At 36.5% G+C, this 48,336-nt stretch carries 46 protein-coding genes (1 of these 46 running past the window's edge); 22 read left to right on the top strand and 24 right to left on the bottom strand.

What is annotated here, in order from left to right:
- Positions 1–248: 248 nt before the first annotated feature.
- Entirely contained in the window at positions 249–734 is a 486-nt protein-coding gene (locus tag Q0940_RS08410) for a hypothetical protein (protein ID WP_299266935.1), read from the bottom strand.
- A 325-nt stretch (positions 735–1,059) separates the two neighbouring features.
- Between Q0940_RS08410 and Q0940_RS08405 the strand changes: the two genes are divergently transcribed.
- Positions 1,060–1,623 carry a hypothetical protein gene (locus Q0940_RS08405; protein ID WP_299266933.1) on the top strand — a complete coding sequence of 188 codons (564 nt, stop codon included), beginning with the start codon at positions 1,060–1,062 and terminating at the stop codon, positions 1,621–1,623.
- 46 nt (positions 1,624–1,669) lie between these two features.
- On the opposite strand, the gene Q0940_RS08400 is transcribed toward Q0940_RS08405, so the two are convergent.
- The 4 genes from Q0940_RS08400 to Q0940_RS08385 all read right to left on the bottom strand — a co-directional run bounded on the left by Q0940_RS08400 (position 1,670) and on the right by Q0940_RS08385 (position 5,091).
- Complete coding sequence (locus tag Q0940_RS08400; protein WP_299266928.1) at positions 1,670–2,071, bottom strand: DCC1-like thiol-disulfide oxidoreductase family protein; 402 nt, start codon at positions 2,069–2,071, stop codon at positions 1,670–1,672.
- A 703-nt stretch (positions 2,072–2,774) separates the two neighbouring features.
- A complete protein-coding gene (locus Q0940_RS08395) occupies positions 2,775–3,035 on the bottom strand; it encodes a VF530 family protein (protein ID WP_299266925.1) in 261 nt (86 codons plus the stop codon).
- 128 nt (positions 3,036–3,163) lie between these two features.
- Complete coding sequence (locus tag Q0940_RS08390) at positions 3,164–4,189, bottom strand: ABC transporter permease (protein ID WP_299266923.1); 1,026 nt, start codon at positions 4,187–4,189, stop codon at positions 3,164–3,166.
- Positions 4,189–5,091, bottom strand: coding sequence for an ABC transporter ATP-binding protein (locus Q0940_RS08385; RefSeq protein ID WP_299266921.1), 903 nt, complete (start codon positions 5,089–5,091; stop codon positions 4,189–4,191). Before Q0940_RS08385 ends, Q0940_RS08390 begins: the two co-directional genes overlap by 1 nt.
- Positions 5,092–5,340: 249 nt before the next feature.
- Between Q0940_RS08385 and rsmE the strand changes: the two genes are divergently transcribed.
- The 5 genes from rsmE to Q0940_RS08360 all read left to right on the top strand — a co-directional run bounded on the left by rsmE (position 5,341) and on the right by Q0940_RS08360 (position 8,961).
- Entirely contained in the window at positions 5,341–6,072 is a 732-nt protein-coding gene (gene rsmE / locus Q0940_RS08380) for a 16S rRNA (uracil(1498)-N(3))-methyltransferase (protein ID WP_299266918.1), read from the top strand.
- A gap of 46 nt (positions 6,073–6,118) precedes the next feature.
- Positions 6,119–7,087: a glutathione synthase gene (gene gshB, locus Q0940_RS08375; protein ID WP_299266916.1), complete on the top strand. Its 969-nt coding sequence runs from the start codon at positions 6,119–6,121 to the stop codon at positions 7,085–7,087.
- Positions 7,088–7,131: 44 nt separating this feature from the next.
- Positions 7,132–7,704, top strand: coding sequence for a YqgE/AlgH family protein (locus Q0940_RS08370; protein WP_299266946.1), 573 nt, complete (start codon positions 7,132–7,134; stop codon positions 7,702–7,704).
- A 55-nt stretch (positions 7,705–7,759) separates the two neighbouring features.
- Positions 7,760–8,179, top strand: coding sequence for a Holliday junction resolvase RuvX (gene ruvX / locus Q0940_RS08365; protein ID WP_299266914.1), 420 nt, complete (start codon positions 7,760–7,762; stop codon positions 8,177–8,179).
- Positions 8,180–8,277: 98 nt separating this feature from the next.
- Positions 8,278–8,961 (top strand): NAD(P)H-binding protein, encoded by a 684-nt coding sequence (locus tag Q0940_RS08360; RefSeq protein ID WP_299266912.1) that lies wholly within the window; start codon positions 8,278–8,280, stop codon positions 8,959–8,961.
- 180 nt (positions 8,962–9,141) lie between these two features.
- Here Q0940_RS08360 and Q0940_RS08355 read toward each other — a convergent pair whose 3' ends face one another.
- Together Q0940_RS08355 and Q0940_RS08350 are read right to left on the bottom strand one after the other, a co-directional pair.
- Positions 9,142–9,312, bottom strand: a complete 171-nt coding sequence (locus Q0940_RS08355) for a hypothetical protein (RefSeq protein WP_299266911.1) — start codon at positions 9,310–9,312, stop codon at positions 9,142–9,144.
- A gap of 122 nt (positions 9,313–9,434) precedes the next feature.
- Positions 9,435–9,896, bottom strand: coding sequence for a cyclic nucleotide-binding domain-containing protein (locus Q0940_RS08350; protein ID WP_299266908.1), 462 nt, complete (start codon positions 9,894–9,896; stop codon positions 9,435–9,437).
- Between the two features lie 176 nt (positions 9,897–10,072).
- Here Q0940_RS08350 and Q0940_RS08345 point away from each other — a divergent pair, with 176 nt between their 5' ends.
- Entirely contained in the window at positions 10,073–11,812 is a 1,740-nt protein-coding gene (locus Q0940_RS08345) for an acetolactate synthase 3 large subunit (protein WP_299266906.1), read from the top strand.
- On the top strand, positions 11,812–12,309 hold the full coding sequence (gene ilvN, locus Q0940_RS08340) for an acetolactate synthase small subunit (protein WP_299266904.1): 498 nt from the start codon (positions 11,812–11,814) through the stop codon (positions 12,307–12,309). Before Q0940_RS08345 ends, ilvN begins: the two co-directional genes overlap by 1 nt.
- Positions 12,310–12,447: 138 nt before the next feature.
- Here ilvN and Q0940_RS08335 read toward each other — a convergent pair whose 3' ends face one another.
- The 10 genes from Q0940_RS08335 to ccmA all read right to left on the bottom strand — a co-directional run bounded on the left by Q0940_RS08335 (position 12,448) and on the right by ccmA (position 20,483).
- A complete protein-coding gene (locus Q0940_RS08335; RefSeq protein ID WP_299266902.1) occupies positions 12,448–13,230 on the bottom strand; it encodes a VacJ family lipoprotein in 783 nt (260 codons plus the stop codon).
- Complete coding sequence (gene ccmI, locus Q0940_RS08330; RefSeq protein ID WP_299266899.1) at positions 13,230–14,492, bottom strand: c-type cytochrome biogenesis protein CcmI; 1,263 nt, start codon at positions 14,490–14,492, stop codon at positions 13,230–13,232. The genes Q0940_RS08335 and ccmI overlap by 1 nt, the downstream gene beginning before the upstream one ends.
- Complete coding sequence (locus Q0940_RS08325; RefSeq protein WP_299266897.1) at positions 14,489–15,007, bottom strand: cytochrome c-type biogenesis protein; 519 nt, start codon at positions 15,005–15,007, stop codon at positions 14,489–14,491. Before Q0940_RS08325 ends, ccmI begins: the two co-directional genes overlap by 4 nt.
- Positions 15,004–15,585 (bottom strand): DsbE family thiol:disulfide interchange protein, encoded by a 582-nt coding sequence (locus Q0940_RS08320; protein ID WP_299266895.1) that lies wholly within the window; start codon positions 15,583–15,585, stop codon positions 15,004–15,006. The genes Q0940_RS08325 and Q0940_RS08320 overlap by 4 nt, the downstream gene beginning before the upstream one ends.
- A gap of 3 nt (positions 15,586–15,588) precedes the next feature.
- Positions 15,589–17,523 (bottom strand): heme lyase CcmF/NrfE family subunit, encoded by a 1,935-nt coding sequence (locus Q0940_RS08315; RefSeq protein ID WP_299266893.1) that lies wholly within the window; start codon positions 17,521–17,523, stop codon positions 15,589–15,591.
- A 67-nt stretch (positions 17,524–17,590) separates the two neighbouring features.
- Positions 17,591–18,088, bottom strand: coding sequence for a cytochrome c maturation protein CcmE (ccmE, locus tag Q0940_RS08310; RefSeq protein WP_299266890.1), 498 nt, complete (start codon positions 18,086–18,088; stop codon positions 17,591–17,593).
- A gap of 67 nt (positions 18,089–18,155) precedes the next feature.
- Positions 18,156–18,377 (bottom strand): heme exporter protein CcmD, encoded by a 222-nt coding sequence (gene ccmD / locus Q0940_RS08305; RefSeq protein ID WP_299266888.1) that lies wholly within the window; start codon positions 18,375–18,377, stop codon positions 18,156–18,158.
- Position 18,378: 1 nt separating this feature from the next.
- Positions 18,379–19,149: a heme ABC transporter permease gene (locus Q0940_RS08300; RefSeq protein WP_299266886.1), complete on the bottom strand. Its 771-nt coding sequence runs from the start codon at positions 19,147–19,149 to the stop codon at positions 18,379–18,381.
- Positions 19,150–19,152: 3 nt separating this feature from the next.
- A complete protein-coding gene (ccmB, locus tag Q0940_RS08295; protein WP_299266884.1) occupies positions 19,153–19,854 on the bottom strand; it encodes a heme exporter protein CcmB in 702 nt (233 codons plus the stop codon).
- The gene (ccmA, locus tag Q0940_RS08290; protein ID WP_299266882.1) at positions 19,854–20,483 is read right to left on the bottom strand and encodes a cytochrome c biogenesis heme-transporting ATPase CcmA; all 630 of its coding nucleotides are present in this window, start codon (positions 20,481–20,483) and stop codon (positions 19,854–19,856) included. Before ccmA ends, ccmB begins: the two co-directional genes overlap by 1 nt.
- Before the next feature lie 162 nt (positions 20,484–20,645).
- On the opposite strand from ccmA, the gene Q0940_RS08285 reads away from it, so the two are divergent.
- The 7 genes from Q0940_RS08285 (at position 20,646) to argA (ending at position 28,921) form a co-directional block, all read left to right on the top strand.
- A complete protein-coding gene (locus tag Q0940_RS08285; RefSeq protein ID WP_299266880.1) occupies positions 20,646–21,254 on the top strand; it encodes a hypothetical protein in 609 nt (202 codons plus the stop codon).
- Positions 21,255–21,391: 137 nt separating this feature from the next.
- On the top strand, positions 21,392–22,456 hold the full coding sequence (argC, locus tag Q0940_RS08280; protein WP_299266878.1) for an N-acetyl-gamma-glutamyl-phosphate reductase: 1,065 nt from the start codon (positions 21,392–21,394) through the stop codon (positions 22,454–22,456).
- Positions 22,457–22,458: 2 nt separating this feature from the next.
- On the top strand, positions 22,459–23,241 hold the full coding sequence (gene argB, locus Q0940_RS08275) for an acetylglutamate kinase (RefSeq protein ID WP_299266876.1): 783 nt from the start codon (positions 22,459–22,461) through the stop codon (positions 23,239–23,241).
- A gap of 36 nt (positions 23,242–23,277) precedes the next feature.
- Positions 23,278–24,198: an ornithine carbamoyltransferase gene (locus Q0940_RS08270; RefSeq protein ID WP_299266874.1), complete on the top strand. Its 921-nt coding sequence runs from the start codon at positions 23,278–23,280 to the stop codon at positions 24,196–24,198.
- Positions 24,199–24,283: 85 nt separating this feature from the next.
- Positions 24,284–25,504 (top strand): argininosuccinate synthase, encoded by a 1,221-nt coding sequence (locus tag Q0940_RS08265; RefSeq protein WP_299266872.1) that lies wholly within the window; start codon positions 24,284–24,286, stop codon positions 25,502–25,504.
- 96 nt (positions 25,505–25,600) lie between these two features.
- Positions 25,601–27,535, top strand: a complete 1,935-nt coding sequence (gene argH / locus Q0940_RS08260) for an argininosuccinate lyase (RefSeq protein WP_299266870.1) — start codon at positions 25,601–25,603, stop codon at positions 27,533–27,535.
- A gap of 60 nt (positions 27,536–27,595) precedes the next feature.
- Positions 27,596–28,921, top strand: coding sequence for an amino-acid N-acetyltransferase (gene argA / locus Q0940_RS08255; RefSeq protein ID WP_299266868.1), 1,326 nt, complete (start codon positions 27,596–27,598; stop codon positions 28,919–28,921).
- A 96-nt stretch (positions 28,922–29,017) separates the two neighbouring features.
- Here argA and Q0940_RS08250 read toward each other — a convergent pair whose 3' ends face one another.
- Positions 29,018–29,278: a DUF1289 domain-containing protein gene (locus Q0940_RS08250; protein WP_299266866.1), complete on the bottom strand. Its 261-nt coding sequence runs from the start codon at positions 29,276–29,278 to the stop codon at positions 29,018–29,020.
- Positions 29,279–29,424: 146 nt separating this feature from the next.
- Positions 29,425–30,138 carry a fatty acid metabolism transcriptional regulator FadR gene (gene fadR / locus Q0940_RS08245; RefSeq protein ID WP_299266864.1) on the bottom strand — a complete coding sequence of 238 codons (714 nt, stop codon included), beginning with the start codon at positions 30,136–30,138 and terminating at the stop codon, positions 29,425–29,427.
- Positions 30,139–30,340: 202 nt separating this feature from the next.
- On the opposite strand from fadR, the gene nhaB reads away from it, so the two are divergent.
- The 4 genes from nhaB to Q0940_RS08225 all read left to right on the top strand — a co-directional run bounded on the left by nhaB (position 30,341) and on the right by Q0940_RS08225 (position 37,633).
- Positions 30,341–31,924, top strand: a complete 1,584-nt coding sequence (nhaB, locus tag Q0940_RS08240; RefSeq protein ID WP_299266861.1) for a sodium/proton antiporter NhaB — start codon at positions 30,341–30,343, stop codon at positions 31,922–31,924.
- A 4-nt stretch (positions 31,925–31,928) separates the two neighbouring features.
- Positions 31,929–32,459: a disulfide bond formation protein DsbB gene (gene dsbB, locus Q0940_RS08235; protein WP_299266857.1), complete on the top strand. Its 531-nt coding sequence runs from the start codon at positions 31,929–31,931 to the stop codon at positions 32,457–32,459.
- A gap of 401 nt (positions 32,460–32,860) precedes the next feature.
- Positions 32,861–33,538, top strand: coding sequence for a hypothetical protein (locus tag Q0940_RS08230; RefSeq protein WP_299266855.1), 678 nt, complete (start codon positions 32,861–32,863; stop codon positions 33,536–33,538).
- A 270-nt stretch (positions 33,539–33,808) separates the two neighbouring features.
- Complete coding sequence (locus Q0940_RS08225) at positions 33,809–37,633, top strand: EAL domain-containing protein (RefSeq protein WP_299266852.1); 3,825 nt, start codon at positions 33,809–33,811, stop codon at positions 37,631–37,633.
- A gap of 111 nt (positions 37,634–37,744) precedes the next feature.
- Here the strand turns inward: Q0940_RS08225 and rraB are convergent, their stop codons facing one another.
- The 5 genes from rraB to Q0940_RS08200 form a co-directional block, all read right to left on the bottom strand.
- Positions 37,745–38,092, bottom strand: coding sequence for a ribonuclease E inhibitor RraB (gene rraB / locus Q0940_RS08220; RefSeq protein WP_299266850.1), 348 nt, complete (start codon positions 38,090–38,092; stop codon positions 37,745–37,747).
- Between the two features lie 24 nt (positions 38,093–38,116).
- Positions 38,117–38,851 (bottom strand): 1-acylglycerol-3-phosphate O-acyltransferase, encoded by a 735-nt coding sequence (locus Q0940_RS08215; RefSeq protein ID WP_299266843.1) that lies wholly within the window; start codon positions 38,849–38,851, stop codon positions 38,117–38,119.
- A 174-nt stretch (positions 38,852–39,025) separates the two neighbouring features.
- A complete protein-coding gene (parC, locus tag Q0940_RS08210; RefSeq protein ID WP_299266841.1) occupies positions 39,026–41,341 on the bottom strand; it encodes a DNA topoisomerase IV subunit A in 2,316 nt (771 codons plus the stop codon).
- A gap of 27 nt (positions 41,342–41,368) precedes the next feature.
- Positions 41,369–43,576 carry a diguanylate cyclase gene (locus Q0940_RS08205; protein WP_299266839.1) on the bottom strand — a complete coding sequence of 736 codons (2,208 nt, stop codon included), beginning with the start codon at positions 43,574–43,576 and terminating at the stop codon, positions 41,369–41,371.
- Positions 43,577–43,734: 158 nt separating this feature from the next.
- Complete coding sequence (locus Q0940_RS08200; RefSeq protein WP_299266836.1) at positions 43,735–43,998, bottom strand: GIY-YIG nuclease family protein; 264 nt, start codon at positions 43,996–43,998, stop codon at positions 43,735–43,737.
- Between the two features lie 279 nt (positions 43,999–44,277).
- On the opposite strand from Q0940_RS08200, the gene Q0940_RS08195 reads away from it, so the two are divergent.
- The 3 genes from Q0940_RS08195 to Q0940_RS08185 all read left to right on the top strand — a co-directional run.
- Positions 44,278–45,690, top strand: a complete 1,413-nt coding sequence (locus tag Q0940_RS08195) for a DEAD/DEAH box helicase (RefSeq protein WP_299266835.1) — start codon at positions 44,278–44,280, stop codon at positions 45,688–45,690.
- A 295-nt stretch (positions 45,691–45,985) separates the two neighbouring features.
- Positions 45,986–47,656, top strand: a complete 1,671-nt coding sequence (locus Q0940_RS08190) for a monovalent cation:proton antiporter-2 (CPA2) family protein (protein ID WP_299266834.1) — start codon at positions 45,986–45,988, stop codon at positions 47,654–47,656.
- Between the two features lie 299 nt (positions 47,657–47,955).
- On the top strand, positions 47,956–48,336 hold the 5' end (the start) of the coding sequence (locus Q0940_RS08185) for a hypothetical protein (RefSeq protein ID WP_299266833.1). 1,599 nt of this gene lie beyond the right edge of the window; 381 of the gene's 1,980 nt are visible here — the first part of the coding sequence; the start codon lies at positions 47,956–47,958; its stop codon lies off the right edge, out of view.

Raw genomic sequence — 48,336 nt, 5'->3', positions numbered from 1 at the left:
GTAAGCCGTAAGCCGTAAGCCGTAAGCCGTAAGCCGTAAGCCGTAAGCCGTAAGCCGTAAGCCGTAAGCCGTAAGCCAATATTATTAAATGCACTTCCCCAGTAATACCAAGGAGAATTTGCATTTAATTTAGTTCTTTTTATTTAAAAGCTTAATTAAACCACCGAGGCACAAAGTACACAGAGGGTATGAAAAAGTTTTTCATCTGACCCAAATATAGATTAGGCGCGATTGTTAGGTAGGACTAACTAAAGACTACGATAAATTGTATATGTGTTACCAGTTCGATAGTTTGTATAAACAAACTTAGCGTCATCAAGCTCGTGTACTCGATAAACTTCTTGATAGATTACTGGATGCTCTCCTACGAAATGCGTTACAGAGGTGTATAGGCAATCAGAGTATGACCACAAGCCAGACTCTCTATGTTTTTCATTCCCATATTCACTAAAGAAAATTGTTTCAGATTCATACGTACCATCTTCTTTGCGAAGCATAACCCACGTTTGCATTGTTCCATCATCAAATTCTTTTTTGCCTTGCCAGCGGCCTACAAGCACTTTAGAACCACTAGTAAGACAAGAACTGGCATCCTGAAATGCACGACTATTGAGCGAAAATTCAGGCTTATCTTCCAGGTTAGTAGTGGCAGTCAGAACCCAGAACTCATAACCGATAGTGGCACCTATACCAAGACAAAAAGAGACCAGAGCAATACAGAAAATTTTAAACATCAGTTACCTCTATAGATATAACAAGGCTGTAGAGTTTTTTTATTCTCAGCCAAGTCCATTAAATAAAAACCACAATATTTCACATTAACTTAAGATTCAATAACTTATTCTATTTTCATAATGGTTTGGGTTAAATTGCGTTTGTGGAATGGAGACTAGTAAAGTCTTGATTAAACCACTGAGACACAAAGTACACAGTGGTAAATAAATAGTTTTTCATCTGCCCCAAAATGTCTGATAAATAGAGTTGATTTTATGAAAAATTCCTTTTAAATTAGATAATTACTAATATCAGATGAGCGATTTAGCTCAAAGGATTATATTTGTGCGTACACTTTTATTTTGTCTATTTGTATTTTTGTCCTTTTTTATTAATACAACATCTTATGCAAAAAACTGCACGGACGGTAAAGACTTTAAGGGTAAAGAGATTACGGCTCAATCTTCGTCTAATTTATCAAAAGGCTTAATCTCTGCAATGACATATGACGCAAAAACAGAGTTAAGAGTTGGTGACTCAGGCAAAGCTATTCAAGCATATATTGATAAAGGCTTCCTACCTCAAAAACCAAAATTACGCGCTGATTACGTAGATTACTGGGTTCTTAACAAACCTATTGATTTTATGGGACATAAATTACTGCTTATTGAAGATGAATATATGGACCAGTATGTTGGATGTTGTGTTAATACTGGAGTTGGAATAAGTGTAGAAATTAAAACAGCTCTAACAAAACTAAAAAAGTTTGCTAAAGAGAATAAATGTTCATTTAAAGTTTATAATCAAGCTGAGTTTAATGAAAGCCTTTGGGTTTTTAATGCTGCTGATAAACTAGGAAAACAAAAAGAAAAATATGTAACCGTTAGCTGCCGGTACACATTATATTAAGAGTAGAAATTAAGATGGGTGGCACTTTTATTTTTTTTATGTTTCGCTACCACAAGAACTTGTTTTTTAATTCTTTAGTTGGAACCATACAAGTTTCCGTTTTACCAAAAACACTATACCTATTTCTAGCAAATAAACGGTAGAAATAATCGCGAATAGGTCTAGGTAGTATTTTGAACACTTTAAATAAAGGCCAAGCACCACCTAAATCTTGAGCTATTTCAATTGCGGCATTTGTACGGCAGAAGCATTTACCGTTTTTAATTAGAAGAAACGTATCAAACCCAACGTTTTCGACGTTGTAATCCGCAATTAATTTTTGAGCTGCTGGACTTTGCATTGGTGCGAAAACAAAATTATTTGAGTGGTCACGCTTTATAATGAAATTGATCGAACTGTTACAAAAATTACAAACTCCATCAAAAATAATAACGTGATGATTACTCATGATTCTCCAGAAACATAACAGCGTATTAGCGCGAATTCCTGTTAAAGGAAGTTATCCACAGAAGGATTTATTACGCTAATAAACTTTATTATTTAATAATAGTAATAACTTAACAGCCGAATAAAACATAAACAAACTATTTTTAACTGGGGGAAACGAGACATCCTTTGTACGAGCAAGGAGCGTTATGCTCTTATTCTGCTTTTGATGTTGCTCTGCTTTTGATTTACCTCTCCATCACAAAATCACTTCATTAAATATTATTTTTATAAAATTTGAAGCATGGATGCTGAGAAAGGACTGTTTGTTCACATCAAGGATGATGGGATGTCATCAAACATGGATGTTTTATTAGATGACCAAAGGACGATTTTCCAGTCTGGTTTTTAGCTACATGGATGTAGCAACTTAAGCTTTGTCTGGAACAAAAAGCTTGGTAAACAAAAATAACTATTGAATGAAGTATTAGTTTTGGTTGGAAGCGGCCTTTTTCGCCTACCTATTTTGGCTGTTGAAAAATATGGTCGAGCACATGGATGTGCTCGCTTAGGTTGTGTCGGGAACTGACAACCTGCGCCGAGGGGCGAGATAAGATCTAACAAACGACTCAATGTAAAAATTCAAAACTGGCTTTAGATCTTAAAAACTAAAACTTCAATTTAACAGCACTTATAGCGCCAGCTATAAAAAGAAAAACAATCCCCTATCCCCTTTGCCCCCAAGGATCTTCTACTGGGTTCTCTACTTTTTCCGCTAACATGGCCAAATACATAGCTTCTACTTTATCTCTGGCCCATTGGGTTTTTCTTAAAAACTTAAGACTAGATTTAATGGTTGGATCGAACATAAAACAGCGAACTTCAATCTGTTCAGCTAGATATTCCCAGCCGTAATAATCGACAAGATCTGTCAATAGGTTTTGCAGTGTGATCCCATGCAGTGGGTTATTAATTTGTGTACTCAATTCTAGCTCCAGTAAACGTTTATTTATCCGCCCAATTTACAAAGGCGGATAATTATCGCGGCTTACCGTCAATGGTACTTGATTTTCACCGTTTGTTTTAACTTTTATAACCTTTTAAAGGTTATTTATTAGCGACCATCGCCGTTCCAACGGAAGGTTAATGTACCAAGTCCTAAAAACACGCCAGTCATAACAAGCATAATGGCAATATGTCCACGTAAGTCATATAGGTTTGCGCCTTCTGTCATTATTGCTCTGGCACTTTCTACCAAGTGAGTTAATGGTAACCAGTTAGCAAGGTGTTGAATAAACTCTGGACTGCCTTCTAACGAAAACCACACACCAGAAAATATCATCATAGGCCAAGACGCCATATTTAATAAACCGCCAGTCAGCTCTTCACTTTGACTACGTGCGGCAATAACTAACCCTAACGAAATTAATGACATAGCACCAAGGATAGCAATAATAAATAAATCGAAATAACTGCCAAGCATATAGAAATCAAACATAATGTTGCAGCCGATAAAGATCACGGACGAGATACACATAACGATCATTAAGCGGGAAACAATTTGTGCTGACAAAAACTCAAGCGCGCTAACAGGGGTGGCGTTTAAACGTTTTAACACCATAGATTTACGGTATCTTACAATCACGTAACCTACACCAAATAAACAGCTGAACATCATATTCATGCCTAATATGCCAGGTAAAACCCAATCTATATAGCGTATTTGCTTGCCGGTTACCGTTTGTTTTACCCATTCTTTGCCAGTCATATCATTTTTATGTGCTAACAATAACTGTTCGGCCATATAACCAGTTGGAGATGTGTCGTTGATCCAATACAAACCTAAACGGTAATCCACCATTAAATCTAGCTTATGCTGCCTAACTTTACCTAAGGCTAATTCTGCATCTGTGTAGTCAACAAACTCTATATATTTAGTTTGTAAAAATGTAGCTGGTTTATCTGGATTATTTAACACGCCTACTTTGTAGATGTCTTTGCCGTCACCACTGAATACAATTGAAAAACCGACAAGGAGTAACACCGGAAATGCAATGCTCCATGCCAGTGAAGACTTGTCACGGAAGAATTCTAAATTCCTAGCTTTTAAAATCGCATAAAAACGTTTTAAAAATAACATTATGCCTGCTCCTCTTTTTCACTTTCCAATAACTGATGCCCGGTTAATTTAATAAACAAATCGTCCAAATTAGCTGATTTTACTTGCAGCCCTGCTAACGATATTTTTTTGCTTAATAAATCTGAAATAACCTTTTCTACATCTTCAGCGTCAATATCTACATGATGCTCACCAAATAAACGACCATAACTTTCAGGTTTTTCGTCTTTTAAATTTTCAATTGGCAGACGGATAATAGCGCCTGAGAAATGTTCAGATAACAAACCTTGTGGTGAGTTGTGAGCTATAATTTTACCTTTATCCATAATAACAATGTCGTCACAAAGGTATTCGGCTTCATCCATATAATGAGTGGTTAGTACAACGGTTTTGCCTTGTTGTTTTACTTTATTTATTAAGTCCCAAAAGTTACGTCTGGCGTGTGGGTCTAATCCTGTGGTTGGTTCGTCTAAGAAAATAATTTTAGGATCGTTAATAAGTGCTAAAGCCAACAACAGCCTTTGTTTTTGACCGCCTGATAACTTTTTATGATCTCTATCTGCAATCTCATGCAAATTACATAAGTCCATTAATGTGGTTTTGTCTGTAACCGTTGGATAAAAAGCAGAGAACATATCTATGGTTTCTTCTACCGTTAAAAAGTCTTGCAACGCGGTATGCTGAAACTGAATGCCAATATCGCTTAATACTTGTTTATTTATCGGCTGACCAAAAAATAGAATATCTCCAGAGCTTTGTTTTACCAAACCTTCCATCATTTCTATGGTGGTTGTTTTACCGGCTCCATTTGGCCCTAATAAACCAAAACAAGTGCCCTCTTTAACAGTGAATGAAATACCATCTACAGCTGTTAACTCTTTATATTGCTTGGTTAAGTTTTCTACTTTTATTACAACTGACATTGCAGCTCCAATTAATGACCTATGGCTAAGTTAAATTCGCAACTTTGCTATAGAGGTGATTGTCCAACAAACCTGATAAGCGAATGACAATAACGCCAAGTTTATTTGAACTCAACTATTACCTAATAAAAATTTACGGATAAAAGTTACGTAATACTATCTTTTATGAGGTGATGCATGAAGTTGTGATATGCAGATTTTCATTTGCTTGATATGATCGGCTCATTAGTCAAAACTTGAATACTTTGTATGCGCATATCTCGAATATTTCACTCACAGTCATTGTCGGTTAGCAGTTCTGTTAACTTGGAACCAGAAGCTGCAAATCACGTTGGCCGAGTATTGCGCATGCAGTCGGGGCAACAAGTGGTTTTGTTTAACGGCGACGGTCATGACTATTTGGCAGAAATTACTGACGTTACAAAAAAGAACGTTGTGGTTAACCTCTTATCTAAGCAAGAAGTCAGCAATGAATCACCACTTAAAGTACATTTAGCCCAGGGAATTTCTCGTGGCGATAAAATGGATTTTACAATTCAGAAGTCGGTTGAGTTAGGCATAACTGAAATCACGCCTATTTTTACCGAACGCTGTGGCGTTAAGCTTTCCGGTGAGCGGTTAGAGAAAAAACATAGCCAGTGGCAAAAAATTGCAATAGCCGCATGCGAACAAAGTGGCCGTGCTATTGTGCCTATTATTCATAAGCCTATTCAAATCACTGAATTTTTAGCACAAAAATCTGACCAACTTAAGTTGAATTTACACCCAAGAGCCTCCACTACAGTAAAAGGTCTGGTTGTTCCTGCTGCAGGAGTAAGATTTATTATTGGTCCTGAAGGCGGATTAAATGACGCTGAGATTGAGCAAGCGCTCAACGCAGGTTACCAAGAAATCTTATTAGGCCCTCGAATTTTACGCACAGAAACGGCAGCATTAACTTTATTATCAGCGTTGCAGTTACAGTTTGGCGACTTAGCCTAGCTTTAAACTTATATAGATTTAGCATATTACTTATTAGGAATAAATCATGACCATTAAACTTGGTATTGTAATGGACCCTATCGCGGACATTAATATTAAAAAAGACTCTAGTTTTGCCATGTTACTTGAGGCGCAATCTAGAGGTTATGAACTTTATTATCTAGAAATGGGTGACCTATTTTTATTAGGTGGTCGTGCATTCGGTAATGCTAAACCATTGTCAGTAAAAGATGATGCCAATGACTTTTATAAATTGGGCGATGAGCAAACGATGCCATTGTCTGACTTAAACGTTATTTTAATGCGTAAAGATCCACCATTTGATACTGAATTTGTTTATTCCACTTATATGTTAGAACGTGCGGAAGACGAAGGCTCATTAATCGTTAACAAGCCACAAAGTTTGCGTGACGCGAACGAAAAGTTATTTACTAGTTGGTTTTCAGAATTTACACCACCAACATTGGTAACTCGTTCAGACAAACAAATTAGAGCGTTTTACGCTGAGCATAAAGACATTATCCTTAAGCCGTTAGATGGCATGGGTGGCTCGTCTATTTTCAGAGTAAAACCACAAGATCCAAACCTAGGCGTTATTATCGAGACCTTAACCAACTTAGGGACCAATTACGCTATGGTTCAAGCCTTTATCCCGGATATTTCAAACGGTGATAAGCGCATATTAATTGTTGACGGTGAACCTATGCCTTACTGCTTGGCTCGTATTCCAGCAAAAGGCGAAACCCGTGGTAACTTAGCTGCAGGTGGCCGAGGTGAAGCTAGACCATTAAGTGAATCTGACTGGAAAATAGCCCGAGCTATTGGCCCTAAATTAAAAGAGAAAGGTCTTATATTTGTTGGTTTAGATGTAATTGGTGAAGGTGTTACGGAAATTAACGTAACTAGCCCAACTTGCATTAAAGAGATTGAAGCTGCATACGACATTAGCATTACAGGTCATTTATTTGATGCTATTGAACGTCGTTTAGACGCTAAAAAAACAGATTCCAAATAAAGTTAGTTACAAAGGGAAGTAATATGCCAAATAAACATTCATCAATGACCAGTTTAGCCAATCAGTTTTTGGTTGCTATGCCAGCATTGGACGACTCGTATTTTAGTCGAAGTGTTATTTATATTTGTGAGCATGATGATGAAGGTGCAATGGGTTTAGTGATCAATAAAAGTACTGACATTGCCATCAATACCGTTTTATTGGAAATGCATATTACTGACGAAGATGTAGATACAGAAGCTACCGTTGAACTAGACAGTAATAATGTGATGTCTGGCGGACCTGTACACACTGACCGTGGGTTTATATTGCACAATGGTCATAATGAGTGGTCTTCAAGCTTAAAGCTAGATGATCAGATTAATGTTACGACTTCCAAAGATATTCTAGAGAATTTAGCCACTGATGCAGGTCCGGAAAAATACTTAATGACATTAGGTTATGCTGGTTGGACTGCTGGTCAGTTAGAGCAAGAACTAGTTGATAATACTTGGTTAACTATTGACGCGTCACCAGATCTGATCTTTGATACTCCAATTGAAGATCGTTGGGAAGCCGCCGTGCAAAAACTAGGTATTAATGTTGAGCAGTTAACGGCCTTTTCAGGTCATGCTTAGGTTTTTATCATTGTTATTAATAATAGAATTAATGAACGACTAGTGGATAAAATTAATGGATGTTAAAACGGTAATTGGAGTCGACTTTGGTACAGGCTCCATTGGTTTTGCCATAGGTCAAATGCTAACGGGCACAGCATCTCCTTTAAAAGCCTTTAAAGCAAAAGACGGTGTACCTAATTGGGATGACGTAGCTAAATTATTAACTGAGTGGCAGCCTGACTTAGTGGTGGTTGGTTTACCGCTAAATATGGATGGCACGGATCAAGAGATCACCGTTCGCGCCCGTAAATTTGCTAATCGTTTACATGGTCGTTTTGGGGTTCAAGTGACCACACACGACGAACGCTTAACCACGGTAGATGCAAAAGCAACTCTGTTTGAACGTGGTGGCTACAAGAATTTAAAAAAAGGTAACATTGACGCTCAGTCTGCAGCTGTTATTTTAGAAAGCTGGTTTGAGAGTCAATATTAGCCCCAAAGAAACAGTAAAGAACAGAGTAGAAGAAACTGACATATACCAAACATGCGCTAGAATGACATGATAAAAATATTAATTAAGGATTAATTAGAATGAGTAAAACTGCGTTAATTATTGGAGCCACAGGCTTAGTCGGCCAACAGCTAACGGAACAGTTATTACTTGATGGTAATTACCAAACCGTGCATGTATTTGTGCGTAATTTAATTGCCTTACCTGACAATGCCGATCCCCAAAACAAACTTATTCAGCATATTGTTGATTTTAATAATATGAGTAATTGGCAAGCCAAGCTTGTTGGTGATGAACTATTCTGCTGTATTGGCACCACGTTAAAACAAGCTGGTAGCAAACTGCTACAAACAAAAATTGACTTAAAAATCCCAACTGAAATTGCACGTTATGCACGTCAAAATGACGTTAATAAATTTATTATTGTAAGCTCGGCAAACGCCAATCCAAAGTCTTCTTCGTTTTATTTACAACTTAAAGGTCAACTAGAGCAAAACCTAATAGAGCAAAATTGGCCACAATTGATCATTGTTCGTCCTTCGTTTTTATCTGGTAAACGCAATGAATTTAGGCTGGGTGAGAAAGTTGCTATTTGGTTATTTTCATTTTTACAGTTTGTGCCATTTATAAAACGATACAAACCAATAACAGGGGAACAGCTAGCTAAAAAAATGCGCTTATTGGCAAATGATCATGTACAGGTTGAAACGGATATAATAGAAGTTGATAAAGTTGTAATTAAACAATTAGATCAGTTATTTTAATATGATCAAGTTATTCTTTTCTTGTGTGAATTTTATGGAAACCCATTTTTTTCTCTAGCAATAAAGATAACTAATGTATGAATACACTGAGTTTCACTCGTAATAGTTGATTTGGCATCATCAGCTAGATTATTTAACATCATAGCTGCACCGTAAAGACAGGTTTCACTTGAGTGAGGTCTATAAGTTTTTAACACTGAAATGCTTGTTGTTACTACGTAGGTGCTTTTGAGCAGCTGGGTCTACCTCATCGTCTTCTAAAAAAGAGTCCAATTTCACCGTTATTAAGGCAAACATAACGACACTAAATATAACTAAACCACCAATTACATATAACCACTTCAGCTTCATAAGTACTTCAATTTATTGACAATAAGCTCAAAAACTATACAAATAAGTAGCAGTAAAGCCAAGCGTTTGATTTTTGTACTGCGTTATTCCTTATTTTTGTAAGCCTATATCTATACATTATTTTATAAAATAAACTTTTCTAGCTTAAAATTTAGCTCTTCTACTCTATGTACCAAACCACCAATCAATTTGTCTTTAATTTTATCTCTGAGTGTAACGGGCATTAGTTTTAGGGTTTTATGATCGATTAACATAACCACCACATCTTCACTGGCAATTACAGAAGCACTGCGTTTTTCATTTAAGATAAATGCAACTTCACCAAATACCTGTCCTGGTTCTAACTCCGCGACTGTTTTTCCACTGGAGGTTTTAACATCTAACATTCCACTCATTAACATGAAAAACTCATCGCCATGTTCTCCATACTCAATTAGATATTCGTCTTTACGATAACTCCTAACTTTTATTAACTGTTTCTCTACTAAGCTGTTTCGATCTTTAAGTTCTAAACACCGGAAAAAATCTAAGCGATTCATCAGTTGTTTCAATTTAGCAGCGGATAAATGTTTAATTTCTTTCATGAATTTTACTTTCAATTAGCTATGCTTAATTAATGAGCACTAAGTAAATCATATTTTGTAACTTTACGTCTAAGTTATTTAAAAAAAATGCTTAATTAGGGGTGTATTTTCATACTAAATTAGAGTAAAAACGTAATCAGCTACGATCAACAAAAATAATAAGAGAATTTTTAAATATGAATAACGATGAAAGGCCAATGTTAACTGGCGCCCAAATGGTGGTTAAATCTTTAGAAGATCTGGGTGTTAAGTATCTATTTGGTTATCCAGGTGGGGCTGTTTTAGATATATACGATGCCTTATTTGAGCACCAATCAATTGAACATATTCTTGTTCGTCATGAACAAGCGGCTGTACACGCAGCAGATGGTTATGCACGCTCAACTGGTGATGTCGGCTCTGTACTCGTTACTTCAGGTCCTGGCGCTACTAATACTATTACTGGTATTGCTACTGCTTATATGGACTCAATACCTCTTGTTGTTTTATCTGGTCAAGTCCCTACTACCGTTATTGGTGAAGATGCATTCCAAGAAACGGATATGGTTGGCTGTTCACGCCCTATTGTTAAACACAGTTTTTTAGTTAAACGTGCTGAAGATATTCCAGAAGCAATTGCTAAAGCATATTACATTGCTCGCACTGGCCGTCCGGGCCCAGTTGTTGTCGACTTACCAAAAGATATAGTAAGTCCATTAATTAAAGCACCTTATTATTTACCGAAAGAAATTAACATTCGCTCTTATAAACCTTCTACTAAAGGTCATCCACGCCAAATTAAAAAAGCAGTAGACGTATTATGTAAAGCGAAACGCCCAGTTTTATATACCGGCGGCGGCATAATATCAGCAGAAGCATCTGCTGAACTAACAGCACTAGCTGAAAAGTTAAATGCACCAGTTACTAATACTCTTATGGGCTTAGGTGGAATATCTGGCGTTCATCCTCAATATGTCGGTATGTTAGGTATGCATGGAACTTATGAAGCCAATAAAACGATGCACAATGCTGATGTAATATTTGCAGTGGGGGCTCGCTTTGATGACCGAGTTACCAATAACGTTACAAAATTTTGCCCTAATGCCACTATTGTTCATGTTGATGTTGATCCAACTTCAATCTCAAAAACAATTCAGGCACACGTTCCTGTTGTTGGTGAAGCAAAGCGTGTATTACAACAAGTTCTAGAGTTGATGGAACATGAAAATGTTACCAATGACAAAGATGAAATGGCCAGATGGTGGAATCAAATTGACCAATGGCGCGAAGTAGATAGCTTAGGTTATACAAAATCTGCTGATAAAATAATGCCTCAACAAGTTGTTGAATGTTTATATGAAGTAACTAATGGTGATGCTTATGTAACGTCCGATGTTGGTCAACATCAGATGTTTGCCGCTATGTATTATCCATTTAAAAAACCACGTCAATGGATAAACTCTGGTGGTTTAGGCACTATGGGCTTTGGTTTACCAGCCGCTATGGGCGTGAAGTTAGCTTTCCCTGACAGTTATGTTGCTTGTGTTACAGGCGATGGTTCTATTCAAATGAATATTCAAGAACTCGCTACCTGTATGCAATATGGTATTCCGGTTAAAATCATAAATATTAATAACAGCTCGTTAGGTATGGTTAAACAATGGCAGTCTATGTTTTACGACGGCCGTCATTCTCACTCTTATATGGACTCATTGCCTGACTTTGTAAAATTAGCAGAAGCTTATGGCCATGTAGGAATGCGTGTGTCCGATCCTAGAGAACTTAAAAGTGTAATGGAAAAAGCCTTCGCAATGAAAGATAAGTTAGTTTTCTTAGACATTAATGTTGACCCATCCGCACATGTATATCCTATGCAAGTTAAAGGTGGCACTATTGACGATATGGTATTGGCTTCTAAAGATGGGGAGAACAAGTAATGCGTCGTATTTTATCTATCCTATTAGAAAATGAACCTGGTGCTTTATCAAGAATTGTTGGCCTGTTTTCACAACGTGGTTATAACATTGAAAGTTTGACCGTAGCTAAAACAGATGATGAGTCTCTGTCTCGTATAACCATTAGCACAAGAGGCGATCAGCGCGTGCTAGAACAAATAACTAAGCAAGTTAACAAGCTAGTTGATGTATTAAAGGTACGTGAGCTTACTGAACGCCCTAATGTTGAACGTGAAGTTGTTCTGGTAAAAATGCTAGCTGAAAACAATGAACAACGTGAAGAGATAAAACGTTGCTCTGATATTTTCCGTGGACAAATCATTGATGTTACTGCCAAAGTTTATACAGTACAGCTACTTGGCACGTCAGAGAAAGTAGAAGCTTTTATTGATGTTATGCGTGAAAATGGCAGCATTATTGAAACAGTACGTTCTGGTGTAGTTGGCATTGGCCGTGGTGATAAAGCTTTAAAGCCTTAAAGCTTAAAAGCTGTAAGCTGTAAGTTGTAAGTTGTAAGTTAGAAAGTAATAGAAGCCCTAAAGCTCATAAAAAAAACCATTTAATATTAATTAAATGGCTTTTTTGTTGTATTTAGAAACTTTAAGAGTTAATAGAAATTAATCAATTTCATCTAAAAACGCATCGTCAAATTCAACTTCTTTTTTAAGTGGTGGATTACCATCATGAATTTTAAAGTTCTGGTTTTGGAAATACACTTCCTTAACAAAAATGTAACTGTCGGTTGAACTATTGATCATGCTTTCTTGCTGTAATAAATCAGCACGAGTGTAAACAGCTTTCACGCCTAACTTAAGTAATGACTCTGGCACTGATAATAAATACAAAGGGAAGATCATGCCATCAACAAAGTCACCAGTTAAATCTCGAGCCGTTGTAGGCCCATAACCTGGGATCATTGCATAAGGTCCATTACCAACACCAGCAACCGCCATCGTTTGGCCAAAATCTTCTTTATGTTGTTCTAAACCAATATATTTAGCCACATCAAAAATACCAAGAATTCCAACGGTAGTATTAATAGCAAAACGCCCCACTGCTTTGCCTGATTTTTTAAGTTTACCTTGAAACAAACTATTTAATGCATAACCTGGTTCTTCAAGGTTAGTCACAAAGTTTCTAACACCTGTTTGCGCAGGACGAGGTAAATATTCAGAATAACCAACCGCTAACGGGCGTAATAAATACTTGTCTAATATATTCCAGTTAAAGTCCCACAACTCACGGTTAACGGTTTCAAACGGGTCTCTTGGATCTGAAAAATCTTCAACAACGACTTCACCGTTGGTTGCGGCTTGTTGTTGTCGTTCTGAATTACTTGTACATGCGGTCGTCAACAAAAGTAGTAGAATTAACAAAGCAATTCGATTAAAAGACGACATTATTTATATTCCTCATTGATAATAACTGTATTGATAGCTTCTGAATTTGAGGTATCAATATTAATTTTCTTACCTTGCCAATCACCTAGTTCAAAAGGCGCATTATCATCCACAGATAAACGGGCAAAGACACTAACTGTTTTATAATCTGATAATTTTTGCCCCGGTATCATCATGTCAGAATCTGACAAAGTGACTATGGTTGGCATTGTAGAAATAGGTAGTTTTTTCACCGCTATTGGCATCGGCATTTTATCAGTTTTAGCGAACACAAATAAATAATGAAAACGAACCATCTTATTCTTTAACTCAGCTGGAATATTAACAGATATCTGAATTGAAGGTGTTTTTTCTGATAAGTTTGTAGGCGATGATTTTGATAACATAGATAGTTTTTTATTTATGAAGTCCAATCTATCTTGAATAGCGCCAATTCTAGGATCGTTTTTATCTAATATTTGTAAGGCAAAATCAAAACCTTTTTTAGCAACATCGTAACGTTCTAACATCAGGTTACCTTCACCAAATAAAATAATGGCTAGTTCATTATCAGGTTTTAGGGTTAACGCTTCCTGTAATAAAGATAACGAGCGCTTTATATCAAACTCTTCACCTTTAATTTGTAATGCTTGAGCAAGACTCACTGTATTAGATACGTTATTATTTTGCATATTATACGATTTTTCAAACGCCGATATTGCACCATCTACATCTTGTAATGACAACAATACTCGGCCTAATAACATCCAACCAATATGATCTTCTTTGGTTGCTAATTTAGTACGTAAGCCTAATGCAAATTCTCTTAATTCTTGTTCTGATACCTGAGAGTCTAAGTTTTGAATCACTCTTTTACTAAGCTCTGGCATTTTGGCTAATGTTTGCTGCCAATCATCAACTTGTTGATAAAGTCCTTTATTAATATAAAACACAGAAACGATAATTAATAAACAAGCTGTAGCGGCATATAAATAAGGTTTATATACACGACTATCAACCACAGAATTAGAGTTATCGGTTTGTACTGTAGTTAGCTCATCTTTTGCCGTTAGCTTTAACTCGGTCAATGCTTCTTGATATTCTTGCTCTGTATATTTTTCCGCGGCATATTCTTTTGCTAGTTCTTTTTCACGAGCATGGAACCAGCTTGATGCTTGTTCTGCTTTACTGACTTTAATTTTATAAGAAATAAATGGAAAGAATACAAAAACACAGGCAATTAACAGCATTAATAACGCGGGTAGCCAAAAAGAAGTGATCATTGTTTATTGTCCTTACTGCTATTATCTACTGAGCTGCCATCTAATGTGTTGCTTTCTAGTAATAGTTCTAATTCTCGGTCTAGTTGACCAGAGTCTAATTGTACTGCACCAGTCTCACTCACGTTTACATCGTTTTTTGATTTACTACGTTTAACTTGTAGAACAACAGCAAATAAAATAAACCCTATTGGCATTAACCATAACAAGCTAGTTGCCACATTTAACGGTGGTTGATAATGAGCAAACTGCCCATAACGGTTGATCATATATTGAATAACCTGTTCTTTATCTTGACCTTCATCCAACAAAGCTTTTACTTTTACCCGCATATCTTTGGCTACAACGGCATTTGAGTCTGCAATGTTTTGATTCTGACACTTAGGACATCTAAGCTCCGCAGTTAGTTCTAAATAAGTTGATTTTTGTTGTTCTGATTTAAAGGTGATTTGATCTTCCGTTGCGTTAGCAACACAAACAAAGAACATTAAACTAAATAAGACAGTTAACTTTTTCATTGATTGATCTCATTCCAAATTGGCGCTAATTTCTCTCGCCAAATACGTTCATTAACGTCCCCCATATGATGCATACGAATAATACCGTTAGCATCAACCAAGAAGGTTTCTGGCGCGCCCGTTACACCCAAGTTGAGTGACAAACTGCGGTCTAGATCTAAAATATTGTATTGATAAGGGTTGCCTAAACGCGCCAACATATCTTTAACTTCAACTCTTATTGCTGGAATATCGGCAAATTGACCAAACTCAGGCGCATAGTTTTGGTCGTAATAAAGACCAACTATTTTCACGTCATATTCATTGGCTAATTTAGCTAAATACGGTAATTCGTATTTACAGGTTATGCACCATGTACCCCATACATTAATGAGTACGGCTTCATTTAATAAGGTTTTTTCTGTATGTTGCTTTGAATCATCATACAAATCTGGTAACTGAAACTGTGGGAATGCTTTGCCAATTAACGCTGAATCACGCTCTCTAGGATCGCTAAACAGACCTTTTAATAAAACAGCTAATAACAATACAAACAGTATTAAAGGAACTAGACGAAAATTAAACTTTTTAGTCGTCATCTCTTACCCCTTAGCCAAAGCTTTTTTATTACGATAACGACGGTCAAATAAAGTTAAAAATCCACCAAGAGCGACAATAATGCCCCCTAACCAAATCCAACGAATATAAGGTTTAACGTAAATTCTTAAAGCCCAAGCGCCATCAGGTAAACGTTCACCTAAGGAAATATAAATATCACGGAAGAAACCCGCATCGATAGCGGCTTCCGTCATGGTATTACGTTGTACTGGATAAAAACGTTTTTCCGCATGCAATTCCGCAACAAATTTATTTTGTTTAGTAATATAAATCTCAGCGGCCCAACCTTCATAATTTGGCCCTTTGATATTATTAATTTGTTCAAAGGTAAATTCATAACCTTTTAATTCTGCTGAGTCACCAATATTCATTTTAACGTCACGCTCTACTGAATATTGTGAGGTTAACCCCACACCGGCAAGAATAAATGCAATACCTATATGACCTAACACCATTGAAAAGTGACTTAACGGTAATTTACTAAACGAAACCTTATTTAAGGTCTGTTTTAATTCCAAAGCGGTAAACAGCATAATCCAAATGAATAATGTCGCTCCCAACAAAGCAAGTGGCTTAATTTCATCAAACTCAGCAAACAGCCAAGTTAAGCTAAGCGTTAAACTAATTGCGATAACAACCAAAGGTTTAGCTATAAAGTTGTTTAACTTATCTTGTTTCCAACGAACTAAAGGCGCAATACCTAGCAGTAAGGCAAACGGAACAATCAAGTAAGTAAACATTTGATTAAAGAATGGTTCGCCAATGGAGATAGTACCTAAACCAATTTGTTTATGGACTAAAGGCAACAAGGTTCCCATTAACACAACCATAGTTGCAGCAACTAACAATACGTTATTACTCCACAACATAGACTCGCGCGAGAATACTGAAAACTTACCAAAGCTTTTAATATTGCCAGCCTTTAAGCTATACAGTAATAAACTGCCACCTATTACCAAAGTTAATAATACTAAAATAAATACGCCTCGTTCTGGATCAGTAGCAAATGCGTGTACCGATACAATAACGCCAGAACGTACTAAAAAGGTTCCTAACAAGCTTAATGAAAATGCTGCTATCGCTAAGAATACTGTCCAACTTTTAAAGGCATTTCGTTTTTCGGAAACAGCTAGAGAATGCAATAATGCGGTAGCGACTAGCCAAGGCATAAAGGCTGCGTTTTCAACTGGATCCCAAAACCACCAGCCGCCCCAGCCAAGTTCTGAATAAGCCCACCAAGAACCGATTGTTAAGCCTAATGTTAGAAAAGCCCAAGCTGCTGCAGTCCAAGGACGTGACCATTTAGCCCAAGTTGAGTCTAAGTTACCACTTAATAACGCAGCAATAGCAAACGCAAACGCAATAGATAAACCAACATATCCCATATACAACAATGGTGGATGAATGATCATCCCTATGTCTTGTAGTAATGGGTTTAAGTCACGGCCGTCAATTGGAAAATAAGGTAAAGTGCGTTCAAATGGATTTGAAGAAATAATGATATAAGCGTAGAAACCAACACTTATCCAACCTAATACTGTTAATACACGAGTACGCATATCCACAGGTAAACCTTTTGAGAAGATAGCAACGGCGAAAGACCAACCTGATTGCATTAACAACCAAAGTAAAAACGATCCTTCATGGCTTCCAAAACTTGCCGCAAATTTATAATGAATTGGCAATAATGAATTTGAATTTTGCGCCACATTAACAACCGTAAAATCATCGGTTAAAAAAGCATAAGCCAAGCACGCAAAAGAGAATAAGGTAAACACAAACAAACCAATGGTAAGGTTTGGCGCCATAGCCATCAAACGCGTATTGTTTTGTTTTAAACCTATAGCGGGAAATATCGACAACAAAATACTAAATGCAAACGCGATATATAAAGCAAAATTACCAAGTTCTGGGATCATAATTTTTTCTTGTTATTTAATTCATTAAAATAAAGCAGGTACGTTAATACTGCCTCTAATTCACTCGTTAATATGCTGGCTTAGCACCTTCTTCATATTTAGGCTTAACGTGTTTAATGCCTTTCATTTTTTCTGCTAATTCTGGCGGCATATATTCTTCATCATGTTTCGCTAATACTTCACTTGCTTCAATAGTATCAAAAGCGATTAAAATTCCTTGAGCAACAATGCCCTGCCCTTCACGAAATAAATCTGGCAAAATCCCGTTGTATTTGATGGTTACCATAGGACCGGTGTCTGCTAACTTAAATTGCACATCTAAATTAGTTTCACTACGGACAACACTGCCTTCTACAACCATACCACCAATTCTAAGACGTTGGCCTATTTGTGGTTTTGCACCAGTTTTTCCATTACCAAGATCTTTACCTTCTAGTATTTCACTTGGCGTATAAAACAAATCTATATTTTGTTGTAACGCATACAGCATGGAGCCAATGGCTGCGCCTAACAGAATAACTAAAGAAACAATTATAAATAGTCTTTTCTTTCTACGAGGATTCATTATTTTCAATCTTATTTTATTAATTGGTTTATATTAAATTGGTTCTATTGAGCTAGCTTTTATTCAGCTACTTTTTATCAAATAGGGCTTGAGCATTGGCAACTTTAGCTTGAGATATTTTATCTGCTCGTTCTTGCTCTATACGTAACAAACGTAAGGTTCGATTTTTTGCAGTGCAAGAATGTACAATTAACATCAGCAAAACTGCAAAAACAATAGCAACAGATGACCATACATATGCGCCATAACCGCCCATCGCTAATACTTCAGTAAAAGAATTAAACTGCATTCTATTTCCCCTTCACTAATGAAGTCGCTTCAGTAGACGATTGTTCCACTAGCGCTTTCACCCAAGGTCTACGGGCGTCGTTAATAAGAATTTGATTCGCCAGTCTTAAGCAGGTAATGGCAGCCAATATAAATAAGAAACCAGCAATATTAAGTAACAGCGGCCATAACATATCAGGTGAAATTGATGGTTTATCAAATTTAGTAATAGACGCGCCTTGATGTAACGTATTCCACCACTCTACTGAGTAATGAATAATAGGCACATTAACCACACCAACAATAGCAAGGATAGAGGCCGCTCTTGCTGCAGTTCGCTTATCTTCAAATGAGTTATAAAGCGCAATAACGCCTAAGTATAAAAACAATAAGATTAACTCTGAGGTTAATCTTGCATCCCAAACCCACCAAGCGCCCCACATAGGTTTGCCCCAAACTGCGCCGGTAACTAAGGCTAAAAAGGTAAACGCGGCACCAACGGGAGCAATAGCATATACGGCTAGTTCAGCATTTTTTATTTGCCAAACAATACCAACCATTCCACAAATAGCCATTGAGGTATAAGCGCCCATAGACCAAATAGCGGTAGGCACATGAAAATAAATAATACGAAAACTATCACCTTGCTGATAATCCGCAGGGGCATATAACAAGCCCCAAATAGAGCCGGCTATTAATGTAATTGCAGCCAACCAGGAAAAGTAAGGCAATAAGCGATAACATAAATTATATGCTGTCTCAGCTTTTGCGTATGGATGTAACCATTTCCACATAAATCAATTCACCGTATTCTTTAAAGCGGCTGCAATAGCAACCGGTGCGAAAAAACAACTCACTAATAACATACTAACTAAAATGGCCAATTGTCCTGAATAATCCATATTGAAACTGGCCGCTTCAATTAACGAGGTAGCAAAAATTAATACCGGTATATATAGCGGTAAAACTAATAAACTCAATAGCACGCCCCCCTGATTTAAACTGACCGTTAACGCATTACCTATCGCGCCAACAAACAATAAAATAGGTGTACCGATTAATAAACTCAACATTAGCGCTGGAATAACCTGACTTTCGACATTCATCAACAAAGCTAAAACCGGTGATATTAACAGGAGTACGGAACATGAGATAAACCATGCGGCTAATAATTTTGCAGCAACTAACAAAGACATAGGCACAGTAGACAACAACCAAGCTTCAATAGTTCCCTCTTGGAAGTCTTGTCTAAATAACCGGTCGACCACTAACATAATCGCTAATAACGCAGCAATCCAAATAACACCAGGGCCTATCATTTGTAATGTCTTTGGCGCTGGCGATATGCCAAGTGGGAATAATGTCACCACGATAAGAAAAAAAACCATAGGTTGGATAATTTGCGAAGGTTTTTGCCAAGCAAGTTTTAACTCACGTACAAAAATAGCTTTAAAGGCTATCCAGTAAGACAATTGAGCTTGGGGAAGATTAGAATTCATTACATCTCCCCACTTATATTGCCACCAAGTTTGAGCTTAATGAGTTGCTCAAAATTTTGAGATAAGTCTTGATGCGTGGTAATTAATACCATGCCACCATTTTGTAAATGTTGCTGAAAACGCTGTTGCAATAAATCAACACCATTTTTGTCTATTGCGGTGAAAGGCTCATCTAATATCCAAAGTTTAGTATTAGTTAACCAAAGCCGAGCTAATGCAACACGTCTGTGTTGTCCTGCTGATAGTGAGTGACATGGAATGTGTTCAAGGCCAGTTAACCCAACCATTGCTAAAGCAGATTCAAAATCTAAGTTTGATGTGGGATTTAACACAGCCCAGAATTCTAAATTTTGCCAAGGGGTTAAATCCGAATTAATAGCAAACTTATGACCTAGAAATAAAACTTGCTGTAAAAATAGTTCAGCTTGTTGTGTCGTTGACTCGCCTGCCCAAAAGATCTTACCTTCATCCGGTCGGAACAAGCCTAAGATGGCTCGTAACAAAGTCGATTTACCTGCGCCATTTGGCCCTTCGATTTGACAGATCTGATGATCAGACAAAACAAAATTAAGCTCTGCAAACAAACAGCGATTTTGACGAAAACAGGTTAAACCTTGAACTTCAAGCAAAACAACAACTTACTCTATTTATAAAATTACCAAATTGTAACACAGGGTATTAGTCGCTTTATAGACTTTAATAAGTTAATTTACCAATTCAGAAGTAGTAGCGGTTATCTTAATTTGAAATTATTTAGTTCGCTGCATAAACACTAAATTCAGGAAGTATGAATGTTTAATAAAACCACGTCTTTCAAAAACATCCCTTTTAAAACCGTTCTAGTGGTTTTTATAAGTACGTTAATGATAACCGCTTGTGTTAGCCCTGCTGACAGAACTATTGTAAAAATAAATTCAAAAGATGATATCCCTGATATCACTCAAAAATATGCACCACAGCTTAGCCAGTTGAAAGTGGGCATGAGCAAAAGCCAAGTTATTGGTTTATTTCCGGGGATGGAAAGAGAATGTTATGAATCTGGAGTATGTCATTTCACTGTTTTTGATGAAAGGTTTATTCAAATAGATAAACGTGTGGGCGATTTAGACTTGTTAACTACATCACTGGTTTCACTTTTGGCTCTCACATGCATATTAAGTACAGATGACTGTAATAAAGCGGTAATTGCCACCCTTAACGTGGTGATAGCTTCTGCGGTCGGGCATAACAGAATATATTCGTCACCAACAGATGAAAGAGTCTTAACATTATTGCAATGGATAAATGTTGAATTTGTCGATAACAAGGTTAAGCAGTGGGCGATTAATGAACCTTTACCGCAATTTATTCCTAAATCTTTTGAAAATAAATTACCTAATCTTGAAGATGCCCTAAAGTAATAAAGACTGTAGATTAATAAAAACACAACTATGAATATTAATTCACTTTATTTGCATTTTTATTGTTTACATCTACACTATTATCTGTGATTATTCAGTCAAATATGATTAATAAAAGATTTACAGTAGTAACTTAAATGGTAAACACAAATAAAATACCTTGCGTTGTTTTTGGCGCAAGTGGTTACGCCGGTGTTGAATTGGCAAAAATGATTATCAATCATCCTATATTTACCTTAGAAGCATTGTTTGTTTCTGAACATAGTAATGATGCCAACAAGTTATTATCAGACCTTTATCCTAAGTATAAAGGTCTACTCGATTTCCCCCTTGTTCCTGGTGGAAAGACCAACCTTGAGGCCCTGACATCATCTTTAAGTAGTGTTGACAAGGGGCTTGTTTTTTTAGCCACTCCACATGAATTCAGTCATGATATTGCCTATTCTTTATCGGCAAAAAACATAACTGTATTGGACTTATCTGGTGGCTTCCGTTTACAAGACCCTGAGATGTATCCGCAATATTATGGTTTCTCACATAAATATGCAGATAAATTAAACTCTATTCCATATGGATTACCTGAATGGAACGCTCATAATTTAAAAGACCAAGCGCTTATTTCATTACCAGGTTGTTATCCAACAGCTTCGCAAATGGCAATAAAACCATTAGTTCAACATAATTTATTAACTGAAGCTTGTGTGCCGGTTATTAATGCAATTAGTGGCGTTAGTGGTGCAGGTAGAAAAGCAGCGCTAGGCACTAGCTTTTGTGAATTAAGTTTAAAACCTTACAATTTATTTGTGCATCGTCATGCACCAGAGATTTGCCAAGAAGTGGGGAGAAAAGTCATATTCACGCCTCATGTGGCTAATTTTGACCGCGGCATACTTGCAACTATAGTTATGCAAGTAAAAGGCGGTACTACACTAGATCAAATTAATGCTGCATTTGAGTCACAATACGCAGACAAACCATTAATACGTTTACGTTCTGAGCCTCCACATATTAATGATGTGGCTTACACCCCTTTTTGTGATCTGTACTGGCAACTGGATGGTACGGATTTAATTGTTATAAGTGCGATAGATAACGTACTTAAAGGTGCGTCTTCTCAAGCCATTCAATGCGCCAATATTATTTGTAATTTACACGAAGGACTTGGTTTATTACCTAGTGCTCAAACGCAAGGGGCTGCATAAAAGTGAACGGAATAAGCCCTATTGTTTTTAAACTCGGCGGTGAAGCACTCACTGACAAAACAGCTTTAGCTGAATTTTTACAACAAGCCGCTAATATTAAAAAAGTGCGTCCTGTGGTTATTGTTCATGGTGGCGGACCTCAAGTTGAAGACATGATGTCGGCAACTCAATTGAGCACAACCAAAGTAGATGGAGTTCGTGCCACGCCATTAACTCATTTACCATTTGTGGTTGGTGCATTAGCGGGTGTCGCAAGCCAACAACTTTTAGCCGCTTGTAAAGCACAAAATCTTAATGCAGTTTCATTAAGTTTAGCCGATGCTGACTTATTTAATGCACAAGTTAAATCTGAAGTATTAGGTGCGGTTGGGCAAGTAAGTCCAAATAATCCAAATGCTATTCAAGCTCTATTAGAAAGCGGCTTTGTGGTATTAATTAATTCTATTGGCTGTGATCCACAAGGCCAAACTCTAAATATTAATGCCGACGATGCCGCTGTTGCTACTGCACAGCTGTTACGAGCTGAGCTATGCTTGTTAAGTAATGTGCCAGGCGTATTGAATGCAAATAAACAACTAATCAATTCCCTCGATAAAGAGTCCATCGAAAGCCTTATTAACTCAGGAGTAATTCGTGACGGTATGGTAGTGAAAGTAAACGCTGCCTTTGAAGCCTCACGATTATTACGACGACCTGTACATATTGGCAGTTGGCAAGATTCTAGCGCGTTAAGCAGGTTGCATTTGTCTGAACAAATACAACTCGGCACTCAAATAAACGCGTAATAAGAGAAACATAATAAATTAAATACAGGTTTTAAAATGACTTTATACAATCAGTCAGTGTTAGGTGACTTAGATCTTACACCAACACAAGTACGAGAAATTCTAACATTAGCAATTGACATGAAAGCAACACCAGAAAAATATGCTGATGCATTAAAAGGCAAATCAATTGCCACTTTATATGAAAAACCATCGCTAAGAACCCGCGTTAGTTTTGATGTAGGTATTAATAAACTAGGCGGACACGCGGTTTATTTAGACTTACAAAATGGCGCAATGGGCAAACGTGAAGATGTTGCTGATTTTGGCGCTAATTTATCTTGTTGGTGTGACGCCATTGTTGCACGCGTTATGTCGCATTCGACATTAATCACATTAAAAGATGCGGCTTCTGTTCCAGTTGTAAATTCATTATGTGATTTATATCACCCTTGCCAAGGCTTGGCTGATTATATGACTTTACAAGAGTTATTTGGTGAGCTGAAAGGATTAACCTTAGCTTATGTTGGTGATGGTAATAATGTTACTCATTCACTGATGTTAACTGGCGCGCAGTTAGGTGTGAATTTAGTTGTATTAACACCTGAAGGTTATGGCGTTGATAAAGATATCATTGAACAAGCTAATAAATTAGCTAATGATAATGACTGCACAATCACTATGACCAATGATGTTAATGCATTAGGTAAGGTAGATGCTATATATGCAGACACTTGGATATCGATGGGTGATGGCAAAAGTTTAGAGCAAATTATAGATACCTTTAAGCCGTTTCAAATTACTAAAGATTTAATGCAGTCAGCCAATGCTAAATATTTTATGCATTGCCAGCCTGCTCACAGAGATGAAGAAGTGACTGCTGAGGTTTTAGATTCAGAGCAATCTGTTATTTTAAGACAAGCAGAAAATAGAATGTGGGCTCAAAACGCCCTGCTTCACACTCTACTAGTTAAATGAAGCAATAAAATAAAACTTATTATAAAGCTAGTGACATAAACGTTAGCTAAAATCAATTTAGAATTTAAAGATTAAGAGAACAATAATGGCTATTGCACAAAATAAAGAAATTAAAAAAATCGTACTAGCGTACTCAGGTGGCTTAGATACTTCAGCAATCATTCCTTGGTTAAAAGAACAATATGGCGAAAGCGTAGAAATAATCGCATTTGCTGCCAATGTTGGTCAAGGCGATGATGAACTTGAAGGCATTGAAGCAAAAGCTATCGCATCTGGTGCTAGTGAATGTCACGTTTTAGATTTACAAGAAGAGTTTGTAAACGACATCATCTTCCCGACATTAAAAACTGGCGCAATTTACGAAAGTGAATATTTGTTGGGTACGTCTTTAGCACGTCCTGTTATTGCAAAAGCTCAAGTTGAGCTTGCATTAAAACTAGGTGCTGACGCGGTATGTCACGGTTGTACTGGTAAAGGTAATGACCAAGTTCGTTTTGAAAGCACCTTTGCTGCTTTAGCACCGCATTTAACCGTTATTGCGCCTTGGCGTGAGTGGGACATGGAAAGTCGTGAAGACTTATTAGCTTATTTAGCTGAGAAAAATGTTCCTACAACAGCAAGTGCTACAAAAATTTATAGCCGTGATGCAAACCTTTGGCATATCTCTCACGAAGGTGGCGAGTTAGAAGATCCGTGGCAAGAGCCGACAGAGCAAGTTTGGACTTGGACTAAATCTCCTGAACAAGCTCCAGATAAAGCTGAGTACGTAGAACTTAGTTTCTTACATGGTGAGTTAACAACGGTAAATGGTAAAAAACTATCTGGCGTAGATGCGATTTCATTATTAAACAATATTGGCGCAGAGCACGGTGTTGGTCGTATTGATATTGTAGAGAATCGTTTAGTTGGTATGAAATCTCGTGGTTGTTATGAAACCCCAGGTGGCACAATTTTATTCAAAGCGTATAAAGGTCTAGAAACATTAATTTTAGATAAAATGACTTTGAAATACCGTGAAGAACTTGGTCATGAATTTTCACATTTGTTATACGATGGTCGTTGGTTTACCCCTTTATGTGGTGCTATATTGGCTGGTGCAAATGCATTAGCGCAAGACGTAACAGGTGATGTTGTTCTTAAGCTTTATAAAGGTACTGCGTCTGTTGTTAAAAGACGTTCACCAAACAGCTTATATTCAGAAGACTTTGCAACTTTTGGTGCAGATGATGTTTATAATCAAAAACACGCTGAAGGTTTTATTCGTTTATTTAGCCTATCAAGCAGAATTAAAGCGCTAACTAAATAATAGTTAGCTTTAGTACTGAACATTTTATATTAAAAAACTCAGGTTAATGCTAATTGTATTAACTTGAGTTTTCACATTTTTGCGGCGGAGTAATTTATGAGTTTATGGGGTGGACGCTTTAAAGAAAAAGCGAGCTTACAATTTAAGAAATTTAACGATTCATTGCCTGTGGACTACCGCATGGCGGTACAAGATATTGTAGGTTCTATTTCTTGGGCCCGTGCTTTAAACACAGTCGGCGTATTGTCAAACGACGAAGTAACTCGACTAACTCAAGCGTTAGAAGAATTAAAAGAGTCGGTTGAAAACAATCCACAACAAATTCTTGAGGCTGACTCAGAAGACATTCATAGCTGGGTTGAAATTCAACTTATTGAAAAAACCGGCGACCTTGGTAAAAAATTACATACTGGCCGTTCTCGTAACGACCAAGTAGCTACCGACTTAAAACTTTGGTGTAAAGAAAAAGGCGATGAAATATACGTTGCTTTAGTTAACTTACAACAATCAATGTTAGATTTAGCTGAACGTGAACGTAACACTGTTTTGCCGGGTTATACCCATTTACAACGCGCTCAGCCGGTTACATTTGGTCACTGGTGTTTGGCTTATGTTGAAATGTTTAATCGTGATATTGGTCGTTTAAGAGATGCATTATACCGTTTAGATACTTCGCCTTTAGGTTCCGGTGCTTTAGCGGGAACAGCGTATCCGATTGACCGTGAAATGCTTGCTCATCATTTAGGTTTTAGAACCGCAACCTTAAACAGCTTAGATGCAGTTTCTGATAGAGATCATGTAATTGAGCTTTTATCGACAGCCAGTATTTCAATGATCCATTTATCGCGTTTTGCTGAAGATCTTATTTTTTATAACTCTGGTGAAGCCGGTTTTGTTGAAATGAGTGACTTAGTAAGTTCTGGATCATCGTTAATGCCACAAAAGAAAAACCCAGATGCTTGTGAGCTTATCCGTGGTAAATCTGGTCGAGTTACAGGCTCATTAACCGCTATGTTAATGACGATGAAAGCTTTACCTCTTGCATATAACAAAGACATGCAAGAAGACAAAGAAGGCTTATTTGACGGCTTAGATACATGGCAAGAATGTATGGAAATGGCAACTTTGGTTGCTGAAGGTTTAACGGTAAACCGCAAACGTACATTAGCCGCAGCCCAACAAGGTTATGCTAATGCCACAGAATTAGCGGACTATCTAGTAAGTAAGGACATACCATTTAGAGAAGCTCACCATATTGTTGGTGAAGTAGTTTTAGATGCGATTGATAAAGAAGTGCCACTTGAAGAGCTAACACTTGCGCAATTACAAAAATTTAGTGACCGCATTGAAGATGATGTTTATCAACATTTATCAATAGAGTCGACATTAGATAAACGCGAGGCATTAGGTGGAACGTCACGTCAGCAAGTAGAGAAAGCACTGGCTGATGTACAAACCGGCCAAAAGTCGATACTTAATGCTCAAGTTGTAGGAGCTCCAGGTAAGTCACGTATTAATGGTGCATTAAAGCAGGTACAACAACGTTTAAATGCGACTAAAGCAGCAGTGACATCAGTACGTCGTGCACGTATGTCAGACTCTGCAGTTATTTTTGAACTAGTAAATTACTGGGCTAATAAAGGCGAAATACTCCCTAGAAGCCAAGATAATATTATTCACGATATTCAAAACTTTGTGGTGGCTGAAGTTGGCGGACAAGTGGTTGGTTGTGCTTCGTTATATATTTATGAGAAATGTTTAGCAGAGATACGCTCAATTGTTGTAGATAAAGATTGTCATCAACAGGGACAAGGCGTTGCGTTAGTTCAATACTTATTAGAGTTTGCACATCAAATGGAACTTAAAGACATTATTGTTTTAACTTACATTCCAACTTACTTTGAAAAACTTGGTTTTGGTATTATTGAAAAAAGCAGTTTAGCTGACAATATTATTGAAGACAGTGAGCCTACTGAGCTTAAAGATCCAAATAGCGAAGTAGCAATGAAATATACCCTTAGTCAGGTTTAACTTGTAATTTACACTGGCTTTTAAATTTTAAATAGCTTCTGTAATTGAGAATTATTAGTAATGGTTAATAATAAAAATTTCGTAAAGTGGTTTAGAAACTCAGCCCCTTACATTAATGCACACAGAGATAAGACTGTGGTATTAATGCTTTCGGGCGAGGCTGTACAGCATCCTAATTTTGCTAACATTATTCATGACATTGCGCTTATGCATAGTTTAGGGATGAAATTGGTTATTGTGCACGGAGCCAGACCTCAGATTGAAGAGCGTATTGCTCAGCGTGGACTTGAATGTAAAATTGAAAACAATGTGCGAGTTACAGATGCTGAAACTCTAGTTGCGGTAAAAGATGCAACTGGCTCGCTACGTCTGCACATTGAAGCACTGTTAACCATGGGATTGTTAAATTCACCTATGCACGGCTCAAAAATTCGAGTCAGCACTGGTAATTTTATTATTGCCAAACCTATTGGTGTTAAAGATGGTGTGGATTTTAAATACACGGGCTGTGTTCGTAGAGTTGATGAGTACGGTATAAATACTCAATTAGGCTTTGGTTCAATAGTTTTACTTTCACCTATTGGTTACTCGACTACCGGCGAAGTATTTAACTTAGCACTTGAAGACGTTGCGACACAAACTGCAATTGCCCTCAATGCCGATAAGCTGATCACCTTTAGTAAAGATGAAGGACTTATTGATTCTACAGGCGAATTAGTACGTAGCTGTAGTATCCGTACAGTAAAAGTACTGGCCAGTGAACAAATACATGAACAAGAAAAGTACTTAGACCAGCTGTTGTTATTAAATGCAATTATAAAAGCGGGTGAAAATGGCGTTGAACGTTGTCATTGTGTTAGTTATCAAAGCGACACCGCATTACTTGAAGAGTTATTTACACCGGATGGTGCTGGTACATTGATAGCGAAAGATCATCGTGAACAGATGAGTACAGCGACTATTGATGATGTGGTTGGCATATTGGAATTAATCCAACCTTTAGAGCAAGAAGGTATTTTAGTTAAACGCTCTAGGGAGTTGTTAGAAAATGAAATCAATCGTTTTGTGGTATTAAAGAAAGAAGAAATGATAATTGCTTGTGCGGCTTTGTACTTGTATCCACAAGACAAATCTGCTGAATTAGCTTGTGTTGTTATTCATCCCGATTACCGAAAAGGCAATAGAGGACAGCGATTGATCAAAGCTGTTTCTGAAATAGCCAAAGAGCAAAATATTGAAACTATATTTGTATTAACAACGGTAAGTGGTATGTGGTTCCAAGAACAAGGTTTTATTGAAAGTACGATAGACGCTCTGCCTGAAGGTAAAAAGCAACTTTATAACTTCCAGCGGAATTCAAAAATACTTGTTAAATCAATCGATTAAACTAGAGGCTGTTTAGCTAGAAGTAAAATGAGCACATTAAGTGCTCATTTTTATTTTCTAATATCTGTTTATCGCTATTAACAATTCTTATCGCGTTTACAAGTCACCAAATAAGTCATCGGTAGGATCATCTTCCACTGGTGTTTGCAGCACTTTGATATCGATTTGTTTTTTCATCCACCGATGCTTTCTAGATTTACACAACCTTATTACATAGCGTTTTTGTTCATCACTAAATTGCATCCATTCAAACCTTTCATCACGACTACGAAAACACCCCTGACAAAAGCCATTGGTGCCGTTTAAGCAAATCCCTTTACAGGGACTTGGTATATGAAAGAGTTCGAGTTGTGGCATAAATTAAGTTTAGGTTAATACCTTTATAGTTACAATTTACCGCTTAAAGCCCTAAACCTTACAGCTTATAACCTTCTATATAAAAAAACCTGCAACATGCAGGTTTTTTTAATTAATTAAGGACTTTTATCTTTCGCAGACCTTACCTATTCAACTAAAGCGACAGGTAAGTCAGCTCTGACTTTTTCCCAAACTTTTGCAGAGGCAATACCAAACTTACGAATTAAAATAATCGATTCGTCATGCTTACCTTCTTTAGTCAGTTGCTCAAGTTCTTGGTAATATTCACGCGATAATTCACGCGCTTCTTCATGTGAGAAGTAATATTGTGCAATTTTAGACCACAAGCCTTTAAAGCCATTTAGCACTAAAACAAAAACTACATTACCTGAGCCATCTGCTAATTCATGATTTAAATGATAATCAAAGTCAGCAAATTCTTGTGGATCATTGGAAACCGACAACGCCTGTTGAGTTAACTCAATAACGCGCTCTGGTGAATTTTTTATAGCAGCTCTAATGTAAATAGCACTAAAATTAGTGCGAGCAGATAACATTTGGTCGATTAAATCCCCCACGCCATCAGCATCAAGTTTAGCTAATGTTGGTAAAATATTTAACCCACATGTATCCCAATAATTATTTACTTTGGTTGGCTTGCCATGTTTGATTGTTAACCAACCATCACGCGCTAACCTTTGTAATACTTCTCTTAACGTAGTACGAGTTACACCAATTAATTCTGACAATTCTCGTTCTGCTGGGAGGATTGAGCCTGGAGGAAAACGATTATTCCAAATAGAATCCACAATATATTCTTCAGCAAATCCAGCTGGGCTTTGCGCCTTTATTATTTTCATTAATACTGTTTACCTTATTTCATCTGGACTGATTGTACCAGAAGGTGACCTGAGTACAACAAATGGTTTTCAACCTAATAATTGAAAATAACTCTCATAAAATCATTTTTTTAAGTAGGATTACACTAATATCTTTAGTACATTAGATCAGTGTAAAAATAGGCTTAAGCCTAAAAACAATTAAAAGGAAGGTTTTAAACGTATGCAGCAGAATTCCCTGAGCGCTTTTTATCAAAATTTTTTAGGACACTCTCCTGAATGGTACAAGCTCACTATTATTGCTTGTTTGGTTATCAATCCAATCTTATTTAATATCGACCCGTATATTGCGGGATGGGCATTAGTATTAGAGTTTATTTTCACTCTAGCAATGGCATTAAAGTGCTATCCACTTTTACCTGGTGGCTTACTTGCTTTTGAAGCTATTGCTGTTGGGATGACAACCCCTGGGCATGTTGAGCATGAAATATCACAAAATTTAAGTGTCATTTTGTTATTAGTGTTCATGGTTGCCGGTATTTATTTTATGAAAGACTTACTTATGTATTCTTTCACTAAATTATTGATAAAAGTTAAATCTAAAATTGCCTTATCCGTTGCATTCGCTGCTGCCTCTGCTTTCTTATCTGCGTTCTTAGATGCATTAACAGTGGTTGCCGTTATCATTACAGTAACAACTGGTTTTTATACCATTTATCATAAAGTTGCCTCAGGTAAACATAATCATGTTACTGATCACGATCATACAGATGATGAACACTTAGATGTACCAACACGTTCAGACTTAGAAGAGTTTAGAGCTTTCATGCGTAATATTATGATGCATGCTGGTGTAGGTACTGCATTAGGTGGTGTATGTACTCTAGTGGGTGAGCCACAAAACCTTGTTATTGCAGAACGTGCAGGTTGGAGTTTTGTTGAGTTTGCATTACGTATGTCACCAATTACTATCCCAGTATTAGTATTTGGTTTATTAACCACTGTTTTATTAGAGAAATTTAAGATATTTAACTATGGTGCTAAATTACCAGATTCAGTACGTAAAATATTAGTTGATTACGATACTGAAAATGATGGCCGCCGTACAAAACGTGACAAAATTATCTTATGGGCACAAGGCGTAATTGCTATTTGGTTAATTATAGGATTAGCACTGCATTTAGCGGCTGTTGGCCTAATTGGTTTATCCGTTATTATCTTAGCAACCTCAATAGCCGGTATCACCGATGAACATTCTATAGGTAAAGCATTTGAAGAAGCCTTACCGTTTACCGCTTTATTGTGTGTATTCTTTGCCGTTGTTGCTGTAATAATAGACCAAGGTTTATTTGCTCCGGTTATTCAATGGGTATTAACCTTTGAAGGTAAGATGCAACTTGTTATGTTCTTTATTGCCAATGGCCTGCTCTCTATGGTTAGTGACAATGTGTTTGTAGGAACAGTTTATATCAATGAAGTAGCTGCAGCATTACAACGTGGCATTATTACACGTGATGAGTTTGACCTTTTAGCTGTAGCAATTAATACAGGTACTAATTTACCAAGTGTTGCAACGCCAAATGGGCAAGCAGCATTCCTATTCTTATTAACATCTGCATTAGCACCGTTAATTAGATTGTCATACGGTAAAATGGTTTATATGGCACTGCCATATACCATTGTATTATCTGTTGTTGGTTTGTTAGCAACTTACTACGGGTTAGAAGATTTAACTCAGTTCTTGTATGACCATCACCTAATTGAGCATCATGCGACAATTGGTCAATCTAATATAACTGGACACTAATATAGTGTTTAGTTTACCTGCAATATCAACTTGGCCAGCATTACGTTGGCCTTGGTTTTTAATCGCTGCAATCGCCTTGGTATTAGAATCTATCGCCTTGTACTTTCAATACGGTATGGGTTTAGAACCTTGTATTATGTGCATCTACCAAAGAGTTGCTGTATTTGGCATAGCATTAAGTGCTTTACCTGCTCTAGTGAACCCACACAATCTAATAGTTCGGTTAATAAGTATTAGTGGCTTGTTAGTATCTTGTATTTGGGGATTATTGATAGCGTTAGAACACGTTGCAATGCAAAACCCTGACAACTTCATGCTAGCGTTAAGCTGTGATATATATCCTAACTTTCCAGAGTGGCTACAACTTCACACATTAATCCCAAGCCTTTTTGAAGCAAGAGGAACTTGTGGAGATATAGACTGGTCATTGTTTGGTTTTAGCATGCCTCAAATTATGGTGTTTATATTCAGTTGTTTTGCCGTATGTTTAACATCGGTATTAGCCATACGTTTATTTAATAAAAAAACATTTTAAGTATTATTTATCTGAATATCGTATTTATAAGTGCGATATTCATTTATTAATATCCCTCAGAAATTTGTCATCTGACCTTATATTCATCTCCGCCTCTTTTGCTAGAAATTACAAATAAAAGCATTATTAATCACACCTTACGTGGCAACAGTTGCCATCTTTAATGGCAAAAACTAGCAACAAAATCGGCAACAAATTGCCGCTTTTGTTTTAATAAGACCCACATACATAAATATTTTTCATTCTATTTTTACTATCAATTTGTGCAGCAAACGCCTTAGATTTATAACTTGAACGTCAATTTTTAACCTCTTTACCATTTAGTAATAAATACTAGTAAGTCTGGTCTTAAACTTGCTTTCGATTAAGTTCCTAAATAAGAAAAAAGGTTATTTATCAAGATGTTTAACAAAATATTAAAAAGAACAAAAAAAACAATTTTGTTATCGACTGCAAGTGTATTTACATTATTAGCTGCATTTAATGTATATCAGTCAAATTCAAACGAAGTTGCATATATGTTACAAGGTGCCAGCAAGGCAACTATGGTTGAACTAGTAGAACAAGTTGGTGGTGAGGTAATCCATGACTTTTCTGTAATAAGTGCAATCTCCGTTTCATTAACAGAAGAGCAAGCCATTCAATTAAATACAATTAATCCATTGGTTCGTTTATCTACAAAATCTCAAACAATAGAAACAGCTGGTTTTGTTTGGCCTATTCGCACTAAGCGTATTCAATCTGAAGTCGCTGGTTTTGTTTGGCCTATCCGTACTAAGCGTATTCAATCTGAAGTCGCTGGTTTTGTTTGGCCTATCCGCACTAAGCGTATTCAATCTGAAGTCGCTGGTTTTGTTTGGCCGATTCGTACTAAGCGTATTCAATCTGAAGTAGCTGGTTTTGTTTGGCCTATCCGCACTAAGCGTATTCAATCTGAAGTAGCTGGTTTTGTTTGGCCGATTCGTACTAAGCGTATTCAATCTGAAGTCGCTGGTTTTGTTTGGCCTATCCGCACTAAGCGTATTCAATCTGAAGTAGCTGGTTTTGTTTGGCCTATTCGTACTAAGAGTATTGCTTAGCATAATACAACTCCAAAAGCTTCCATGTGATATAGCCTCTAACGTCTCGAGGCTATTTATTTCCCTTACTACATAACTGTTTAACCATAACACTCAGTGACAGCCTATAACCGTTGTGTTATAAAAGCTAAATAGCGTTAACCTATAATAAAAATAAAAAGTGGTTATGTAATGTTGTTATCCATTCCTTGTATTAAGCTCTCAATAAAGTTTTTTCCAACTGTTATATTTGTATTATTATTTTCAAATAGCGCTTTTTCAAGCAGTTTATTGAATGAAGACAATAATACAATTCACTTTAATAATATTAGTGATATAAATGGTCTAGCCCACCCGTCTATAAATTCAATAATACAAGATAAAATGGGGTTTATTTGGTTTGCAACTCAAGATGGCCTTACCCGCTATGATGGAAAAAGCTTTAAAAAATATAGTCATTCACCTGGAATTAAAACATCGTTAAGTAACAATTGGATTTGGGACTTGCTGGTTGATTCAGAAGGAAGATTATGGGCGGCTAGTGCCGGTGGGTTTCACCTTTATCTACCAGAAATAGATGGATTTAAGAACTTTAGTTCGGATGAAAATATTAGTGGTATCGATGGGGCTAGTTACGTTGCTATTACCGAAGCCTCAAATGGCAATCTATTATTTGCCAGCCAATTTTCCGGATATACAGAATACGATATCCACTCAGCAACATTTAAAACATACCTAAATTATAACTCCACTCCAGAAAGTAATAATAACCCAGTATCTGATTTAACATATGATATGACAGGTAATCTATGGATAGCTTCTCCTCAATATGGATTAAAAATTAAGAGGCTGGATAGCAATGCATTTGAAGAAGTTAGCTTAAACACACAGATTTCTATACCAACCAACAAATTAAGAACTCTATTAGTTGATGATCGTAATTTAGTATGGATTGGCTCTGAAGATTCTGGTGTTTTTGTCCTAAACCAAGCATTAGAAGTCGTACAACACTTTCAGTTTGCCCTTAATAACAATACTAGCTTATGTGCTAATTATGTTAATGATATTATGCAAGATCATAACGGTGATATGTGGTTTGCCACTGAAAATGGTTTATGTAAATTAAACCCTGACGGTAAAACCTTTACCAGAACCTTATATCAACCTTCGCGACCTACTAGTCTTATTAGCAATAGAACCTCAAAACTACTGCAAGATGATGGTGGTGTTATTTGGATTGGTACACAATCGGGAATAAGCCGTTGGAATGCATCATTAAACTACTTTCCACATATTAATAAGCACGGCAAATATAAAAAACTATCTAGTAATTCAATTATGGCATTTGCCACTGACAGCCAAGAGAACTTATATCTAGGCACTTGGAATGGTGGTGTCAGTATAATATCCAATCAAAGCAACAAAGTTACTAATCTTAGAGCTAATCCCCAAGCTGAGAGTGCATTACAAGAAGATAATGTAATGAGCCTATTAGTTGATGACAATGATGATTTGTGGATAGGAACATTGCGCAGTGGATTACACTATAAGAAAAAAAATGCATCTGAATTTACTATTTATACACACGATAAAAATGACTCAAACTCGATCAGTGACAATGCTATTAGTAAAATTTTAAACCTTTCAAACGGTACGTTAGCAATAGGTACTTATGGTGGAGGCTTGAACCTATTTGATAAAAGCACGAATATCTTCTCATTTATCAGTTTACCATCCTCAGTAAAACATTCACCAAATAGCCTCTACATTGTTGATTTAGTAGAAGATGGAAAAGGGAATATCTGGATTGCAACAAGAGATGGCGGATTACTAAAATATAATCTTAATAGTAAGAAGATCACACAGTTTTTATCCGATGACAATCAAGATAATCAACTCCTCAGTGACGATCTATTCGGTGTATTAAACACGGAAAAATATATATGGGTTGCCACAAAAGATACCGGTATTGCTCGATTAGACAAAAAACAGCTAGAGAAAGGTAAAACTGTATTCCAACATATTGGAACTCAACACGGCTTAGCTAGTAATTTCACATACGGCCTGCTAGAAGAAGATAGTGACAATAGCTTTATTTGGGTTAGTCATGCAAAAGGTATATCACGTATTGATGCTAATACTCTTGATGTAGTTAACTTTAACACTACGCACGGATTACAAGGGTCTGACTTTAACAGTAGCGCTTTTTACAAAGACAAAGATGGAAGTATGTATTTTGGAGGAGCTAATGGTTTTAACGTTTTCAACCCTAAAAATGTTCCAATAAATCATTATAAACCAGTATTAAGGCTAACTAAATATAGTCAATCAAATATAGTACAGCCTATCCACCAGCAGTTTAGAGAAGATGGTGTTTTAGAGCTTAACTATAAACAAACCATAGTCGACTTTGAGTTCGCAGCTCTAGATTATACTAAGCCAGAAAATAATAAATACCAATACAAAATGGAAGGTTTGAGCGATGCTTGGGTGAGTTTAGGCACCAATAACAAAGTATCTTTTTCTTACCTCGACGACGGATATTACACCTTAAAAGTCCGCGGTAGTAACAATGATAATATCTGGAGTGATGAAATAGTTATTCCTATTGAAGTTCAACCTCCAATCTGGCGCACCTGGTATGCATATTTAGTATACTTTTTAATATTATCAACACTTGTATATTTTTTAATTCAACAACAAAAATGTAGAATTAAACGTCAAGTGGAATATGCTAAAAAATTACATAAATTAGCTTATTATGACTCACTAACGGGTTTACCAAATCGACAGTTTTTCTATGAAAGTTTGGATAAGCTTATTTCTAAAGCCAAACTAGAGAAAAGCCAAGCTGCAGTTATATTTATCAACCTAGATAGGTTCAAACGTATAAATGATACTTTAGGTCCCGAACATGGTGACTTTGTATTACAAAAGGTTGCAGAGCGTCTCAATAGTTATATTCAGCAAACTGATACTGACGAATTGGCCGAACAGGCGAAATCAAATAACAAAGTCGCCAGACTTGGCGGTGATGAGTTTACTTTATTTTTTAGCCAAATAAACTCTCCTAAAGCAATCACGAATACCACTGTGAGTATCATTGATATAATTTCTAAACCTATCAAGATAGAAAATTATGAAGTTATGGTCACACCTAGCATCGGTATCGCAATCTATCCAGAGCATGGCACTTCAGTTAACGAATTAATGAAACATGCTGATATTGCTATGTATAAAGCTAAAGATCTTGGAAGACGCACTTATTCATTTTATGAAAAATCATTAAATGACAAAGGTTCAGAGTACTTAAAACTAGAAGAGTACTTAAGAACTGGCATTGAAAAACAAGAGTTTGAATTATACTTCCAACCTCAAGTTGATCTAATAAATAATTGTGTGGATAAAGTAGAAGCTTTAGTTAGATGGCAACACCCAGAATTAGGCATAGTACCACCAATAAAATTTATACCTTTAGCTGAAGAATCAGGGTTGATTATTGAGCTTGGTGAATGGATATTACGGGAATCTTGTTTCCAAGCTAAACGTTGGTTAGACGCAGGTGTGGCTTGTTGTATTTCAGTTAATGTATCTATCGTTCAGTTTAAACAATCTGCTTTAATAGAAAAAGTTAAACGCGCGCTTATCGACTCACAATTACCACCTGAGTTATTAGAATTAGAACTGACAGAAACCGCCATTATGTCAGATGTTGAAGACAATATAATTCGCCTGCAGCAATTAAAAGATATGGGTGTCACGATTGCAGTTGATGATTTTGGTACAGGTTATTCATCTTTAAGTTACTTAAAAAAATTCCCTATTAATACGTTAAAAATAGACCGTTCATTTATCATTGACCTTGCTAAAAATGAAAACGATCAAGCAATTGTTAAAGCAATCATAGGACTTGCTGAATCTATGAACATAAACGTTATCGCAGAAGGTGTAGAGACTGTCGAGCAGTTAAAAGTATTACATGAATATAATTGCGGATTAATACAAGGCTATTATTTTAGCAAACCACTTACAAGTGATGACCTTTTCGAGTATATAAGACACGGATTTAATCAACATAAACCATTTTGGCAAAAGGTCCTAAACGATAATAAATAAGTTTTCAATCGTGAGTTACTTTAATACTAATTACAAAATAAAAAATGGCGAGTATATTACTCGCCATTTTTATTTTATGAAGAAAAAGCATTAAGCTCTCAGCGCCCCAGGTTACTCTTCAAAGTGAGTACCCCAGCCTTCGTATACAAGTTTATTCTTATCCGCAAATTCGACCATAAGAACAACCTCTTCACCGATGATCTCTTCATCTAATGGACATTCAGTTTCAACATCAAAGCAAAACACAATTTGTCCGTCTTCTTCTTCCATTTGTTCTAGTTCAGAAATATCCCAACCATTTAAAAAACCTTGCTGCATAGCTAAGTCTGCTTCTTCGGCACTAGATGAAACAAAATGGTGCTCAATTAAATACATGGCTTCTTCATTAGAATCATCTTCCAACAATTGTTCAACAATGTCGTTAGTAAATTCTTGCCAATCTGTTGATGTAATACTCATTATTTTTCCTACGTAAACCTTGTATTATTTATTCGTGAAACCATTAACTTCGGCTAATTCTTTATCTAATTCTGCTAGTTTATTTTTCATTAGCTCATGAGCCGCATCGGCAACTTCTCGAACTGCCGCTTTGTCATCACTATCAACCGTCATTTCAGGCAAATATTCAATGATATATTTTCCGTTATTCCAACGGTTAAGTTTAACTTGATTATGCGTGGTACTGATCACAACAGGAACAAGTGGAACTCCTGCCATATTCGCCGTATAAAAAGCACCTAACTTGAACTTTAATAAACCGCGACCATTTGAACGAGTACCTTCAGGAAATAACCAAACAGATATTTTTTTCTGTTTGATTTTTTCAGCTGCCTGACCAATAGTGCCATGAGCTTTAGTACGATTACCTCTATCAATCAATATATTGCCCGATAACCAATACACTTGACCAAAAAACGGCGCCCATTTAAGGCTTTTTTTACCCATGCTTACTGTATTTCGACGTACTGCATTTGAAACCGTAAATATATCGTAAGTATTTTGGTGATTACCTATATAAACAACTGGGTGATCTTTAACGTTTTCAAGACCTCTAACTTCATAGCTCAGTCCTAAAAAACGGCAAAACCAACCATATGTATTAGCGACAACCTTTACATTATTACGACGAAATGGTCGAATAATTAAATACGTTAATAAATATACAGTGGACAATACAAAAAATATTGCCATTAAAAGTAATCTAATTATTCCTAACACAAATCAAGCTCCCATAAATTTAAGGACGCATTGTAGCAAACTGATACTACAGCGGTAATGTTTATTAAGCATTTAAATACGATTGGTATAATGCTTAATAAAATTCTAAGTAATAAAAAAGCCCTTATCAAATATAAGAGCTTTAAATAATATTAATAAAAATTCATAACTAAGTTATTCATCTAAGGGTGAATTAGGTTCGCTAATCACTTCTGTTGACTCAGAGCTTGACTTTTTAAACTCTATTTCAACTAAATCAACACGCTGTAAGCCTCTAGGTAATTTGCTACCTCGGCGTCCACGTTCACCTTGATAATGTTCTAAATCTTTCTTGGTTAGTGTTAACTTACGTTTACCTGCATGTAAAATAACACCTGCACTTTCTGGCACAATCATGATCTGTTTAACATACTCTTCACGACTTGCCGCTAATGCAGATGGAACACTAATAATTTTATTCCCTTTACCTTTGGCTAACATAGGTAAGTCTTTTAATGGGAAAACCAACATCCGTCCCTCAGTGGAAATAGCTAAACACAAGTCAGTATCTATATTTGACACTGGTTGAGGTAAAGATAGCTTAGCTCCAGTAGGCAATCTCACCAATGCTTTACCTGCTTTTTGACGAGTTAACATATCAGAGAAAGTACAAATAAAACCATAACCAGCATCAGAGGCAATCAGGTATTTTTGATCTTCTTTGGCCATAATAGTATGTTCTATGGTTTCACCAGCAACAATACTAAAGCGACCACTTAATGGCTCACCTTGGCTTCTAGCCGAAGGTAATGAGTGCGCATCTGTACTAAAGCTTCGGCCTGAAGTGTCAATAAACACAACTGGTTGATTACTCTTCCCTTTAGCGGAAGATTTATATCCGTCCCCCGATCTATAACTTAAGTTGTCAACATCAACATCATGACCTTTAGCACAACGAGCCCAACCATTATCAGAGACCACAACGGTTACTGACTCACTTGGCACTAAGTCTTTTGCTGAAATTGCTTTTGCTTCGTTTCTAACAACTAATGGCGAACGTCTATCATCGCCATATTTTTCTGCATCGGCTGTAATTTCTTTTTTCAACAAATTATTCATTTTGACACGAGAGCCTAACAATGACTCTAAGTACTGACGTTCTTTTTCTAATTCGTCTTGCTCGCCACGAATTTTCATTTCTTCTAATTTAGCTAATTGGCGTAATTTTAATTCTAAAATTGCTTCAGCTTGAATTTCAGAAATACCAAATCGTTCCATTAATACTGGCTTTGGTTTGTCATTCGCGCGAATTATCTCAATCACTTCATCTATATTTAAGAATGCGGCCAATAGCCCTTCTAAAATATGTAAGCGTGATAACACTTTTTCTAAGCGGAAATTCAAACGACGAGTAACAACATCACGACGATATTCCAACCACTCAGTTAAGATAGTTTTTAGCCCTTTTACTTTAGGCAATCCATCTAGACCAAGCATGTTTAAATTGACACGATAGTTTTTCTCTAAATCAGTAGATGCAAATAAATGCTGCATTACAGGTGCAATATCAACACGGTTAGAACGCGGGATAATAACAATACGAGTTGGATTTTCGTGATCAGACTCATCACGTAAATCCGTAACCATAGGTAACTTTTTCGCTGTCATTTGAGCAGCAATTTGCTCTAATACTTTACCGCCAGAAACCTGATGAGGTAAGGCTGTAATAACAATATCACCATTTTCTTCAATATAAGTGGCGCGCATTTTAATGCTGCCCTTACCAGTTTCATAAATTTTGGCGATATCAGCAGACGGCGTAATAATTTCCGCTTCCGTTGGATAATCTGGGCCTTTTACGTAAACCATTAAATCATCTAACGACGCATTAGGATCTTTTAATAGGTGAATACAAGCTTCTGCAACTTCACGAGTATTATGTGGCGGCACATCTGTGGCCATACCAACCGCTATACCGGTTATGCCATTTAATAAAATATGAGGAAGACGAGCTGGTAATATTTTAGGCTCATCCATAGTACCGTCAAAGTTAGGAACCCAATCGCTGGTGCCCTGATTAATTTCTGACAGTAACAGTTCACTGAACTTTGATAACCTAGCTTCGGTATAACGCATGGCAGCGAACGACTTAGGATCATCCGCAGCCCCCCAGTTACCTTGACCATCAACTAAAGGATAACGGTATGAGAAAGGCTGAGCCATTAGCACCATAGCTTCGTAACAAGCACTATCACCATGTGGATGATACTTACCTAATACGTCACCAACAGTACGTGCTGATTTTTTATATTTAGCATTTGCAGATAAACCTAACTCTGACATTGCATAAATAATTCGGCGTTGAACAGGTTTTAATCCGTCACCTATATGAGGTAGCGCTCTGTCCATAATGACGTACATCGAGTAATTTAAATATGCATCCTCGGTGAACTTCCTTAATGGCAGCTGTTCTATTCCGTCACTACTTATTGTGGTAGTTGCCTCTGTCATTACCTAAACCTTTTCTTTCTTAAATTATTATTTACCAAAATCCATTGCTTGAGTGATATTACCACCTTTGGTTTTTGCCTTATCTAACGCGTCTTTAACATCATCTTTTATTGTATCTATATTTTTATCACCATAACAATAACTTACACCGAATGATGCCGACAAATTAATACCTAAATTGTCTATATAAAACTTATCGCTATTTAACTCTTTTCGTAACACTTCTGCCAGTGCAAATGCTTGTTTTAAACTAAAATCTTTCGCTATGACCATAAATTTGTCACCGGACAACCTAATTAAAAACTTATTACTGCCTAAACGGGAGTCTAATCGCTCAACCACTAAAGCCAATAATTTATCGCCCAACTCAAAGCCTAACTTGTCATTAACCTTACGCATGTTGTCTATATCAAACATTATTAGACTAAAAGGCGTATTATTTTGCATCAGCAATTTAACATGTTTAATAAAGTAATTATGATTATTGGCACCGCTTACAGGGTCTAAAAATATTCGTTTTGATTTTTTTGGCCTAAACACTCTAACGATAAGATAAACGATGGCAAGCAAGAGAATAACACTAACGGCTAATAATACCCTGTTGTTATACAAAGAATCTATAAAGCCTTCTTTTGGTTGCTTTAACTTATCATTTTGTTTCTTATATTCAAGTAGTTGTTGTTGAACTTCAGCCAGTTCATTTTTAGCTTGGGCAACGTCATACTTATAATTAGCCATAAGAAAATCTAATTTAATAGTAGAACTGGTTTCTTGTTGCGCTAATTTGCTATCAAGAGACTTTTTGAACAACTGGATACCCGCTTGTTTCTTTCCATTTAATACTAACCAGTTAGACTTAAGCTCTAATAACTTAATATCTAGTTCTCGTTTAGCATTTTCGTCAAGAACATCACTCATATCTAGATTTTCTAAAATTCTTAACGCTTTTTTATATTGAGAGGTACCAGCTAACACTTGAGCTTTAGCTAATTCATAGTCGCGCTTATCTTTCACTGTGGTAAGAAAACGTTCTAAGCTTTTTGCAGCTTTCAATAATGGTTTAGCACTAGAAAACTTATTTTGTACAGCATATACATCAATTAAATGGATAATGGCAACGAGTTGTTGTTCTTGATTTCTAGACTTAACGGCTAACTTATATGCTCTTTCTAATTCTTGTTCAGCGTTTACATATTGCTTAGCTGTTTTGAAATTTTCACTTAAGCGTAATCGTAAACTGGCTTCCACACTGTAGTATTTTTTATCCGCGACTCGGTCAACAACATTAATAAGTGTTCTCGTTGAATTTAAATGTTGACCTGTATCTTGCTGTTGTTTCGCTAACAAAATAGAGGCTTCAATTAACAGACCTAAATCCTCTTCTTTAGCTAAAAGAGATTTGGCATTTTGCTGCCAATAAAGGGTTTTGTCTATATCTGACAAAGTGACATAAATTTCTGATAGTTGTAATGCGGTAAGTATTGATTGACGATTTAAATCATTACTCATTGACAATTTATTAGCCTGGGTTAAATAACGAACGGCATTAAAAAAGTCATTCTTTTTGCTTAGTATTTGCGCTTTCTTCTCGAGTAGCGTGATTTGGTTAACCGTTTTTAAATCTGATAATGGTAAAGACTCTAGCTCAGCTAACGCGGTATCAAACTCTAATAACGCAAGGTTTATCTCTGATAATGCAAGGGTAAATTTAAACTTTTGCTCAGGCGTTATATTAAGATCTGGAGTGGGGTTAAGCTCGTTAGTAACATCAAGTTCAGGTATAACATCGAACTTTGGAATAACAGCAATATCTGGAATAGTATTTAGCTCTGGACTGCCATTAACATTTATATTTAAATCAAAACCGTCATTTTTATTTAGAGTATCACCACCTGCAAGATCTTGATTTATTTTAAAACTCTTATTTTCACTCAGATCGTTAGTATTTTTATCACTTGGGCTAGGCAAATGATTTATTTGGAATTGTTTAAATGCCTTAAGTACCTCTTCAGGTTCAGTAGCTAAAAACTCATCTTTGTAAGCGAACAATTCATCAAGTGTTGCAAAGCGAGGAATTATTCCGATTTCATTTACGTCCCCTATAACCTGCTCTTGTTTTTGAGCACTTAATGAGGTGACTTTCACTTTCTTTTTTTCAGCCGAATGGCTATCACATGTCACTGCAAAAGCAGACAAACAAATAGCTACAATTGATAACGTTCGTAAATTAAGCATTAAATAAATACCGAGGTAAAAACCAAGTCCAATAAAAACCAAAGACCAGATCAGTCTAACATAGGAATTATTCTGCAAGTAACTGCTATTTTATCACTCATGAAAATCTTCACTGTTCAAATCAAGCTGGACCCAATAAAGATAAAGTTGACGGCGGTTTATCTTTTTTCGTTTTGAGGATCCATTTGAATAAGTTGTATTTTTTTTGCTCTAGTGAGTTTTTTAATCGCCATCTCTCGCTTAGTCGCTGTACTTCTATCTGGTGAATCCTCACTGTAAACCATTTCTACAGGGATACGAACTCGTGTGTATTTAGCTGCGATACCTTTATTATGTTCAGCTAAGCGTCTTGCTTTATCTGTTGTGATCCCTGTATATAGAGAGTCATCAGCACAACGTAATACATAAACAAACCAACTCATTTAATTCAACCTATTTAGTTCAAGGTATTTAAAGTTCGTTAACATAACGCTCACCTCGTATTTACATCTACCAGTATCAGGAGCAACACTTTAATCGAATGATTATAATTGTCCCAGTTATTTTAATCTCAGCTCCTTTTAGCTGAACTATAGGGATTGCCCTATTTTTATTCAATTTAGTACTAAATCAACCATTGAAACATTGCCTTTATCGCTTTATTACTGTACCTTTCATCGCCTTTTGGCCTCCCGTCAAATTAATTACAATAGTGAGAATATATGCTTTTTTCTGAATTAGGTCTAAACCCAAAAATCTTAACAGCTGTTAGTGAAAAGGGTTACGACACACCAACACCTATTCAGCAACAAGCAATTCCTGCAGTATTAAGTGGCAAAGACGTTATGGCCGCCGCTCAAACCGGTACAGGCAAAACCGCTGGTTTCACATTACCGCTATTGCATTTATTATCTCAAGGTGAAAAAGCAAAACCGAATCACGTTAGAGCATTAGTATTAACACCAACACGCGAATTAGCCGCTCAGGTTGCAGAAAGTGTTGAAATGTACGGTAAAGACTTACCTTTACGTTCCCATGTTGTTTTCGGTGGCGTTAAAATTAATCCTCAACTTATGGCGCTAAGAAAAGGCGTTGATATTTTGGTAGCAACACCTGGTCGCTTAATTGATTTATTTAATCAAAACGCAATTAAATTTAATGACTTAGAAGTATTAATATTAGATGAAGCTGACCGTATGTTAGATATGGGCTTTATTCATGACATTAAACGTATTTTAAAAGTACTACCGAAAAAACGTCAAAACCTTATGTTCTCGGCAACTTTCTCTGATGATATTCGTGACTTGGCAAAAGGTCTAATTAACGATCCTGTTGAAATTTCAGTAACACCAAGAAACGAAACCGCTAAAACGGTAGAACAGTGGATAATCCCAGTTGATCAAAGTAAAAAATCTAAATTATTAGTCAAACTTATTAAACAAAACGATTGGCAGCAAGTGTTAGTATTCTCAAGAACCAAACATGGTGCGAACCGTTTAACTAAAGTACTAGAAAGCAAAAACATCAGTGCAGCTGCAATCCATGGTAACAAGAGCCAAGGAGCAAGAACTAAAGCATTAGCTGGATTTAAAGATAAATCAGTTAGAGTATTAGTTGCAACAGACATCGCGGCTCGTGGTATCGATATTGACCAACTTCCACAAGTTGTAAATTTTGACTTGCCTCAAGTTGCTGAAGATTACGTTCACCGTATTGGACGTACAGGCCGAGCTGGCGCAAACGGTAAAGCGGTTTCTTTAGTCTCTATTGATGAAAGTAAAAACCTGAATGATATTGAGCAATTAATTCAACAACATATTAAACGTGTTGCTGATGACGAATTTGCACCAAGTGTTCCTTTACCAGCGTCTAGAGAAATTAGAGCGCCTAAAAAGAAAAGTCCAAGAAGACAATCATCGAGCAGTTCACAGTCTGACTCTCCAAGTCGTTCGTCAAAGCCCCGCTCTGACAATCGCTCAGGTGGTCGTTCTGGTTCAAGTGACAATTCTCGCTCATCAAAGCCAAGTAATGGCAGAAGAACTAGTAACAGTAATTCGACAGGTGGTGGCAACAGCAACGGTTCTAACTTTTCAGGCAATCGCAGAAACTCAGCAGCTAGAACTAATAACGACTAAATCGTCTTATTAATTAGCCTTTGCTAAACATCATTAAAGCCCTTTAATCTAAATTAGATTAAAGGGCTTTTTTGTTTTTATTTCCATCAATCCCCTGACGTTAAACAAACTCTAACATCCCTTTTACACAGAGCTATTAGACTATTCTCTCCTGAAGTTTTCACATTTTATTATGAGAGCTTGCGGCCATATTTTACTGTTGTATTAAAACTCTCTTGTTTTACATCAATGCAAATAGTTATGATTTAACTTATTATCTTTATTCTTACTAAATTTAACGACAACGGGTGTTACCTTGCAATCTGACTTTCTATTAGAAATTATCTTTTTACTCTCTGCCGCCGTTATTGCTGTGCCTATTTGTCAGGCATTAAAATTAGGTGCAGTTCCTGGTTTTTTAATTGCTGGTGTGGTGGTTGGCCCTTTTGCGTTAGGACTTATTCATGATGTTGAGCATATAACTCATATTTCTGAATTTGGCGTAGTGTTGCTACTGTTTGTTATTGGGATGGAATTAAAACCGTCTTTTCTTTGGCAAATAAGGCGTATGGTATTTGGCTTAGGCACTCTTCAAGTTGTTTTATCGGGCGCAACAATAACGGCGCTTTGTTATTACGTTTTTCAGTTACCGCTTGCAGCATCCATTATTATCGGCCCTGCACTCGCACTGTCTTCCACCGCTTTTGTGTTACAACTACTTACCGATCAAAAAGCATTAAGTACTGAATATGGTCGTTCTAGTGTGGCTATCTTATTATTGCAAGATTTAGCCGTTGTGCCTCTGTTAGCGTTAGTGCCTTTGTTATCAGCACAAGCTGCCACTGACACGCACCTAGGTTGGGCTTTTGCTCGTTCAATTTCCATTTTAGTTGCCGTGATTTTGACTGGTCGTTATCTCTTAAATCCTATTTTACATAAAGTCGCTGCCTCAGCTAATTCAGAAGTATTTACCGCATCAGCTGTGTTAATTGTTATCGGCACCGCTTATTTAGCTGAACTTGCTGGTTTATCTATGGCAATGGGCGCATTTTTAGCTGGCATGTTAATTTCTGACTCTGCATATCGCCATCAAATTAGAGCAGAAATACAACCATTTCGTGGCATATTGCTAGGTATGTTTTTTATGTCTATGGGTATGTTACTAAATTTAGATAAATTGATTGAACAACCTTTGTTAGTCGCTGGTTTAGTTATCGCCTTACTTACCATAAAAATTACTATTTTATACCCACTTTCAAGACTCTTTAGTTTAGATTCAACTCGCAGCTTAGCGGTTGCGTTTATTTTGGCGCAAAGCGGTGAATTTGCCTTAGTGCTATTCGCCTTAGCAGAAAAAGCCCAAATACTTGATACTCATACATTTGATATTTTATTGTTAGTGGTATTAATAAGTATGTTAGTAACACCAGTGCTTGGCTATTTAGCGGAACGCTTTAACAAGCTCAGTAAAGCAGTAAGCAGCTCAACTGAAATTCCTGATGGTGTTGGTATTATTATTGCCGGTTATGGCCGTGTAGGTCGACGAATTGGCGATATATTAACAATTGCCAACCAACCATTTATCGCTATTGATGATAATGCAAAGACAGTAGCTCATTACCATAAATTAGGTGTCCCTATTTATTTTGGTGATGTGACTAAGCCTGTTGTATTAAAATCAGCTGGAATTAAACATGCTAAATACATGATAGTGACTGTTAATGACGCTGAAACAGCTAAAACTTTAGTGGATACAATTCATCGTAAATTACCAGACTTAACGATTTATGCTCGAGGACACGACATTCACACTTGCCACGAACTGATGAATCTAGGCGCAACAAGTACAGTGTCAGAAAACTTAGAGGCCAGTTTAGAGTTATCTAAATTGGTATTAAACCACTTTGAAATAGACAAAGACGATATGACTCTAGAGCAACTTGAACTTATTTTACAAGATTATAAAACTAACTATTACAAACAATAACAGAAGAATATGCTAACTGAATAACGCCTTGGTCGTTTTAACTGAAACAATAAGTAGAAACCTCCAAGGTCCTCTTTAAATATTTCAAATTCTTTTAAAGCTATAGTTTTAAAGATATTAATTTTTAAGCCGATAAGGTTTTATAAAGCCTGATATATGAAACTCTTTACTCCATAACTAGTTTCGCAATGTTTACTCAGCTTCTTATCTCGACTTAAAATCTATCTATATATGATAAGTACATTTTATAGTCAGAATAAACATTTATCAGAAAATACCTTTAAGACAGTTGTTATTATATGTTTAAACCTAATTTATATACTGCCAAGTTAATATTGTTCATTAGCTTCTTTCTATTGTCGTCTTGCTCAAGTGATGAAGAAGACAACGATGATTCAGATCAAACCTTCTCAGTGGCTGTTAGTACTGAATCATTTGAAGTTGAAGCTGGCGAGCAATTTGAAATTGATTTAACCATAACCAAAGACTCTAACGTTAATGTCTCTTACCAACTTAACAAACTTCCTGATTCCGGCATAGTCGTCGTCAACAGTGAATTAACCCTCGCTATTTATGTTGCTGATGAAACATTAGGTAACGGTTCATTTGAAATGCTTTTTGAAAGCGAAACTATGTTTGTCAGTAAGACAATTAATTACATTGTTACTGCAAAACAAGAC

This window comes from uncultured Psychrosphaera sp. (genome assembly GCF_947500655.1).
Classification (GTDB): domain Bacteria; phylum Pseudomonadota; class Gammaproteobacteria; order Enterobacterales; family Alteromonadaceae; genus Psychrosphaera.
The sequence above is the reverse complement of the archived record's forward strand: the minus strand, read 5'-3'. Positions and strand labels throughout refer to the sequence as shown.

Coding starts and splice junctions, on each gene's coding strand:
- Q0940_RS08410 (WP_299266935.1), bottom strand. CDS start 734: ATGTTTAAAATTTTCTGTATTGCTCTGGTCTCTTTTTGTCTTGGTATA.
- Q0940_RS08400 (WP_299266928.1), bottom strand. CDS start 2,071: ATGAGTAATCATCACGTTATTATTTTTGATGGAGTTTGTAATTTTTGT.
- Q0940_RS08390 (WP_299266923.1), bottom strand. CDS start 4,189: ATGTTATTTTTAAAACGTTTTTATGCGATTTTAAAAGCTAGGAATTTA.
- Q0940_RS08385 (WP_299266921.1), bottom strand. CDS start 5,091: ATGTCAGTTGTAATAAAAGTAGAAAACTTAACCAAGCAATATAAAGAG.
- rsmE (WP_299266918.1), top strand. CDS start 5,341: ATGCGCATATCTCGAATATTTCACTCACAGTCATTGTCGGTTAGCAGT.
- gshB (WP_299266916.1), top strand. CDS start 6,119: ATGACCATTAAACTTGGTATTGTAATGGACCCTATCGCGGACATTAAT.
- Q0940_RS08370 (WP_299266946.1), top strand. CDS start 7,132: ATGACCAGTTTAGCCAATCAGTTTTTGGTTGCTATGCCAGCATTGGAC.
- ruvX (WP_299266914.1), top strand. CDS start 7,760: ATGGATGTTAAAACGGTAATTGGAGTCGACTTTGGTACAGGCTCCATT.
- Q0940_RS08360 (WP_299266912.1), top strand. CDS start 8,278: ATGAGTAAAACTGCGTTAATTATTGGAGCCACAGGCTTAGTCGGCCAA.
- Q0940_RS08355 (WP_299266911.1), bottom strand. CDS start 9,312: ATGAAGCTGAAGTGGTTATATGTAATTGGTGGTTTAGTTATATTTAGT.
- Q0940_RS08350 (WP_299266908.1), bottom strand. CDS start 9,896: ATGAAAGAAATTAAACATTTATCCGCTGCTAAATTGAAACAACTGATG.
- Q0940_RS08345 (WP_299266906.1), top strand. CDS start 10,073: ATGAATAACGATGAAAGGCCAATGTTAACTGGCGCCCAAATGGTGGTT.
- ilvN (WP_299266904.1), top strand. CDS start 11,812: ATGCGTCGTATTTTATCTATCCTATTAGAAAATGAACCTGGTGCTTTA.
- Q0940_RS08335 (WP_299266902.1), bottom strand. CDS start 13,230: ATGTCGTCTTTTAATCGAATTGCTTTGTTAATTCTACTACTTTTGTTG.
- ccmI (WP_299266899.1), bottom strand. CDS start 14,492: ATGATCACTTCTTTTTGGCTACCCGCGTTATTAATGCTGTTAATTGCC.
- Q0940_RS08325 (WP_299266897.1), bottom strand. CDS start 15,007: ATGAAAAAGTTAACTGTCTTATTTAGTTTAATGTTCTTTGTTTGTGTT.
- Q0940_RS08320 (WP_299266895.1), bottom strand. CDS start 15,585: ATGACGACTAAAAAGTTTAATTTTCGTCTAGTTCCTTTAATACTGTTT.
- Q0940_RS08315 (WP_299266893.1), bottom strand. CDS start 17,523: ATGATCCCAGAACTTGGTAATTTTGCTTTATATATCGCGTTTGCATTT.
- ccmE (WP_299266890.1), bottom strand. CDS start 18,088: ATGAATCCTCGTAGAAAGAAAAGACTATTTATAATTGTTTCTTTAGTT.
- ccmD (WP_299266888.1), bottom strand. CDS start 18,377: ATGCAGTTTAATTCTTTTACTGAAGTATTAGCGATGGGCGGTTATGGC.
- Q0940_RS08300 (WP_299266886.1), bottom strand. CDS start 19,149: ATGTGGAAATGGTTACATCCATACGCAAAAGCTGAGACAGCATATAAT.
- ccmB (WP_299266884.1), bottom strand. CDS start 19,854: ATGAATTCTAATCTTCCCCAAGCTCAATTGTCTTACTGGATAGCCTTT.
- Q0940_RS08285 (WP_299266880.1), top strand. CDS start 20,646: ATGTTTAATAAAACCACGTCTTTCAAAAACATCCCTTTTAAAACCGTT.
- argC (WP_299266878.1), top strand. CDS start 21,392: ATGGTAAACACAAATAAAATACCTTGCGTTGTTTTTGGCGCAAGTGGT.
- Q0940_RS08270 (WP_299266874.1), top strand. CDS start 23,278: ATGACTTTATACAATCAGTCAGTGTTAGGTGACTTAGATCTTACACCA.
- Q0940_RS08265 (WP_299266872.1), top strand. CDS start 24,284: ATGGCTATTGCACAAAATAAAGAAATTAAAAAAATCGTACTAGCGTAC.
- argH (WP_299266870.1), top strand. CDS start 25,601: ATGAGTTTATGGGGTGGACGCTTTAAAGAAAAAGCGAGCTTACAATTT.
- argA (WP_299266868.1), top strand. CDS start 27,596: ATGGTTAATAATAAAAATTTCGTAAAGTGGTTTAGAAACTCAGCCCCT.
- Q0940_RS08250 (WP_299266866.1), bottom strand. CDS start 29,278: ATGCCACAACTCGAACTCTTTCATATACCAAGTCCCTGTAAAGGGATT.
- fadR (WP_299266864.1), bottom strand. CDS start 30,138: ATGAAAATAATAAAGGCGCAAAGCCCAGCTGGATTTGCTGAAGAATAT.
- nhaB (WP_299266861.1), top strand. CDS start 30,341: ATGCAGCAGAATTCCCTGAGCGCTTTTTATCAAAATTTTTTAGGACAC.
- Q0940_RS08230 (WP_299266855.1), top strand. CDS start 32,861: ATGTTTAACAAAATATTAAAAAGAACAAAAAAAACAATTTTGTTATCG.
- rraB (WP_299266850.1), bottom strand. CDS start 38,092: ATGAGTATTACATCAACAGATTGGCAAGAATTTACTAACGACATTGTT.
- parC (WP_299266841.1), bottom strand. CDS start 41,341: ATGACAGAGGCAACTACCACAATAAGTAGTGACGGAATAGAACAGCTG.
- Q0940_RS08205 (WP_299266839.1), bottom strand. CDS start 43,576: ATGCTTAATTTACGAACGTTATCAATTGTAGCTATTTGTTTGTCTGCT.
- Q0940_RS08200 (WP_299266836.1), bottom strand. CDS start 43,998: ATGAGTTGGTTTGTTTATGTATTACGTTGTGCTGATGACTCTCTATAT.
- Q0940_RS08195 (WP_299266835.1), top strand. CDS start 44,278: ATGCTTTTTTCTGAATTAGGTCTAAACCCAAAAATCTTAACAGCTGTT.